This is a genomic window from Pseudomonas sp. MIL9 (assembly GCF_016887925.1).
In the GTDB taxonomy this organism is placed as follows: Bacteria; Pseudomonadota; Gammaproteobacteria; order Pseudomonadales; family Pseudomonadaceae; genus Aquipseudomonas; species Aquipseudomonas mohnii.
This window is the reverse complement of record NZ_JAFEHE010000011.1, coordinates 173,015-228,647: the sequence shown is the minus strand read 5'-3', so window position 1 is coordinate 228,647 and position 55,633 is coordinate 173,015. Positions and strand designations below refer to the sequence as shown.

58 protein-coding genes and 2 pseudogenes (2 of these 60 cut by a window edge) are annotated in these 55,633 nt (G+C 60.2%); 35 read left to right on the top strand and 25 right to left on the bottom strand.

The features are described 5' to 3' along the window. Positions 1-300: the 3' end of a magnesium and cobalt transport protein CorA gene (locus tag JQF37_RS14615; RefSeq protein WP_130203659.1), read on the top strand. Its footprint begins 672 nt before the window's first position; the window shows 300 of its 972 coding nt (coding positions 673-972); the start codon falls outside the window, past its left edge; the stop codon is at positions 298-300. A 54-nt stretch (positions 301-354) separates the two neighbouring features. On the opposite strand, the gene JQF37_RS14610 is transcribed toward JQF37_RS14615, so the two are convergent. The 3 genes from JQF37_RS14610 to JQF37_RS14600 all read right to left on the bottom strand — a co-directional run bounded on the left by JQF37_RS14610 (position 355) and on the right by JQF37_RS14600 (position 4,554). Continuing rightward, positions 355-1,083 (bottom strand): amidotransferase, encoded by a 729-nt coding sequence (locus JQF37_RS14610; protein WP_090463923.1) that lies wholly within the window; start codon positions 1,081-1,083, stop codon positions 355-357. Between the two features lie 96 nt (positions 1,084-1,179). Then, positions 1,180-3,324 (bottom strand): 3-hydroxyacyl-CoA dehydrogenase NAD-binding domain-containing protein, encoded by a 2,145-nt coding sequence (locus JQF37_RS14605; protein ID WP_130203660.1) that lies wholly within the window; start codon positions 3,322-3,324, stop codon positions 1,180-1,182. Between the two features lie 24 nt (positions 3,325-3,348). Beyond that, positions 3,349-4,554, bottom strand: a complete 1,206-nt coding sequence (locus JQF37_RS14600) for an acetyl-CoA C-acetyltransferase (RefSeq protein ID WP_130203661.1) — start codon at positions 4,552-4,554, stop codon at positions 3,349-3,351. A 595-nt stretch (positions 4,555-5,149) separates the two neighbouring features. On the opposite strand from JQF37_RS14600, the gene JQF37_RS14595 reads away from it, so the two are divergent. Further along, positions 5,150-5,971, top strand: coding sequence for a cytochrome c (locus JQF37_RS14595; RefSeq protein ID WP_130203662.1), 822 nt, complete (start codon positions 5,150-5,152; stop codon positions 5,969-5,971). Between the two features lie 58 nt (positions 5,972-6,029). Here the strand turns inward: JQF37_RS14595 and JQF37_RS14590 are convergent, their stop codons facing one another. From JQF37_RS14590 to JQF37_RS14545, 10 genes are all read right to left on the bottom strand, one after another. Continuing rightward, positions 6,030-6,839, bottom strand: a complete 810-nt coding sequence (locus tag JQF37_RS14590; RefSeq protein ID WP_103402595.1) for a transglutaminase family protein — start codon at positions 6,837-6,839, stop codon at positions 6,030-6,032. Then, a complete protein-coding gene (locus JQF37_RS14585) occupies positions 6,836-7,786 on the bottom strand; it encodes an alpha-E domain-containing protein (protein WP_047531601.1) in 951 nt (316 codons plus the stop codon). The genes JQF37_RS14590 and JQF37_RS14585 overlap by 4 nt, the downstream gene beginning before the upstream one ends. 12 nt (positions 7,787-7,798) lie before the next feature. Continuing rightward, positions 7,799-9,208: a circularly permuted type 2 ATP-grasp protein gene (locus JQF37_RS14580; protein ID WP_103402594.1), complete on the bottom strand. Its 1,410-nt coding sequence runs from the start codon at positions 9,206-9,208 to the stop codon at positions 7,799-7,801. A 327-nt stretch (positions 9,209-9,535) separates the two neighbouring features. After that, positions 9,536-9,877 carry a ribonuclease E inhibitor RraB gene (locus tag JQF37_RS14575; protein WP_060541568.1) on the bottom strand — a complete coding sequence of 114 codons (342 nt, stop codon included), beginning with the start codon at positions 9,875-9,877 and terminating at the stop codon, positions 9,536-9,538. Between the two features lie 211 nt (positions 9,878-10,088). Further along, positions 10,089-10,322, bottom strand: coding sequence for a hypothetical protein (locus JQF37_RS14570; protein ID WP_103402739.1), 234 nt, complete (start codon positions 10,320-10,322; stop codon positions 10,089-10,091). A gap of 162 nt (positions 10,323-10,484) precedes the next feature. Next, positions 10,485-11,360: a polyamine aminopropyltransferase gene (speE, locus tag JQF37_RS14565; RefSeq protein ID WP_130203663.1), complete on the bottom strand. Its 876-nt coding sequence runs from the start codon at positions 11,358-11,360 to the stop codon at positions 10,485-10,487. A gap of 264 nt (positions 11,361-11,624) precedes the next feature. After that, on the bottom strand, positions 11,625-11,816 hold the full coding sequence (locus JQF37_RS14560) for a PLDc N-terminal domain-containing protein (RefSeq protein ID WP_047531608.1): 192 nt from the start codon (positions 11,814-11,816) through the stop codon (positions 11,625-11,627). Positions 11,817-11,898: 82 nt separating this feature from the next. Continuing rightward, the gene (locus JQF37_RS14555; protein WP_130203664.1) at positions 11,899-12,429 is read right to left on the bottom strand and encodes a hypothetical protein; all 531 of its coding nucleotides are present in this window, start codon (positions 12,427-12,429) and stop codon (positions 11,899-11,901) included. Positions 12,430-12,525: 96 nt separating this feature from the next. Then, positions 12,526-13,044 carry an ankyrin repeat domain-containing protein gene (locus JQF37_RS14550; RefSeq protein WP_130203665.1) on the bottom strand — a complete coding sequence of 173 codons (519 nt, stop codon included), beginning with the start codon at positions 13,042-13,044 and terminating at the stop codon, positions 12,526-12,528. Between the two features lie 96 nt (positions 13,045-13,140). Then, a complete protein-coding gene (locus JQF37_RS14545) occupies positions 13,141-14,979 on the bottom strand; it encodes a long-chain-acyl-CoA synthetase (protein WP_130203666.1) in 1,839 nt (612 codons plus the stop codon). 344 nt (positions 14,980-15,323) lie between these two features. Between JQF37_RS14545 and JQF37_RS14540 the strand changes: the two genes are divergently transcribed. After that, positions 15,324-15,602, top strand: a complete 279-nt coding sequence (locus JQF37_RS14540; protein ID WP_103402591.1) for a DUF3509 domain-containing protein — start codon at positions 15,324-15,326, stop codon at positions 15,600-15,602. Positions 15,603-15,728: 126 nt separating this feature from the next. Here the strand turns inward: JQF37_RS14540 and mtnC are convergent, their stop codons facing one another. From mtnC to aroC, 5 genes are read right to left on the bottom strand one after another with little or no spacing between them, the layout of a single operon-like run. Continuing rightward, positions 15,729-16,412, bottom strand: coding sequence for an acireductone synthase (gene mtnC, locus JQF37_RS14535; RefSeq protein ID WP_103402590.1), 684 nt, complete (start codon positions 16,410-16,412; stop codon positions 15,729-15,731). 4 nt (positions 16,413-16,416) lie between these two features. Next, a complete protein-coding gene (locus JQF37_RS14530; RefSeq protein WP_130203667.1) occupies positions 16,417-16,962 on the bottom strand; it encodes an acireductone dioxygenase in 546 nt (181 codons plus the stop codon). Positions 16,963-16,981: 19 nt separating this feature from the next. Further along, the gene (locus JQF37_RS14525; RefSeq protein ID WP_130203668.1) at positions 16,982-17,608 is read right to left on the bottom strand and encodes a methylthioribulose 1-phosphate dehydratase; all 627 of its coding nucleotides are present in this window, start codon (positions 17,606-17,608) and stop codon (positions 16,982-16,984) included. Next, on the bottom strand, positions 17,605-18,756 hold the full coding sequence (locus tag JQF37_RS14520; protein WP_161793938.1) for an MFS transporter: 1,152 nt from the start codon (positions 18,754-18,756) through the stop codon (positions 17,605-17,607). Before JQF37_RS14520 ends, JQF37_RS14525 begins: the two co-directional genes overlap by 4 nt. A gap of 28 nt (positions 18,757-18,784) precedes the next feature. Continuing rightward, the gene (gene aroC, locus JQF37_RS14515; RefSeq protein ID WP_130203669.1) at positions 18,785-19,876 is read right to left on the bottom strand and encodes a chorismate synthase; all 1,092 of its coding nucleotides are present in this window, start codon (positions 19,874-19,876) and stop codon (positions 18,785-18,787) included. Between the two features lie 83 nt (positions 19,877-19,959). On the opposite strand from aroC, the pseudogene JQF37_RS14510 reads away from it, so the two are divergent. Continuing rightward, a pseudogene (locus JQF37_RS14510) lies at positions 19,960-20,959 on the top strand (alpha/beta fold hydrolase). Positions 20,960-21,097: 138 nt separating this feature from the next. Further along, positions 21,098-21,889, top strand: coding sequence for a hypothetical protein (locus tag JQF37_RS14505; protein ID WP_130203671.1), 792 nt, complete (start codon positions 21,098-21,100; stop codon positions 21,887-21,889). 71 nt (positions 21,890-21,960) lie between these two features. Here JQF37_RS14505 and prmB read toward each other — a convergent pair whose 3' ends face one another. Next, positions 21,961-22,869 carry a 50S ribosomal protein L3 N(5)-glutamine methyltransferase gene (gene prmB, locus JQF37_RS14500; RefSeq protein WP_130203672.1) on the bottom strand — a complete coding sequence of 303 codons (909 nt, stop codon included), beginning with the start codon at positions 22,867-22,869 and terminating at the stop codon, positions 21,961-21,963. 239 nt (positions 22,870-23,108) lie between these two features. Between prmB and JQF37_RS14495 the strand changes: the two genes are divergently transcribed. The 5 genes from JQF37_RS14495 (at position 23,109) to JQF37_RS14475 (ending at position 25,894) form a co-directional block, all read left to right on the top strand. Then, positions 23,109-23,699 carry a cysteine hydrolase family protein gene (locus tag JQF37_RS14495; protein ID WP_130203673.1) on the top strand — a complete coding sequence of 197 codons (591 nt, stop codon included), beginning with the start codon at positions 23,109-23,111 and terminating at the stop codon, positions 23,697-23,699. Positions 23,700-23,830: 131 nt separating this feature from the next. Further along, complete coding sequence (locus tag JQF37_RS14490; protein WP_130203674.1) at positions 23,831-24,151, top strand: hypothetical protein; 321 nt, start codon at positions 23,831-23,833, stop codon at positions 24,149-24,151. Between the two features lie 87 nt (positions 24,152-24,238). Next, a complete protein-coding gene (locus JQF37_RS14485; RefSeq protein WP_047531639.1) occupies positions 24,239-24,796 on the top strand; it encodes a Smr/MutS family protein in 558 nt (185 codons plus the stop codon). Between the two features lie 77 nt (positions 24,797-24,873). Next, entirely contained in the window at positions 24,874-25,419 is a 546-nt protein-coding gene (folE, locus tag JQF37_RS14480; RefSeq protein WP_024076633.1) for a GTP cyclohydrolase I FolE, read from the top strand. A gap of 103 nt (positions 25,420-25,522) precedes the next feature. Continuing rightward, the gene (locus JQF37_RS14475) at positions 25,523-25,894 is read left to right on the top strand and encodes a glutathione S-transferase N-terminal domain-containing protein (RefSeq protein ID WP_047531644.1); all 372 of its coding nucleotides are present in this window, start codon (positions 25,523-25,525) and stop codon (positions 25,892-25,894) included. Between the two features lie 132 nt (positions 25,895-26,026). Here JQF37_RS14475 and JQF37_RS14470 read toward each other — a convergent pair whose 3' ends face one another. Further along, positions 26,027-27,193 carry a PLP-dependent aminotransferase family protein gene (locus tag JQF37_RS14470; protein ID WP_130203675.1) on the bottom strand — a complete coding sequence of 389 codons (1,167 nt, stop codon included), beginning with the start codon at positions 27,191-27,193 and terminating at the stop codon, positions 26,027-26,029. Between the two features lie 82 nt (positions 27,194-27,275). On the opposite strand from JQF37_RS14470, the gene JQF37_RS14465 reads away from it, so the two are divergent. The 3 genes from JQF37_RS14465 (at position 27,276) to JQF37_RS14455 (ending at position 30,060) form a co-directional block, all read left to right on the top strand. Then, positions 27,276-27,722 carry a MarR family transcriptional regulator gene (locus tag JQF37_RS14465; RefSeq protein ID WP_130203676.1) on the top strand — a complete coding sequence of 149 codons (447 nt, stop codon included), beginning with the start codon at positions 27,276-27,278 and terminating at the stop codon, positions 27,720-27,722. Between the two features lie 289 nt (positions 27,723-28,011). Beyond that, positions 28,012-29,361 (top strand): NCS2 family permease, encoded by a 1,350-nt coding sequence (locus tag JQF37_RS14460; protein ID WP_130203677.1) that lies wholly within the window; start codon positions 28,012-28,014, stop codon positions 29,359-29,361. 72 nt (positions 29,362-29,433) lie between these two features. After that, positions 29,434-30,060, top strand: a complete 627-nt coding sequence (locus JQF37_RS14455; protein ID WP_130203678.1) for a LysE family translocator — start codon at positions 29,434-29,436, stop codon at positions 30,058-30,060. Positions 30,061-30,246: 186 nt separating this feature from the next. Here the strand turns inward: JQF37_RS14455 and uraH are convergent, their stop codons facing one another. Continuing rightward, entirely contained in the window at positions 30,247-30,600 is a 354-nt protein-coding gene (uraH, locus tag JQF37_RS14450) for a hydroxyisourate hydrolase (protein WP_047531657.1), read from the bottom strand. Between the two features lie 434 nt (positions 30,601-31,034). On the opposite strand from uraH, the gene puuE reads away from it, so the two are divergent. The 8 genes from puuE (at position 31,035) to JQF37_RS14410 (ending at position 39,171) form a co-directional block, all read left to right on the top strand. Then, on the top strand, positions 31,035-31,961 hold the full coding sequence (gene puuE, locus JQF37_RS14445) for an allantoinase PuuE (protein ID WP_130203679.1): 927 nt from the start codon (positions 31,035-31,037) through the stop codon (positions 31,959-31,961). Further along, on the top strand, positions 31,958-32,473 hold the full coding sequence (gene uraD, locus JQF37_RS14440; RefSeq protein ID WP_130203680.1) for a 2-oxo-4-hydroxy-4-carboxy-5-ureidoimidazoline decarboxylase: 516 nt from the start codon (positions 31,958-31,960) through the stop codon (positions 32,471-32,473). The genes puuE and uraD overlap by 4 nt, the downstream gene beginning before the upstream one ends. Before the next feature lie 90 nt (positions 32,474-32,563). Then, complete coding sequence (alc, locus tag JQF37_RS14435) at positions 32,564-33,559, top strand: allantoicase (RefSeq protein WP_020800421.1); 996 nt, start codon at positions 32,564-32,566, stop codon at positions 33,557-33,559. A 120-nt stretch (positions 33,560-33,679) separates the two neighbouring features. Further along, entirely contained in the window at positions 33,680-34,183 is a 504-nt protein-coding gene (locus JQF37_RS14430; protein ID WP_189340170.1) for an ureidoglycolate lyase, read from the top strand. 50 nt (positions 34,184-34,233) lie between these two features. After that, complete coding sequence (locus JQF37_RS14425; protein WP_130203682.1) at positions 34,234-35,535, top strand: urate hydroxylase PuuD; 1,302 nt, start codon at positions 34,234-34,236, stop codon at positions 35,533-35,535. A 169-nt stretch (positions 35,536-35,704) separates the two neighbouring features. Continuing rightward, positions 35,705-37,057 carry a nucleobase:cation symporter-2 family protein gene (locus JQF37_RS14420; RefSeq protein WP_130203683.1) on the top strand — a complete coding sequence of 451 codons (1,353 nt, stop codon included), beginning with the start codon at positions 35,705-35,707 and terminating at the stop codon, positions 37,055-37,057. A gap of 166 nt (positions 37,058-37,223) precedes the next feature. Continuing rightward, positions 37,224-38,009 carry an outer membrane protein OmpK gene (locus JQF37_RS14415; RefSeq protein WP_103402573.1) on the top strand — a complete coding sequence of 262 codons (786 nt, stop codon included), beginning with the start codon at positions 37,224-37,226 and terminating at the stop codon, positions 38,007-38,009. A gap of 376 nt (positions 38,010-38,385) precedes the next feature. Further along, entirely contained in the window at positions 38,386-39,171 is a 786-nt protein-coding gene (locus JQF37_RS14410; protein ID WP_130203684.1) for an outer membrane protein OmpK, read from the top strand. A 98-nt stretch (positions 39,172-39,269) separates the two neighbouring features. Here the strand turns inward: JQF37_RS14410 and JQF37_RS14405 are convergent, their stop codons facing one another. Beyond that, positions 39,270-40,421, bottom strand: coding sequence for a patatin-like phospholipase family protein (locus JQF37_RS14405; RefSeq protein WP_130203685.1), 1,152 nt, complete (start codon positions 40,419-40,421; stop codon positions 39,270-39,272). 47 nt (positions 40,422-40,468) lie between these two features. Between JQF37_RS14405 and JQF37_RS31390 the strand changes: the two are divergent. Next, positions 40,469-40,552 (top strand): annotated as a pseudogene (locus JQF37_RS31390) (outer membrane lipoprotein carrier protein LolA); the annotation flags it as partial. Between the two features lie 15 nt (positions 40,553-40,567). On the opposite strand, the gene JQF37_RS14400 reads toward JQF37_RS31390, so the two are convergent. Further along, positions 40,568-41,500, bottom strand: coding sequence for a lipid A biosynthesis lauroyl acyltransferase (locus JQF37_RS14400; protein ID WP_130203686.1), 933 nt, complete (start codon positions 41,498-41,500; stop codon positions 40,568-40,570). Between the two features lie 118 nt (positions 41,501-41,618). On the opposite strand from JQF37_RS14400, the gene minC reads away from it, so the two are divergent. From minC to JQF37_RS14365, 7 genes are all read left to right on the top strand, one after another. After that, entirely contained in the window at positions 41,619-42,356 is a 738-nt protein-coding gene (minC, locus tag JQF37_RS14395; RefSeq protein WP_130203687.1) for a septum site-determining protein MinC, read from the top strand. Positions 42,357-42,556: 200 nt separating this feature from the next. After that, on the top strand, positions 42,557-43,369 hold the full coding sequence (gene minD, locus JQF37_RS14390; RefSeq protein ID WP_130203688.1) for a septum site-determining protein MinD: 813 nt from the start codon (positions 42,557-42,559) through the stop codon (positions 43,367-43,369). 3 nt (positions 43,370-43,372) lie between these two features. Further along, on the top strand, positions 43,373-43,627 hold the full coding sequence (minE, locus tag JQF37_RS14385) for a cell division topological specificity factor MinE (protein ID WP_007974947.1): 255 nt from the start codon (positions 43,373-43,375) through the stop codon (positions 43,625-43,627). Positions 43,628-43,819: 192 nt separating this feature from the next. Continuing rightward, on the top strand, positions 43,820-44,455 hold the full coding sequence (locus JQF37_RS14380; RefSeq protein WP_047531695.1) for an RluA family pseudouridine synthase: 636 nt from the start codon (positions 43,820-43,822) through the stop codon (positions 44,453-44,455). A gap of 151 nt (positions 44,456-44,606) precedes the next feature. Further along, positions 44,607-45,896: a M18 family aminopeptidase gene (locus JQF37_RS14375; protein ID WP_047531698.1), complete on the top strand. Its 1,290-nt coding sequence runs from the start codon at positions 44,607-44,609 to the stop codon at positions 45,894-45,896. 194 nt (positions 45,897-46,090) lie between these two features. Continuing rightward, a complete protein-coding gene (locus JQF37_RS14370) occupies positions 46,091-46,267 on the top strand; it encodes a hypothetical protein (protein WP_189340160.1) in 177 nt (58 codons plus the stop codon). Positions 46,268-46,344: 77 nt separating this feature from the next. Continuing rightward, complete coding sequence (locus JQF37_RS14365) at positions 46,345-48,501, top strand: mechanosensitive ion channel domain-containing protein (RefSeq protein WP_130203689.1); 2,157 nt, start codon at positions 46,345-46,347, stop codon at positions 48,499-48,501. Positions 48,502-48,568: 67 nt separating this feature from the next. On the opposite strand, the gene JQF37_RS14360 is transcribed toward JQF37_RS14365, so the two are convergent. Beyond that, on the bottom strand, positions 48,569-49,282 hold the full coding sequence (locus JQF37_RS14360) for a UTRA domain-containing protein (RefSeq protein WP_047531705.1): 714 nt from the start codon (positions 49,280-49,282) through the stop codon (positions 48,569-48,571). 372 nt (positions 49,283-49,654) lie between these two features. Here JQF37_RS14360 and JQF37_RS14355 point away from each other — a divergent pair, with 372 nt between their 5' ends. The 6 genes from JQF37_RS14355 (at position 49,655) to JQF37_RS14330 (ending at position 54,939) form a co-directional block, all read left to right on the top strand. Continuing rightward, positions 49,655-50,719: an ABC transporter substrate-binding protein gene (locus tag JQF37_RS14355; RefSeq protein ID WP_130203690.1), complete on the top strand. Its 1,065-nt coding sequence runs from the start codon at positions 49,655-49,657 to the stop codon at positions 50,717-50,719. Positions 50,720-50,829: 110 nt separating this feature from the next. Further along, positions 50,830-51,636: an alkaline phosphatase family protein gene (locus tag JQF37_RS14350; RefSeq protein WP_130203691.1), complete on the top strand. Its 807-nt coding sequence runs from the start codon at positions 50,830-50,832 to the stop codon at positions 51,634-51,636. 5 nt (positions 51,637-51,641) lie between these two features. After that, positions 51,642-52,478, top strand: a complete 837-nt coding sequence (locus JQF37_RS14345) for an ABC transporter permease subunit (protein WP_189340171.1) — start codon at positions 51,642-51,644, stop codon at positions 52,476-52,478. Beyond that, a complete protein-coding gene (locus JQF37_RS14340; protein ID WP_130203693.1) occupies positions 52,465-53,265 on the top strand; it encodes an ABC transporter permease in 801 nt (266 codons plus the stop codon). The genes JQF37_RS14345 and JQF37_RS14340 overlap by 14 nt, the downstream gene beginning before the upstream one ends. Then, positions 53,262-54,251, top strand: coding sequence for an ABC transporter ATP-binding protein (locus tag JQF37_RS14335; protein WP_047531715.1), 990 nt, complete (start codon positions 53,262-53,264; stop codon positions 54,249-54,251). The genes JQF37_RS14340 and JQF37_RS14335 overlap by 4 nt, the downstream gene beginning before the upstream one ends. Positions 54,252-54,285: 34 nt before the next feature. After that, positions 54,286-54,939 carry an HAD family hydrolase gene (locus tag JQF37_RS14330; protein ID WP_130203694.1) on the top strand — a complete coding sequence of 218 codons (654 nt, stop codon included), beginning with the start codon at positions 54,286-54,288 and terminating at the stop codon, positions 54,937-54,939. 105 nt (positions 54,940-55,044) lie between these two features. On the opposite strand, the gene JQF37_RS14325 is transcribed toward JQF37_RS14330, so the two are convergent. Continuing rightward, positions 55,045-55,633, bottom strand: partial view of a zinc-binding dehydrogenase gene (locus tag JQF37_RS14325; protein WP_130203695.1) — the 3' portion only. It continues 374 nt past the right edge of the window; the window shows 589 of its 963 coding nt (coding positions 375-963); its start codon lies beyond the right edge, outside the window; its stop codon occupies positions 55,045-55,047.

Here is a 55,633-nt window from a genome sequence, read left to right as displayed (position 1 = left end):
GATGTGCAGATTCATGTCACCCGACAGATGGAGGACCTGACGACCCTGGCCGATATTGCCAGCCAGACCATTGAGGTCGGGGTGCTGCTGGAGGCATCGCGCCAGAGTGTGGTGCAGCGCAAGTTCGCTGCATGGGCGGCGATTCTGGCGTTTCCAACGGCGGTGGCGGGGATTTACGGGATGAACTTCCAGAACATGCCGGAGTTGAGCTGGCACTACGGGTATTTCGCGGTGCTGGGGTTTATTTCGGTGGGGTGCGTGGGTTTGTGGGCGAGTTTCAAGAGGTCGGGCTGGCTCTGACAAACAGGGTGGCAAGGGAGCTTGCTCCCTTGCCACAGGTGTGATGCCGCCGTCTTACACAGCCTGGTTTTCTGGCTTGTGCGCCACAAATCGCATCATCCACTCGGCCACCGTGGTGCCATGGTGTTCATGCTCCAGGCTCTGGATCCCTTTCGAGAAAATCTCTTCGCCCAGCGCTTGCTGACGAATTTCCAGCAGCGCCCGCGAATAGTCGTGGATGAACTCAGGGTGGCCCTGGAAGCACAGCACTTGATCGTTGATGTGGTACGCGGCAAACGGGCAGAAATCGCTGGAGGCGATCACCGTGGCGTTTTCCGGCAATGCCGTGACCTGATCCTGGTGACTGATCAACAACGTCAGCTCTTCTTTGAGCGGACTCATCCACGGCGCCTTGGCCGCGAGCTTGTATTGATGGGTGCCGACGCCCCAGCCCTGGGTTGCGCGCTCGCTCTTGCCGCCCAGCAACAGGGCCAGCAACTGATGACCGAAGCACACGCCCAGCAGCTTGTCGCCACGTTCGTAGCGGGTCAGCAGGTAAGTCTTGAGGGTCTGGATCCACGGATCGGTGCCGAAGGAATCGGCCTTGCTGCCCGTCACCAGATAGGCGTCGAACGTCAGGTCATCACTGGGGTACTCGCCCTGCATCACGTTATAAACGGTGAACTCGGCGGCGATGGGTTGCTGCGAAAACAGGTGCTTGAACATCTGCCCGTAGCCCTGATATTGGTCAACCAATTCCGGACGCAGGATGTCGGTTTCCAGAATGCAGATGCGTAACGACATAAAAAATACCTTACACGTGATGGGAATAATGCACACCCCCAGAGCCTGCCTTGAAACACAGTGGCAAGGCAAGCCCCGGAACGCGTCAATCCCCCCTTAAAATGCCTCCCCCTTGGCGGCTTTCTCCAGCAGCAGTGCCGGTGGAGCGAAGCGCTCGCCATATTGTCCGGCCAGGTACTGGGCACGGGCGACGAAGTCCTTGACTCCGTACTGGTTGATGAACTGCAGCGCACCGCCGGTCCATGCCGCGAAGCCAATGCCGAAGATCGAGCCGACGTTGGCATCCGCCGTCGACGTCAGCACCCCCTCCTCCATGCAGCGCACGGTTTCGATGGCCTGCACGAACAGCAGCCGATCGCGCACATCCTTCGGTGAAATCTGCCCGTCGGCCTTTTCAAAACGGGTTTTCAGCTCTGGCCACAGGTACTTCTGGCCACCGACGGGATACTCGTAGAAGCCACCCCCGGCCGCCTTGCCCGGGCGCTTGTACTCGTTGAGCAGCAGGTCAATCACGGCGAAGGCCGGGTGCTCGACCAGCGGTTTTCCTTCGGCTTGCAAGTCTTTGGCGGTTTGCTGGCGGATATGGCTCATCAGGCTGAGGGAAACCTCGTCAGAAATTGCCAGAGGTCCGATGGGCATACCGGCCTTGCGCGCTTCGGTCTCGATCTGCGGCGCGCTGACCCCTTCACCGAGCATGGCAATGCCTTCACTGGTGAACGTGCCGAACACCCGCGACGTGAAGAAGCCACGACTGTCGTTGACCACAATCGGGGTTTTCTTGATTTGCAGGACGAAATCAAACCCGCGAGCCAGGGTTTCATCGCTGGTGTTGGCCCCCTTGATGATTTCCACCAGCGCCATTTTGTCCACGGGACTGAAGAAATGCAGGCCGATGAACTTGCTCTGGTCCGGCACCGCCGTGGCCAGGCCGCTGATCGGCAGGGTCGACGTGTTGGAAGCGATCACCGCGTCCGGGCCAACGACCTTTTGCGCAGCCAGGGAGACTTTGGCCTTCAGTTCGCGGTCTTCGAACACCGCTTCAATGATCAGGTCGCAACCGGCCAGATCGGCATCGTCTTCAGTGGTCTGAATGCGCGCCAGAATGCTTTCGCGCTGCTCGGCGCTCATTTGCCCGCGTGCGACTTTCTTGTCCAGCAGCGCCGCCGAATGCGCCTTGCCCTTCTCTGCTGCCGCGAGGCTGATGTCCTTGAGCACCACGTTGATGCCCGCAGAGGCGCTGACATAGGCAATGCCCGCGCCCATCATCCCGGCACCGAGCACACCGACTTTTTGCGTGACGTATGGGGCGAAGCCCTGGGGCCGCGAGCCACCGGCGTTGATTTCATTGAGCTGGAACCAGAAAGTGCCGATCAGGTTCTTTGAGACCTGGCCGGTGGTCAGCTCGGTGAAGTAACGGGTTTCGATCAGGTGCGCAGTATCGAAATCCACTTGGGCGCCTTCCACTGCGGCACAGAGAATTTTCTCCGGCGCCGGCAGGCAGCCCTGGGTTTTACTGCGCAGGATCGACGGCGCGATGGCCAGCATCTGCGCGACTTTCGGATTCGACGGCGTGCCACCGGGAATCTGATAACCCTTCACATCCCAGCGTTGTACCGCCGTCGGGTTGGCGACAATCCAGGCCCGCGCCTTGGCCATCATCTCTTCGTGATCGGTTGCCAATTCGTCGATCAGACCGACCTGCAATGCCTGCTGCGGCCGTATTTTCTTGCCTTCGAGCAGATACGGCAGGGCTTTTTCCAGGCCAAGCATGCGCACCATGCGCACCACCCCGCCGCCGCCCGGCAGCAAGCCGAGCGTCACTTCCGGCAGGCCGAGTTGTACCGACGGATGATCGAGCGCCACGCGATGATGGCAGGCCAGGCAGATTTCCCAGCCGCCGCCCAAGGCAGCGCCGTTGATCGCGGCCACCACCGGTTTGCCGAAGGTTTCCAGGGTGCGCAGTTGGCCCTTGAGGGTCAGCACCCTGTCGTAAAAGGCCTTGGCCTCAGGCTTGCCGACCTTGATCAGTTCATTGAGATCGCCGCCGGCAAAGAAGGTTTTCTTGGCCGAGGTAATGATCACTCCGGCGATGGCGTCCTTGTCGGCCACCAGGCGGGCGACGCAGTCAGCCATGGCTTCACGGTACACCGCGTTCATGGTGTTGGCGCTCTGGCCCGGCATGTCGATGGTCAGGACGACGATCTGGTCCTGGCCTTTTTCGTAACGTATGGCTTGGGTCATGTCACTTGTCCTTGAATTCGGGGCTCAGAGGCGTTCGATGATGGTGGCGATGCCCATGCCGCCGCCGACACACAGGGTTGCGAGGCCATAGCGCAGGCGCCGGTTTTCCAGCTCATCGAGCAAGGTGCCGAGAATCGCGCAACCGGTGGCGCCCAACGGATGGCCCATGGCGATGGAACCGCCGTTGACGTTGACTTTGTCCGGGTCGACGGCCATGTCCTTGATGAACTTCAACACCACTGAGGCAAACGCTTCGTTGACCTCGAACAGATCGATGTCCTCCACCCGCAGCCCCGCCTTGGCCAGTGCCTTGCGGGTGGCAGGCGCCGGGCCGGTGAGCATGATGGTCGGGTCGGTGCTGGTGACCGCCGTGGCGACGATTCGCGCCCGTGGCTGCAAGCCCAGCGCCCGGCCCTTGGCCTCCGAGCCGATCAGCATCAACGCCGCGCCATCGACGATCCCGGAACTGTTGCCGGGGGTGTGCACGTGATTGATCCGCTCCACATGGCTGTAGACCCGCAGCGCGGTGGCGTCGAAACCCATCTGCCCCATTATCTCGAAACTTGGCTTGAGCTTGCCCAGGCCTTCCAGGGTCGAGTCGGCGCGAATGAACTCATCGTGATCGAGCAGGATGATGCCGTTCTGGTCCTGCACCGGCACCAGCGATTTGTTGAACGAACCATCGGCCCGCGCCCGTGCGGCTTTTTGCTGGGAATGCAGTGCATAGGCATCGACGTCCTGACGGCTGAAGCCTTCCAGTGTCGCGATCAGATCAGCGCCCACGCCTTGCGGGGTGAAGTGGCTGTGCAGATTGGTCTGCGGGTCCAGCGCCCACGCTCCACCGTCGCTGCCCATGGGCACGCGTGACATGGACTCGACGCCACCGACCACCACCAGGTCTTCGAAACCGGAATGTATTTTCATGGCCCCGAGGTTCACCGCCTCCAGCCCGGATGCACAGAAACGGTTGATCTGCACCCCGGCCACGCTGACGTCCCAATCAGCCACCTGAGCGGCGGTCTTGGCGATATCGGCGCCTTGATCGCCGACGGGTGTCACGCAGCCCAGTACCACGTCATCGACCTGACTGGTATCGAGGGCGGTCCGCTGTTGCAGCGCCGTGAACAACCCGGCCACCAGGTTCACCGGTTTGACACTGTGCAAGGCGCCATCGGCCTTGCCTTTGCCACGGGGCGTGCGTATCGCGTCGAAAATCAATGCTTGGGTCATGACGTCCTCGAACCGGGTGGTGATCTTTGAAGAGGCTTCCACCTTATTCCGAGCCACCGGGGATTCAATGACCGCAGCGCTCACCGGCGTTGACGGACGCGCTCAGACGGACGGTAGTCCGCTACAGAATCCGCGGCGTGCGGACACGCAGGTGTCTAGCAAAAGGCCGCCCAAGAAGCTGGCAATAGGCCTCATGCTTTTTTAATCGTTTTTAGTGAGATCTCCATACGAAATGGATCTAAGTCAAGCGTGACGCGGGCTCTAAGGTGAGGTTATACGAAGTTGTCGTCGGGTTTTGCCGAGGCGCTCGTACTACAGGAAGTGAATTGCTCTGCCGTCATGGAGATATGCAGGCAGGCATCAGGAAATAACAAAAAAGGCGGTCAAGCCATGTTCAAACAATCGAAAGTTCGTCAAGCCGGGCTCATTCTCTTCGCGACCACACTTTTGTTGATTTTGCCGAACCTGACCAAGGTGATCGGCTAGTCGTTCATAAAAATACGGTACCCGTGTTTTAGATCGCCACATTAAAAATGTGACTGGCTCGCTACCCGGGCCAGCGTGGCTGTGCCAACCTTTGCAGCACTTCCACGACATGGATGGCGATCCTTTGAAAGCGCTCACTTTATTCGGAGCCTTGCTGCTCAGCACGCCTCTGTATGCCGCACAGCTGAACCTGCAGCTGGGCGCGAACAACCGCACCTGGCAGACCGAGGAGTTGCTCAATCATCCTCAGGCCCAGACCATCACCGTTACCAATGACGTTTCCTACAAGCGTGATATGAGCTATCGCGCCGTGCCTCTGTCAGTGCTGTTGACCGGTATTAAACCGGACGACCACCTGCAAGCCGTGGCACTGGACGGTTTTGCCGCCGAGATGGCCGCTGCGCCGCTGCTCAATACCCAAGGCGCGCGTGCCTGGCTGGCGATCGAGGATCCGGCCAGACCCTGGCCGCCACTGTCCGAAGGCAAGCCCGGCGCCGGGCCGTTCTATCTGGTCTGGACCAACCCGCAGGCAGGCAATATCAGCCCGGAGCAATGGCCATTCGAGGTTGCCAGCATCAAGCGCATGGCACCGGTGGCCGAACGCTTCCCTGCCCTGCTGCCCGATCCTGCGTTAAAGGCGGACGATCCGGTCAACAAGGGCTTTGCGCTGTTTCAGAAAAACTGCCTGGCCTGTCACCGCCTCAATGGTGCCGGGGATGCGCAATTCGGGCCGGATCTGAATATTCCCTACAACCCGACCGAGTACTTCGGCACGGACTTCCTCAAGCGCTATATCCGTGATCCGCAGAGTTTGCGGCAGTGGCCGCAGGCAAAGATGCCCGGATTTACGACCGAGGTGTTGCCGGATGAGGATCTGGGAATGCTGGTGGGGTATTTGAAGCATATGGCGGGGCGCAAGGTGAAGCCCTGACATGAACATTCCTGTGGGAGCGAGCTTGCTCGCTCCCACAGGGGTCTGGCTGCCCCGATTACTGCTGCTGGACGGAGATCACCGGTGCCGGCGTCGGTGAAACAAGCACCTTGGCATGCATCTGTTCACACCCGCCGCCGCGACGCATCCCGCGCACCGGGCATGCATCCAGGTAATCCAGGCCCACCGCCAGTTTCAAGTGGCGCTCAGGCCGCGCCAGTTCATTGGTCACGTCGAAACTGTACCAGGCGTCATCCAGCCAGGCTTCGGCCCATGCATGGCTGGCCAAGTGTTCGCTGTTTTCGCTGTACAGATAGCCCGAGACATACCGCGCCGGAATCCCCAGGCTGCGGGCGCAGGCGAGAAACGCGTGGGTGTGGTCCTGGCACACGCCCGAACGACCGGCGAAGGCCTGGGCCGCGCTGGTGTCCACTTCGGTGGCGCCCGGCGTGTAGGTCATGTGCTGGTTCAGGCCGTGCATCAAGTCGATCAGCGCCGTGCGATCCCGGCGTTGCTTACATTCCTTTTCGGCAAACGCGCGCAGGGCTGCGTCGGCTTCGGTCAGGCGGGTGAAGCGCAGGAACGGCAGCGCCGACTGGCTCTCGTGCTCGGCTTCGCGCAATTCGTCGATGTCGACCTGTCCACGGGCGCCGATGATGATCGCTTCGTGCGGTTCGTCCATGGTCAGCACGTGCAGGATGTTGCCGAACGGATCGAGTTGTGCGCGCACCGGCCGCGGCAGGTCGAGCTGCCAACTGAGCACGTGCTGGCGCTCGCTGTCATGGGGGGTCAGTCGCAGGTACTGGATGCTCGCCCGCACCTGATCTTCGTAGTGATAGGTGGTCTCGTGGCTAATCGAAAGTCTCATGCAGCCTCCAGATAAGAACTGTGAATCGCGTTACCCAACTGGCGCACCAGCGGGATGAACTCGGTGAGCCAGGCGTGCAGGCCTTCGTCGAGGATTTCGTTGATGCCGGTGTAGCGCAGTCGCGCGTCCATTTCCGCCGCCAGGCGTTGGGCGGGACGGCCGTTGGCTCCCGGCAACTGGGCAAGGATCTGGTCGATTTCTTCGGTGCACGCCCGCAGGGAGCGCGGCACATCCGCCCGCAGCAACAGCAACTCGGCCACATGCCGGGCGCCCGGTGCGTCGCGATAAATTTCGGTGTAGGCCTCGAAGGACGACAAGGCCCGCAGCAAGGCACTCCACTGGTAGTACGCGTGGGCCGTGCCATCGCTGACCGCTTCAGCCTGATCACCGGCCATTTCGTAGCGGGCATCGAGCAGGCGCAACGTGTTGTCGGCGCGCTCGATGAAGGTCCCCAGGCGAATGAAGCGGAACGCATCGTTACGCATGATGGTGCCGTAGGACGCGCCCCGGAACAGGTGGGAACGTTCCTTGATCCACTCGCAGAAACGGCTCATGCCGTAGCGACTGAGGCCCTGCTCTGCAATGCCGCGAATTTCCAGCCAGGTCGCGTTGATGTTCTCCCACATGTCAGCGGTGATTCGGCCACGCACCGCGTGGGCACTGGCCCGCGCGGCACCGAGACAGCTGTAGATGCTGGCCGGATTGGCCGCATCCAGGGCGAAAAAATGCAGCAAGCGTTCGGCATGCAACTCGCCGTGGCGTTCGAGGTAATCGTCCAGGGTGCCGGTGATCAGCAGCGGCATGGCCAGTTCGTGCAGGCCGTCACCGCGTCCATCCTGTGGCATCAGCGACAGCGAATAACTGATGTCGAGCATCCGTGCGAGATTTTCCGCCCGCTCCAGGTAACGCGACATCCAATACAGATCCGAGGCAGTTCTACTTAACATGACAGGCTTCCTTCAATCCTCGACCACCCAGGTGTCCTTGGTTCCGCCGCCCTGGGAGGAGTTCACCACCAGGGAGCCTTCGCGCAGGGCGACACGGGTCAAACCACCGGGCACGACCCGGGTTTCGCGACCAGACAATACAAACGGACGCAGGTCGATGTGGCGTGGCGCGATGCCGCTTTCGACAAAGGTCGGGCAGGTCGACAACGACAGCGTCGGTTGCGCGATGTAGGCATGGGGCTTGGCAATGATCCGTGCACGGAAGGCTTCGATTTCCGCCGCCGTCGCCGCCGGCCCCACCAGCATTCCGTAACCGCCGGAGCCCTGGGTTTCCTTGACCACCAGTTCCGGCAGATGGGCCAGGACGTGGGAAAGTTCCGAGGGATTACGACACTGCCACGTCGGTACGTTCTTCAGGATCGGCTCTTCATCCAGGTAGAAACGGATCATGTCGGTCACGAACGGGTACACCGACTTGTCGTCCGCCACCCCGGTGCCGATGGCATTGGCCAGCACGACATTGCCGGATCGGTAAGACGACAGCAGCCCTGGCACGCCGAGCATCGAGTCCGGGTTGAACGCCAGCGGGTCGAGGAAGGCGTCGTCGAGGCGGCGGTAGATCACATCGACGGCTTTTGGCCCGTCGGTGGTGCGCATGAACACCTTGTCGTCACGCACGAACAGGTCCGCGCCTTCCACCAGCTCCACACCCATTTCCCGCGCCAGGAACGCATGCTCGAAAAATGCACTGTTGAAACGCCCCGGCGTCAACACCACCACGCTCGGGTTGTCGATCGGGCTGGAGCTTTTCAGGGTATCGAGCAACAGGTTCGGGTAGTGGTCGATGGGGGCGATGCGTTGCGCCGCGAACAATTCGGGGAACAGTCGCATCATCATCTTGCGGTCTTCGAGCATGTAGCTGACACCGCTCGGCGTACGCAGGTTGTCTTCGAGCACGTAGTACGTGCCGTCGCCGTCGCGCACCAGATCGACACCGGAGATGTGCGAATAGATATCGCGGTGCAGATCCAGCCCCTGCATTGCCAACTGGTATTGCTCGTTGGCCAGCACCTGCTCGGCCGGAATGATGCCGGCCTTGATGATGCGTTGCTCGTGATAGAGGTCGGCGAGGAACATGTTCAACGCCTTGACCCGCTGGATGCAGCCGCGCTCGACAATGCGCCATTCACTGGCGGGAATGCTGCGCGGAATGGTGTCGAAGGGAATCAGGCGCTCTGTCCCCTGCTCATCACCGTAGAGCGTGAAAGTAATCCCGGCGCGATGAAACAACAGATCGGCCTCGCGTCGCCGTTGTGCCAAAAGCTCGTCAGGCGTTTCGGACAGCCAACGGGCAAACTCCCGATAATGCGGGCGGACCTGGCCGCCGGCATCGTACATCTCATCAAAATAGGTGCGGATCATGCCGTACTCCTTGTCACCCGGACATACAGACCTTCGCAAGGCCCGTGCCATCGGCAGAAACGCTTTAATATCAATCGGTTGGATAATCGATACGCAGACACCGCACCAATCCTGTGCGGTAAATGCCCCAACCTGATCGCCCCCGCTTCATTGCAAGGCGTTATGGTCGCCTGTCACCAGCATAGTCTGTGGGAGGCGGCTTGCCGGCGAAGGGGGTCATTCAGTCATGGAGGGCTCTTCGAGGTCGTGTTCGGTTTGCCGGCGACAAAAACGAAAACGGCCAACCCAAAGGTCAGCCGTTACTGATGCTTGCTACTGTTCATAAGTTTATGCGAGTCGCCCTCGTACCTCCTGTTTGACACCCCAGCCTTCAATGATGCCGCCCAATGGCTCGACCACGGCTTCGAAACCCTGTTCGAAGTCGCCGATGTCATCGTAAGTGGCGTACATGACTTTGCTCAGTTCAAGGGCCCATGCGCCGTCATCGCGCACACTGATTTGCGCATTCAGGGATTCACCACGGTAATGACCTGCCGCCCTGCGTGCCCGCTCCTCGTCCGGGAAAATGGCGTAGAACTCGATGGGATGGAACCGTGAAAAGTCGAAACCGCCCTCTTTCATGCGGCGCAGAACGCTGCTGCTGATATCTTCTTGATAGGCTGTGCTCATGAAACGTCCTCCTCAAACTGATGGATAGACTTTCCGTACTCCCAGCGCCCGCCACCGAACGGTGCGAACGACGGCATCCGATGTGCCGACGGGAAACAAGCATGTAGCTGACAAGACCAGACCTTAGCGATCCATTCGCTGATCTCGCCTGCAGATTAGCCCCAAGATAGAGCTGCTGCCAAGGCCTGGTTGAGAATGTGACAGGAGATGTTCAGATTGGCGTGATGCCGAGGATTTGAATGCTGTTCTGGGCCTTGAGACTTTTGACAGTCGCATCGGCGGTTCGCCCTTCCAGATCGTTCAGATCCAGTTCGGCGGCGACGGGAAGCAACCGGGCCTTGATGAGTTTGGCGGCGTGTTCGTTATCCGGGCACTCGTCGCACTCAAAGACTTCGTCGACAGTTTCACCGTGATCATCCACGAAAGTGATTTTCCACTTTTGCATCAGTGCCTCCTCGATAAAACCCATTGATGGGCTTACTTCTATCTCGACCTGATTAGCTGGCTAATCGTTCCGCTGATTTTCCTCTGGCACCTCATGAAAAAAGGGCCGTCAGCGGCGTGGTAGAACACCACCGCGGACAGCCCTTTTTTGATTGACGCGCTATCAGTCGTTGCTTGGCTTGTTCACAGCCTGCAAAACGTACTGCGGCAAGGCAAAGGCACCGATGTGGATCTCCGGATTGTAGTAGCGGGTGATGATGCCGCTGCCGGCGAACCGTTGTTGCAGGGTTTCGCGGGACAATTTGCGATAAGCGGTATTGGTCGCGCCCCAGGCGAAGGTCATCGCGCCGCCGATATAAGTCGGCACGGCGGCCTGATAGAAGTGCCAGTCAGGGAACAGGCTGCGCAGACGACCGGCGGTGGTTTTGACTTCTTCGATCTGCATGAACGGCGTGCCGTTCTGCGTGACCAGGATGCCGCCTTCGTTCAGGCAGCGGTGGCAGGCCTGATAGAAGTTCTCCGAGAACAGCACTTCGCCTGGCCCGATCGGGTCAGTGGAGTCGGAAATGATCACGTCGAACTTTTCAGTGGTGGTGGCGACGAAGCGCATGCCGTCGTCGATCACCAGGTTCAGGCGTGGATCGTCGAACGCGCCCTTGGAGTGATTCGGCAAAAATTCCTTGCACATGTCGACCACGGTACCGTCGATCTCGACCATGGTGATGTGCTCGACGCTGCGGTGCTTGGCCACCTCACGCAACATGCCGCCGTCGCCGCCACCGATGATCAACACGCGCTTGGCGGTGCCATGGGCGAGGATCGGCACGTGGGTCAGCATTTCGTGGTAGATGAATTCGTCGGCTTCGGTGGTCTGGATCACGCCGTCCAGCGCCATGACCCGGCCCATGCGCGGGTTTTCGAAAATCACCAGGTGCTGGTGTTCGGTGCGCACTTCGTGCAGCAGTTTTTCCATGCGAAAACGCTGGCCATAGCCTTCGTAGAGGGTTTCCAGGTAGTCGTTGGTCGGGGTGATGCTCATGGGAAGTGCTCCGATGAATGCGGGTGGCAACGGACGGTTACCCGCCCATGATGGCCAATCGATCGGTTCGATTGACCGGGAAAGGCGCGCATTCTACGTCGAGGAAGATGACAGGTCGAACCTCACTTGATGACTCGCCACAATGCCCTGTGGGAGCGAGCCTGCTCGTGATAGCGATTTGTCCGCCACATCAATTCCGAATGTGCCGCCGTCATCGCGAGCAGGCTCGCTCCCACAGATTTTATGTCGCTTGGGAGAATGACTTCAGATTCTGACGTTACCCCGTGGCCCCGCGATCGCCCAGATGATCAGGCCCAAAACCGGCAGCAACAGGATCAACAGCACCCAGAGGACTTTCATCCCGGTTTCGGCGCCACTTTTGAGTACGTTGATGATTGCCCAGATGTCCAGGGCAAGGATGATCAGGCCTACCAGGCTGTTGAACGTGGAACCCATGGTGACGCTCCTGAAGAGTGATTGGCCCTCTTAGGATAGCTGCCCAAGGCCAGGGTTCCGTTTTTATTGACAGCTTGCGGTTTTAAACGTGAACGGCCACTTTCAAGGCTTCCAGGGACGGCGCAGCGGCAATGCCGACTTCGGCGCACAGCTCCAGCACCCGCGGCACGTCGTTGCCGTAGACCAGAACGACTTGCAGTTCGTCGTCGAGCAACTGGCTGAAGTTCATCAGCACATAGCCACCGTTTTCCTTGTTCAGGCTGCTCATTTGCACCTGAATGCGATTGAGCGCGGTCAGGGCTTCGGTCTTGGCCAGTTGCTTGGGCTTGATATTGAATTCGACGCCCGGCCCGAACGAAGCAACGATCTGCGCGAACAGATCCATGTAGGTGTCGGCCTGGAACAGCACGGTCTCCGGCAGACTGCCGACGACCACCCACTCGCCCAGCGGGATCGGGAAGGTGTCGTCGTAGTTGATGTCCGGATTGGCCGCCAGGAAACCCTCGGGGTCCGAGTAAGCCTGGGCCGCCTCGTCAGCGACCTTGAGGATTTCGTCATCGCCCATGCACCCGGAGCTGATTTTGCTGATGAGTTCGACGAGCGCGGCTTTCATGGGGCGGATCCTGTAGCGAGGGAATTTTGAGGGCGCGAAGGATAACGCATTCAGTGAGTGCTGCGCAGGTTGCTCCCTCGCCACAGAAGTACAGCGTCAGCCCGGCAGTTTTTCCAACTGCGCAACGGTGTCCACAGCCCCCATGGTCCTGGCGGCTTCCAGCGCGGTGATGCCATTGGCGTCCCTGGCTTTCGGATCGGCACCTTTGCTGATCAGGTAGTCGACAATGGCGACGCGGTTGAACATCGCCGCCATCATCAGCGCCGTACGGCCATCGAACGACGAACCTTCGACTTGCGCCCCGCCTTCAACCAGCGCCGAGACCACCGCCAGGTCGCCCTTGAAGGCGGCACCGGCAATCGGGCTCTGGCCGTTGTCGTTGCGGATTTCCGGATCGGCCTTGTGTTCGAGCAAGACTTTTACCGTGTCCACATGACCATGGTAAGCGGCCAGCATCAACAAGGTGTCGCCCTTGTGATTGCGCAGGTTCGGCGGCAAGCCCTTGGTCAGCAGCGCAGCCATCATGGCCGCATCGCCCTCCCGCGCCTTGTTGAATACCTGTTCGGCAAATTCGGCAGCTTCTTCGGGGGTCATCTGGCGGCTTTTGTCTGACATTGAACGCTCCACTTTCAGTTATTCGCAAAGCCGACAGTTTCCCGAGCAGCCCCGGCACTGTCACTTCTTTTTTCTGAAGCGGGGCCATAGGCACATTCAATATCGATATCGACCGCCGTGGATATCCTTCAGCATTTGCTCCGTCACCTGCACGTACGTTTCGGTTCCCGGCAGCCAGGCGTAGATCGGGTCAGCGCCGGTCCGGGCCGGGTCGAACGCTTCATCCTTGAGCCGGGTTTTCTGATACTTGAAGGTCCCGGTGGTCTCCATTTTCACTTTCACCCGCAGGAACAATGGCACGGCGTAGGCCGGCATCTGTTGCCGGGCGAAGGCCAGCAGCTCGCTGAAATCCAGGGTCGCCAGGGATTCGGCCGGCGTGATGGCGGCCATCCCGGCGCGGCCGTTGGTGTTGCGGACTTCCACACCATAGGCCACGGCTTCGGAAATATGCGGGTGTCGCAGGAGGATGTTCTCGACCTCGGTGGTCGAAACGTTTTCGCCCTTCCAGCGATAGGTGTCACCCAGCCGATCAACGAACTGCGCATGGCCAAAACCAATGTTGCGCAACAGATCGCCGGTGTTGAAGTAGCGGTCGCCCTTGACGAACACGTCGTGGAGCACGACTTTTTCGGTCTTTTGCGGATCGGTGTAACCGTCCAGCGGCGCCTTGTCGTCGATTTTCGCCAGCAACAACCCCTGCTCGCCCTTGCCGACCTTGCGCATGAAGCCGTTGGCTTCGCGAATCGGCGCGCCGCTGTCGTGGTCGTAAACCGCCAACTCCCAGGACATCAGGGAAAAACCGACAGTGTTGTCGAAATTCAGAATGTTGGTGAAACCGATATTGCCGTCACTGGCGGCGTACAGCTCGCAGATGTGGCACACGCCGAAACGTGTCTTGAATTCACCCCATGCGCCGGGGCGCAGACCGTTGCCGATCATTTTGGTGACGCCGTGCTGGCGGTCGTCGGCAGTGGGCGGTTGATCGACCAGATAACGGCACAATTCGCCGACGTAACCGAGGGTGGTCGCGCGGTATTTGCGCACATCGTTCCAGAACTGGCTGGCGCTGAACTTGCGCCGGATGGCAAATCCCGAGGCACCGCTGATGGCCGAACCCCAGCACACGCAAAGTCCGGTGGCGTGATAGAGCGGCAAGGTGCAATAGACGACATCGTCCGGGCGCATATCCAGCGCGATCATGCCGAAGCTCGCCGAGCTGCGCATCCAGCGCCCGTGCTTGAACACCCCGGCCTTGGGCAACCCGGTGGTGCCCGAGGTGTAGATATAGAAACAGGGGTCGTCGAAAAACACCTGCTGGCTGCTGACGGGGTTGTCGCAGGCGTTGTCGAGGCTGGCGGTCATCAGGTTGATGAAACCCTCGGGGGAAACGCCCGGATGGCTGTAGGTGTCCCGATCAGCGACAAACCAGGTGCGAGCCTGCGCCATCGATACCCGTTCGCGTACCGCCAGAAACGCCGCCACCAGCTCTTCGCCGACGACGATGGCCACCGGCGCCACCAGATTCAGGCTATGCACCAGGGTATCGCGGGTTTGTGAGGTATTGAGCAGGGCACTGATCGCACCGACCTTGGCCACCGCCAATATCGTCACCAGCAGCTCCGGACGATTTTCGATGAACACCGCCACCACATCGCCCTTGCCGATGCCTTGGGCAATCAAGTGATGGGCGATGCGATTGGCCCACTCGTTGACCTGTGCATAAGTCAGCGTGACCTCGCCGTACAGCAAGGCCGGCCCTTGGGGATTGCGCAAGGTCGCTTGTTCGAAACTCCAGCCCAGGCCACACGGTTGGGTCGGGTCCTTGACGTTAGCCACTTTCATTCCCTTCACCACCCGCGGAATGGCTTTGGCAATGGACGGCAGCTTGCGGAGCATCATGCTCCAGGTGATGGTGTCGCGTGGCGTACGGCTCATGGTTGCTCCCGTTCGATCTTTTTATTGTCGGGCGGCGTTGATTGAGCCCGAAAATACGTCAACGGTTCTTGAGCTGTACACGCGGTTTTTGAAATGTTTTGTATCCGCCACAGCGATGTTGGAAATCATGAGCATCTGCACGGGCAATGGTTCCATCGAATCGCCGACGACCACGCAAAATGCAGGATGCACGATGGCCATTCATGCAAATTGCACGGAAAAATAAATCAGCAAAAAACTTAAATAACTGATTTATATAGAATTTTTGTTAATGGACGTGCTGGCACAATCGCTGCAACTACCCCCTCATGCTTGCCATTCCAGCGCTAACGGAGCCGAAAGACATGAGCCTGATCCAAGAAAAATTTTCGTCCTTGTTCTCCAACTTCGAAGTCACCACCCAGCCACGACCTGACGGCGGGATTCTGCTGACCCTGCGCGGTGGCGAAGACAAAGTGTTCAAGCGCTCGATTTCCTACCAGCAATTGCACAACGGCGATCAACTGTCGTGGGTCATCAGCGCGATCCGTCGCGACCTCGCCGAACAAGCCAGCGAACTGCCACAAATCTCCATGCTCCAAAGCCAGCAGCGGTTTGCCCTGCCGACCTATCATTCGCTGTAAAGCCTGAAACAACTGTAGGAGCGAGCCTGCTCGCGATGGTCGTCAACGAAAACGCGTGTGGCCGGGTTAAACCCGGCGCACTCGGGTCCATCGCCAGCAGGCTGGCTCCTACAGGTTATGTGTGGCTTAGAACGTCGAGGGATCGATCCGCGCAAAACTGTCCACCGTGACATGCCCCGCCAATTCCCCGCCCTCACGGGCCAGCCCGCACGTGGCCATCCCTGCCCTGCGCGCCGCGTCCAGCTCTTCGACGATGTCCGACAGAAACAGAATCTGCGAGGCTTCCAGGCCAATGGCCTGTGTGATGTTGGTGTAGGACTGTGCTTCGCGCTTGGGTCCTGAGGTGGTGTCGAAATAGCCGCTGAACAGTGGCGTCAAATCCCCCGCTTCCGAGCAACCGAAAATCAGGCGCTGGGCCTGGATCGAGCCCGAGGAATAGACAAACAGTTGATACCCCTGCTGATGCCAGTGCTTCAGCGCTTCGACGGCGTCGGGGTAGACGTGGCCTTTGAGTTGCCCGGCCTGGTAGCCCTGCTCCCAGACCATCCCTTGCAACGCCTTGAGCGGCGTGGCCTTGCGGTCTTCGGCAATCCAGCCCAACAGAATCTCGATCACCCGCTCGACGTCGGCATCCGGCGCGTTGCTGTCGCGGCGCACGCTGGCCAGTTGTTCAGCGACGTCGTTGCGCCCGGCGTTCTGACGGACAAAGTCCGGCAGGTGTTTCGCGGCGTAGGGAAACAGCACGTCGAACACAAAACTCACCGCGCTGGTGGTGCCTTCGATGTCGGTGAGAATCGCTTTGATCGGCATCGTTTCAGTCCTCGAGACGCGGGAAGCGGCCAGCGATGTCTTCGCCGGTGAAATTGGCCACCCAGCCTTCCGGATTGTTGAACAGACGAATCGCGACGAAGTGCGGATGCTCCCCCATGTCGAACCAGTGCCTGGTACCGGCAGGCACCGAGATCAGGTCGTTTTTCTCGCAGAGCACGGCGTAGACGTAATCGTCGATGTGCAGGGTGAACAAGCCACGACCGGCGACGAAGAAACGCACTTCGTCTTCGCCATGCTGGTGCTCATCAAGGAACTTGGCGCGCAATTCGGCTTTTTGCGGGTGATCGCTGTTCAGGCTGATCACATCGACAGTGATGTAGCCGCGCTCGGTCATCAGCTTGTCGATCTGCTCTTGATAGGCGGCGATCACTTCTTCCTGACTGGCGCCCGGCTGGATTTTCGTCGCCGCTTGCCAGCGATCAAACCGTACGCCCTGCTCGGCCAGGGTCGAGGCGATGTCTTCGAAATGGGTCAGCACCTTGTTCGGAATGTCAGGGCTTGAGACGTGGTAGACGGACAGGCTGCTCATCGGGCAACTCCTTGGCGGTTCAGGCTTTACGGTGAGAGAGCGAGCGGGTTTTCAACTCGCACTCGAACAAGAATTCAAAGGCCTCGATCTGCCGCAGGGCGTCGCTCATGCGCGCGCCCCAGGTGTAGAGGCCATGACCGCGAATCAGGTAGCCAACGCAATCGGGATGGGCGTCGAGCCAAGGCTGTACCTTGGCGGCGAGGCGCACAATGTCCTGATCGTTGTCGAAAATAGGCACCCGCACCTGCGACTCGTGGGTCGACACGCCGGTGAAGGCTTTTTGCAGTTCGTAATCTTCGAAATCGATGAAGTCTTCAGACGTCAGGCGCGACAGCACCGTGGCGTTCACCGAGTGGGTGTGCAACACCGCGCCGATCTCCGGACGCCAGCTGTAGAGCTGAGTGTGCAGCAGGGTTTCGGCGGACGGTTTCTTGCCCGCCTCCAGGCTGTTGCCCGACAGATCCGTGGCCAGCACATCGTCCAGGCCCAATTGGCCCTTGTGCTTGCCCGACACCGTCAACAGCGCTTCGGTCGGCGACAGTCGGGTCGAATAATTGCTGCTGGTGGCTGGCGACCAGCCGCGGCCATACAGAAAACGCCCGGCGTCGATGATTTCCTGGGCGAGGTGTTCACGGGTAAGGCTCATGGCCTGTCCTCTTGCATACATGTGGCAATGATAACGGCAGCCGCGAGGGCTGCGAGGCTGGCAATACTAAAGGTCAATGCGGCGCCCAGGGCGTTCCAGCTGTAACCGGCGTACAACGCGCCCAGTGCGCCGCCGGTCCCGGCCAGTGCCGCGTACAACGCCTGGCCCTGGCCCTGCTGACGCGCGCCGAAGCTACGTTGCACGAATGAAATGGCAGCGGCATGAAAGCTGCCGAATGTCGCCGCGTGCAACACCTGGGCAAACAACAATACCCAGAGGAACTCAGCCAACGAACCCAGCAACAACCATCGCAACGCCGCCAGCAGAAAACTCGCCAGCAGCACCCGGCGCAATGAAAATCGCGCGAGGATTTTGCTCATGGCCATGAACATCAGCACCTCAGCCACCACGCCGACGGCCCAGAGCATGCCGATCACCCCGCGGCTGTAGCCCAATCGCTCAAGGTGCAAGGTCAGAAACGTGTAGTACGGGCCATGGCTCATCTGCATCAGCGCCACGCACGCGTAAAAAGCCAGCACGCCGGGGCTGCGCAGTTGCTTGAGAAATCCCTCCCCCGCCACCCGGTGGCCCGGCGCCGGTTGCGCGTTCGGCACCCAAAGGCTGCTGAGCACGATCCCGGCCATGATCAGCACCAGCGCCGCCGGGTAGATGTCGAGACTCAGCCATTCGAACAACCGGCCCAGCGCGACCACGGTGATGATGAAACCGATGGAGCCCCACAGGCGAATCTGACTGTAGCGCGAGGTCTGGCCCTGCAGGTGTGCGAGGGTGATGACTTCGAATTGCGGCAACACGGCGTGCCAGAAGAACGCATGCAAGGCCATGACCATCGCCAGCCAGGCGTAGGTCTTGCTGACGAAAATCAGTGAAAAGGTCAGCAGCGTGCAGACCGCGCCGAAACGCACGATGGCCAGCCGCCGGCCGGTGTAGTCACCCAGCCAGCCCCAGATGTTCGGCGCCACGCATCGCATCAACATCGGGATCGCCACCAGCTCACCGATGCGCGCGGCGGAAAATCCCAGGTGATCGAAGTACAGCGCCAGAAACGGCGCCGTCGAACCGAGCAAGGCGAAATAGAACAGATAGAAACTGGAAAGCCGCCAGTACGGCAGCGCCGCCACAGCCATCAGACTGCAGCGGCTATGAGGTCAGCCATTAAAGCTGACCCAGCACCGGGGTGCTCACGCGCACATCGGCGTTCTGCCCACGGTGGCGCAGCAGGTGGTCCATCAACACGATGGCCATCATCGCCTCGGCAATCGGCGTGGCGCGAATGCCGACGCACGGGTCGTGACGCCCTTTGGTGATGACGTCCACCGGGTTGCCATGAATGTCGATCGAACGGCCCGGCGTGGTGATGCTGGACGTTGGCTTCAGGGCCAGGTGCGCGACGATCGGCTGACCGGAAGAGATGCCACCGAGAATGCCGCCAGCGTTGTTGCTGAGGAAACCTTCCGGGGTCATTTCATCGCGATGCTCGGTACCACGCTGGGCGACGCTGGCGAAACCGGCGCCGATTTCCACGCCCTTGACCGCATTGATGCTCATCAGCGCATGGGCCAGTTCCGCGTCGAGGCGATCGAAAATCGGCTCGCCGAGGCCCGGCATCACGCCTTCGGCGACCACGGTGATCTTGGCGCCGACTGAATCCTGGTCGCGGCGCAACTGGTCCATATAGGCTTCCAGTTCCGGCACTTTGTCCGGGTCCGGGCTGAAGAAGGCGTTTTCTTCTACTGAGTCCCAGGTCTTGAACGGGATTTCGATCGGGCCGAGCTGGCTCATGTAGCCGCGAATGACGATGCCCTGGGTCGCCAGGTATTTTTTCGCAATCGCGCCAGCGGCAACGCGCATGGCGGTTTCACGGGCCGAGCTGCGGCCACCGCCGCGATAATCGCGCTCGCCGTACTTGTGGTGGTAGGTGTAGTCGGCGTGGGCCGGGCGGAACAGGTCCTTGATCGCCGAGTAGTCCTTGGATTTCTGGTCGGTATTGCGGATCAACAGGCCGATGGCGCACCCGGTGGTGCGACCTTCGAACACGCCGGAAAGGATTTCGACTTCGTCGGCTTCCTGGCGCTGGGTAGTGTGGCGGCTGGTGCCAGGCTTGCGCCGGTCGAGATCGCGCTGCAGATCTTCCAGGGAGATCTCCAGGCCCGGCGGGCAGCCATCGACAATGGCGACCAACGCCGGACCATGGCTTTCGCCAGCGGTGGTGACAGTGAACAGCTTGCCGTAGGTATTGCCGGACATGCAGGACGCTCCGTGAAATGAACCTGAATACGTAATGCGCGCCAGTATACGCAGGCTACCCAAGTAGTTCATCCTCGAACCTTATGGGTGTCGGCGAGTCCAACCGGCATCTTCGTTCATGATGGCGTGATGATGCTGCGAGTTCTAGCCTTGAGCCTTACCCTGTTTACCGGTTTCGTCCAGGCCACTGTCCTGCAACGGCCGATCACGTTGGATACCGGGAGCGGAGAGCTTTTCGGCTCGCTGCTGCTGCCAAAGTCCGACACGCCTGTACCGGTTGTCCTGATCATTTCCGGCTCCGGCCCAACCGATCGTGACGGCAACAACCCCGACGGCGGGCGCAATGACAGCCTGAAACGGCTGGCCTGGGTGCTGGCCAAACACAACATCGCCAGCGTGCGCTACGACAAACGCGGCGTTGCAGCGAGCCTGGCGGCGACCCCCGACGAGCGCAACCTGACGCTGGAGGCCTACGTTTCCGACGCCGAAGCCTGGGGGCGCAAGCTCAAGGCCGATCCGCGCTTCGGCAAGCTGATTTTGCTGGGGCACAGCGAAGGCGCCTTGATCGCCAGTCTCGCGGCGCCGAGTGTCGATGCGGCCGCGGTGATTTCCTTGTCCGGCAGCGCCCGGCCGATCGATCAAGTGGTGCGCCAACAACTGAGCAATCACCTGCCGCCGCCACTGATGCTGCGCAGTAACGAACTGCTCGACAGCCTCAAGGCCGGGAAAACCGACGATAACGTGCCACCGCCCTTGCAGGCGATATTCCGCCCGAGCGTTCAGCCGTACCTGATTTCGCTGTTCCGCCAGGACCCTGCGGCGGCGTTCGCGAAGTTGAAAATGCCGGCGTTGATCATCCAGGGCAGCAACGATATTCAGGTCGGCGTCAATGACGCCAAAATGCTCAAGGCTGCCAAACCGGACGCCGAACTGGCACTGATAGAAGGCATGAACCACGTCATGCGCATCGTGCCCAACGACGTAAAACGGCAATTGGCCTCCTATAGAGATCCGCAATTGCCCCTGGCGGCCGAACTGGGCACTCGAATCCTCGGGTTTATTGACGGAATTCGTGCCAGTTGAGCGCTTTAAGCGACATCGCGAGGTGAAAACCGCTCGAGAACGCTTCGTCGCCCTCCAGTCTTGAAAAAAACGGCCGATAAGCCTTTGTCGCCAGCGCACTGGCTGGCGGCAAGCAAGCTTGGACAGGATCTCGCCGTTATGACCGATACCCAGACTTCACCCGACACCACCGCTGAAAAAGACGCACCGCCAGCGGTCGAGCTGCCTTGGGCGGACGTACAGGTCGAGCACCACAAGATGCTCCGTCTGGCGCCGCTGCAGACCGACCGCAACACCGGCGGGCGCCCCCTGCGCTTTGTCGAGTTCGGTTATGCCGAGCGCAACGACAAGCAGCGCAGCCTGATGCGCATGAGCATCACCCTGCCCGGCCAACGCGTGCGCAAGGAACAGAATCATCTGGACGTGTGGGTCGACCACAGCGAAAAGCGCGTGCATTTCGGGCCGGACAGCGGCCTGCAAATCGAACCGATGAACCGCGGTATCGGTCGCTTCCTGGCGGCCCAGGGCATTACCTGGGCGAAGAAGCGATGGCCCGGCTACACCGTCGACGGCACCGACCTGAACAACAAGGATGCGCTGAACGAAGACACCCGCCTGCGTCGCGACCACTTTTTGCGGGTGCACGGTTTCGATGTGGTTTACGCCGACGCCCAGCATTTGAAGGGCAGCGTCAAGGCAGTCCAGGTCGGCGACCTGTCGGGTGACTGGAACACGGAAAAACTGCAGATCGTGGAAATTCTCGAGGCGGCGCAGATGCTGCAGCAAGCCGAGCAGAACCTGGCCGAGCAGGAAGTCAAACTCAAGAAACACGAAGAAAAGGTCAACAAGTACAAGCGTGAAGACGCCGGCTTGCGGTTCACCATCACCTGCCTGGTGGCATTTGCGGTGTTTCAGGCGGGGTTGTTGATCTGGATTGCGACGCACCGGTAACCGCCGAAATCGGTCCGCGGTGAGACGCTTTTGTGGCGAGGGAGCTTGCTCCCTCGCCACAAAGATTGCGGTCAGACGCGGGACGCGAACAATGCCTGATGATCCCGGCACTGTTCAGCCGACAGCATGAACACGCCATGCCCGCCGCGCTCGAACTCCAGCCAGGCGAAATCGACTTCGGGGTACAACGCCTCGACGTGTACTTGGCTGTTGCCCACCTCGACAATCAACAACCCCTTCTCGGTCAGGTGATCGGCCGCTTCGGCGAGCATGCGCCGTACCAGGTTCAAACCATCCTCACCGCAGGCCAGGCCCAGCTCCGGTTCGTGCTGGTATTCGTCCGGCATGTCGGCGAAATCCTCGGCATCGACGTAAGGCGGGTTTGACACGATCAGGTCGAAACGCTGCCCCGGCAAACCATCGAAACCATCGCCTTGCACGGTGTAGACCCGCTCATCGACGCCGTGACGCTCGATATTCTGGTTGGCCACTTCCAGCGCTTCGAACGACAGATCGGCCAGCACCACTTCGGCGTTCTGGAACTCGTAGGCGCAGGCGATGCCGATGCAGCCGGAGCCGGTGCACAGGTCGAGAATTCGCGCAGGTTCGTTGGCCAGCCATGGCGTAAAGCGATTTTCGATCAACTCGCCGATCGGCGAACGCGGGATCAGCACGCGCTCATCGACGATGAACGACAGGCCGCAGAACCAGGCTTCGCCCAGCAGGTACGCGGTCGGGACGCGCTTTTCGATACGACGCTTGAGCAAGTGCTGCAGGTGAACGAGTTCGTCTTCTTCCAGATTGCAATCGAGATAGCTGTCGGCGATTTCCCACGGCAAGTGCAGTGCACCCAACACCAGTTGACGGGCTTCGTCCCAGGCGTTGTCGGTGCCATGGCCGAAAAACAGATCCTCCCCATGGAAGCGACTGACGGCCCAACGGATATGGTCACGCAGGGTACGAAGGCGGGAAGTGATCACGACGGCAAACTCCAGAAAAATCGACGGGCGATTCTATCAGTCAAACGCTGCCGCGACGACGCAGGAAAAACACTGGCGCTGTTGTAGGACTAATCTCTTTTTTACGCTCGGTCTTGAACAAAACGGACCACTTGACAACGCTGCACGCCAGTAACGACGGCGCTTGTAATGGTAGCCATTCACAGAAGCGCTCAGCCAGAGGACAATGTCGCAAAAGCCCCACTCCAAGGAGCCCCAGAATGTCTGTTCCAAAAACGATGTTTCAACTCAGCGGCCGCGGTTATGCAGCAGCCAATCTGAGCCATGCGACGCTTGTGATCATCGATGCCCAGAAAGAATACCTCAACGGTCCATTGGCCCTGAGTGGCATGGACGCTGCCGTCGCGAACATCAAGCAATTGTTGGGCGCTGCCCGCGCCGCCGGCCGCCCGATCGTGCATGTGCGCCACCTCGGCACCGTGGGTGGCCTGTTCGACCCGCAAGGCGAACGCGGCGAGTTCATCCCGGGGCTGGAGCCACTGGCCGACGAAACCATCATCGGCAAATTGCTGCCCAGTGCGTTCCACGGCACGCCACTTGAAAAACGCCTGCAGGATCTGGGCGCCCTCGACCTGATTGTCTGCGGTTTCATGAGCCACTCCAGCGTCAGCACCACCGTCCGCGCCGCGAAGAACCTGGGCTTCCGTTGCACCCTGGTGGAAGACGCCTGCGCCACCCGCGACTTGCCCTACAAGGGCGGCGTCCTGACCGCCGAGCACGTCCAGCAGACCGAAATGGCGATCATGGCAGACAACTTCGCCACCCTCGCCCTGACCCGCGAACTGATCTGATCGGCGCTCAATGAGCGGTCTCTACCGCCGCTCATCCGCAAAAGCCTCTCGTTAGCCGTAATTGTCTTAGCCTCAGGAACAACCCGGTCAACTCCCGGTCGAAGGGCCGATACCCATTGAGGAAGGTCGGAATGAAGTTATCCGATGGTTTTGACGCTCGCCGCTTGCGGCCCAAAGGCCAAAGCAACTGGCGTTTTCGAATCGGCGCGGCATTTGCCGCGCTGCTGGCAATGTCCGGTGTGTTACTCGCCATGGCCGGTATCGCCAGCCTGCTCGGCCATGCGCCCGCCCTGGGCGAGATGAACACCAACCGCGCCGGTGCGGCGGTGATTCTGGTGATTGGCCTGGTCGTGCTGTACCTCGGTGTGTGGCTCTGGCGTCGTAGCCGTCGTCGCTCGCGCCAGTCGCGAGAGCTGGCCATGTCCCCGCATTTGATGAAAAAACACGACTGAACCCGCGCTCACACCGAATGCGCGTGTTTTGTCGCGCGCCCATTCGCCTGGAGTTGGGTAAACTGGCCGCCCTTCGCGGAGGCTGACATGCAAGACGACGATTTTTCCCTGTTCAAAAGTGCGATCCAAGGCGTCAAGCCGATCAAGCACGATCGCGCCGAAACCGGCAAACCCAAGGCTGACCGCGCGCAGATCGCCAAGCTGCGTCAGGCCGCTACCGTGCGCACCGACGCCACCACCGTCGACGGACTCTCCGATCAGTTCGTCATCGATGTCGGCCCGGAAGACGAGTTGATGTGGGCGCGCGACGGTGTGCAGGAAAGCCAGATGCGCAAGCTCAAGATCGGCCAGATTCCGTTCGAAGGCAGCCTCGACCTGCACGGCATGAGCGTGGAAAAGGCCCGGGAAACCCTCTGGGCCTTTCTGGCCGAAGCTACCAAATTCGAAATCCGCTGCGTGCGCGTCACCCACGGCAAGGCCGTGCGCCTGGACGGCAAGCGGCCGATGATCAAAAGCCACGTCAATACGTGGTTGCGCCAGCATACGCAGGTACTTGGCTTCACCTCGTGCCAGCCCAGACATGGCGGCGCCGGTGCCGTATATGTGATGCTCAAACGAACCATGATGGAAGGTCGGGACGAGTAAAGCTGATGCGTCATGCTTGCAGCGTCGTGTCCGCCACCGTACCCTTGCCCTTTGCGTAAAATCCCACAGGTAGTTTCATGTCCCTGGAACAGAATTACACCGAGATCCTTGGCCAACTGGGCGAGGACGTCTCCCGCGAAGGCCTGCTCGACACGCCGAAACGTGCCGCCAAAGCCATGCAGTACCTTTGCCGCGGTTATGAACAGACGCTCGAAGAAGTCACCAACGGTGCCTTGTTCAGCTCCGACAACAGCGAAATGGTGCTGGTCAAGGACATCGAGCTGTACTCGTTGTGCGAGCACCACCTGCTGCCGTTCATCGGCAAGGCCCATGTCGCCTACATCCCGAGCGGCAAGGTCCTGGGGTTGTCGAAAGTCGCGCGGATCGTCGATATGTACGCCCGCCGCCTGCAGATCCAGGAAAACCTCAGCCGCCAGATCGCCGACGCGGTCCAGCAAGTCACCGGCGCCCTGGGCGTTGCGGTGGTGATCGAGGCCAAGCACATGTGCATGATGATGCGCGGCGTGGAAAAGCAGAATTCGTCGATGATCACCTCGGTGATGCTCGGTGAGTTCCGCGAGAACGCTGCGACTCGCAGCGAATTCCTCAGCCTCATCAAGTAATTCGCAGCACGAAAGAAACCGGCATTCATCGCCGGTTTTTTTTCGTCCGCGAAAATCAGGTAAGCTGCGCGCCCTTCATTTTTCGCTCCGTGAGGCTTTCAACGTGTTCGTAAAAGCGCTTCGTGTCGGCCTTGGCCAACTGATCATCTTCATCGACTTTCTCACTCGCCCCGGCAAGAAGCAGCGCCCGGCCGAGGCTCAGGCCCAGGTCAACAGCGCCGCCAAGGACCTGACCCTGTATCAATTCCACGCCTGCCCGTTCTGCGTGAAAACCCGCCGCACCCTGCGCCGCCTGAATGTGCCGGTGGCGTTGCGCGATGCGAAGAACAACGAACAGGATCGCCAGACCCTGCTTGAGCAAGGCGGCAAGATCAAAGTGCCGTGCCTGCGCATCGAAGAGAATGGCCAGACCACCTGGATGTATGAGTCCAAGGTGATCATTGACTATCTGGACAAGCGCTTTGCTGCGGCCTGATGGTTTGGCGGTGTACACAAGTTTCATGATCACCTCCTCCCTGTGGGAGCTGGCTTGCCAGCGATGAGGCCAGCCCAGACGACGCCCATCCCGAACAATAATAAACCGGCCCAATGGCCGGTTTATTTGTTTTCAGGCGGCTTGCGCCGCCTGCGCCTGACGCACCACCGCCGCCAACCGCTTGAGTCCTTCATCCAGCCGCACCGGGTCGATGTGGCTGAAGTTCAACCGCAGATGCCCGGGGTTGTTGTCAGGATCCGGGAAGAACGGCTCGCCCGGCATGAACGCCACATCATTGGCCAGCGCCGTATGGAGCAAGGTTCGGGTATCCAATGGCTGCTTGAGAGTGAGCCAGAAAAACAACCCGCCCTGGGGCACATTCCAGTCCGCCAGATCGGCAAAATGGGTTTCCAGGGCCGCCTGAAACGCGTCACGACGCTCCCGGTAGAAATCGCGCAACTCACTCAGGTGCCGCTGGAATTTTTCGCTACCTATCCACTGCTGGGCTTGCCACTGGCCGACGCGGTTGGTGTGCAGATCCGCCGATTGCTTGAGTTTCAACAAATGCGGAAACAGATCCGCACTGGCGATCAGATAACCGACGCGCAGCCCCGGCAGCAGGGTTTTCGACACGGTGCCGGTGTAGATCCAGCTGGCTTTTTTCAGGCGACTGACAATCGGCGTCGCACTGCCACCGTCGAAGGTCAGTTCGCGGTAAGGCTCGTCTTCGATCAGGGTCACGCCGAACTCGTCAAGCAACGCCGCCACGGCATCGCGCTTGGCTTCGCTATAGCGCACAGCCGATGGATTCTGGAACGTCGGGATCAGGTAGATGAACGCCGGACGGTGTTTTTCCAGACGAGTGCGCAATTGCGCCAGGTCCGGGCCATCGGCTTGCAGCGGCACGGTCAGGCACTCGGCGCCGAACAGCTGGAAGATTTGCAGCGCTGCCAGATAAGTCGGCGCTTCGAGCAGGATCTCGGTGCCCTTGTCGATGTAGAGCTTGGCCGCCAGGTCGAGGGTCTGCTGCGAGCCACTGACCACCAACACCTGGCTCGCCTCGCAGGGCACGCCCAGCGCCCGGGCCTCGGCGGCCAACATCTCGCGCAGCGCCGGTTCGCCTTCGCTCATGCCGTATTGGCCAATGGTCAGCGGCATCTCATCCCATTCGACCTTTGGCAACATGGCTTCGGCCGGTAACCCGCCGGCGAACGACATCACTTGCGGGCGCTGGGCGGCAGCGAGGATTTCACGGATCAGAGAACTTTTAAGGCGCGAGACACGTTCGGAAAAAGCCATGGGGATCACCGGTAGCGAGGCCAGAGGGAAATGAGTCAAACTTGTTGACCAAAATTACGTCAGCCCGAGCGGATACGTCAATATGCTTGACCTTAAAAACCCGATATCCCAGCAACAAGCCATGGAAGCGTTTTTCTTCGGTTATCAGGCCTTCACCGCCAAGGCCGACGAAATGCTTGCGCGTCGAGGCTTGAGCCGTGTGCACCAACGCATCGTTTTTTTCATCGCCCGTTACCCGAACTTGAGTGTGACGCAGTTGCTGGCCTTGCTGGGCGTGAGCAAGCAGGCGCTGAACATGCCGCTGCGCCAATTGCTGGAAATGCATCTGGTGAACAGCGTCGCGTCCGAGACCGACAAGCGTAAACGCCTGCTGGAATTGACCGACGATGGGGCGCGTTTCGAACAATCACTGCGCCGCGAGCAGGTGAAATTGCTGGAACGGGTGTTTGCCGAGGCCGGGGAGACGGCGGTGAATGGGTGGTTGGCGGTGAATCTGGCGCTGGGCAACAGTCAGGCAGTTATTGATTGACGATTCCGCCCCTTTCGCGAGCAGGCTCGCTCCCACAGGGAAACTCGGTCGAATGTGGGAGCGAGCCTGCTCGCGAAGGCGTCTTGACTGGCGATATATCACTATCGCCTGAATTTTAGTAAACAAAACAAAAAACAATATTTGCTTTATTTGTACACAAAAGCATAATCCACCTCGTGCGAGTTCCTGACCAAGAGGTCAACAAATTCGCAAGTGCCTCAAAGGGCCGCTGCCACCCTCTCGGGTCCGGCCCTGGAAATAACAATAAAACTCTTGAGGAGTACTCGCTGTGGAAAGCCGCAAATCCGAAGCATCGACGCTGGATCTCTCGCCGCCTTTACGCACTGGCTGGCTGGAGCGCATCTTTAAACTCAGCTTGCATGGCACCACGGTGAAGACCGAGTTGATTGCCGGTCTGACTACCTTCATCACGATGGCCTACATCATCTTCGTCAACCCCAACATCATGGCGGACGCCGGGATCGATCACGGCGCGGCGTTCGTCGCCACCTGCATCGCCGCCGCACTGGGTTGCCTGCTGATGGGCCTGTACGCCAACTGGCCCGTCGGCCTGGCGCCGGGCATGGGCCTGAACGCCTTCTTCACCTACACCGTGGTCGGCACCATGGGCTACAACTGGGAAACCGCCCTCGGTGCGGTGTTCGTGTCCGGTGTGCTGTTCATGATCCTGACCTTCTCGCGCGTGCGCGAATGGCTGCTCAACAGCATTCCGGTGAGCCTGCGCTTCGCCATGGGTGCGGGTGTGGGCCTGTTCCTGGGGCTGATCGGCTTGAAAACCGCCGGCATCATCGTCGACAGCCCCGCCACCCTGATCAAACTGGGTTCCCTGCGCGAGCCCGGCCCGCTGCTGGCCGCCATCTGCTTCCTGATGATCGCCGTGCTCAGCTACCACAAAGTGTTCGGCGCGATCCTCATCAGCATCATCACCGTGACCCTGGCCGGTTGGGGCCTGGGCCTGGTGCATTACGAAGGGATCATGTCGGCACCGCCGAGCCTGGCCCCGACCTGGATGGCGATGAACCTCGCCGGCGTGTTCAACGTCAGCATGATCAGCGTGGTGCTGGCCTTCCTCTTCGTGCACATGTTCGACACCGCCGGCACCTTGATGGGCGTGGCGCAGCGCGCCAACCTGGTCAACGCCGATGGCCGCATCGAAAACCTCTCCCGCGCCATGAAAGCCGACAGCGCCTCCAGCGTATTCGGTGCGATCGTTGGTGTTCCCCCTGTCACCAGCTACGTGGAAAGTGCTGCAGGTGTCGCGGCAGGTGGTCGGACTGGTCTTACCGCAGTGACCGTAGGTGTGCTATTTATTGCAGCCATGTTCTTCGCCCCGCTGGCCGGCATGATTCCCGCCTACGCCACCGCAGGCGCACTGATTTACGTCGCCATGCTGATGATGGGTGGCATGAAGCACATCGAGTGGGACGAAGCGACCGACAGCATTCCGGCGATCGTCACCGCCATCATGATGCCCCTGACCTTTTCGGTCGCCGACGGTATCGCGCTGGGCTTCATCACCTACGTGGTCCTGAAGGCAGGCACTGGCAAGTACAAGGAAATTTCCGCGAGTCTGTGGGTGCTCTGCGCGATCTTCATCGCCAAGTTCATCTTCTTGTAAACCTTACGCGGTACGCGCTTCAAACCAGCCTCACCCCGTCGGGTGAGGCTTTTGTGCAAAGGGAGGAAAGTGATGAGTCTGGAAACCTGGCTGCTGTTCAGCGGCGCTGCGCTGGTGGTGATCCTGATCCCGGGGCCACTGTCGTTGCTGATGATCAGCAACAGTTTGAATTACGGTCTGGGGCGTTCCTACCCAGCCTTTCTCGGTGGCGTGATGGCCTCGATTGGCCTGCTGAGCGCTTCGGCGCTGGGCCTGGGCGCGCTGCTGCTGGCGTCGGAGCAATTGTTCAGCGCGCTGAAGATCGTTGGTGCCCTGTATCTGTTCTACCTCGCCTGGCAGAGCTGGCAGCAATCGCGTCAACCGTCCCATGGTGCCGAAGTGCCCCAGGCGGCACCGGTGCCACGCTTTCGTGCCCTGTTCGGGCGCGCATTCATGCTGGGTGCGAGCAACCCGAAAGACATTCTGTTCTTCGCCGCGTTCCTGCCACAGTTCTTGAGCGCCGAACAGCCGTTCCTCCCGCAGTTGCTGGTGATGATTGCCACCTGGACCGTGCTGGACCTGCTGTGCAAGTTGGCTTACGGGCTGGGTGCCCATGGTGCGGCGCGGTATCTGCGCAGTGGCAAGGGACAGAGCTGGTTTAACCGGATCAGTGCCGGGTTGTTCAGTGGCGCGGGGGCAGCGTCTCTGCTCAGCCGTTAAGAGCGTCGCTGGCAAGCCAGCTCCCACAGGTCGTGCGAATTCCTTGTAGGAGCTGGCTTGCCGGCGAAAGCGCCAGCACAGGCACCACTTTTCTCCAGGCGAAAAAAAGCCCGCAGTGTGAGCGGGCGAAAGACCAAAGAAGCTATATGCGCAGTCGCTTCCAGGTTGAGGCAGCTGCTTGGGGGATCAGCTGCCGCGATACGTGGAATAGCTGTACGGCGAAATCAGCAAGGGCACGTGATAGTGGTCCTGCTCCGCAGAAATGCCAAAACGCAGCACTACCACATCCAGGAACGCCGGTTCCGGCAGTTGAACGCCACGGGCGCGGTAGTAATCGCCTGCATGGAACTGAATCTGATAGACCCCGGTGCGGTAGTCATCACCTTGCAACAACGGTGCATCGACACGGCCATCGCTGTTGGTTATCGCGCTGGCGACCCATTCCAGCTGCGAACCTTCAACACGGTACAACTCGACCTTGATCGAGCTGCCCGGGCAGCCATGTGCAGCGTCCAAAACATGTGTAGTCAAACGTCCCATTGATTCTGCGCGCCTGGCTGCGTGGAGCAGTCAGACCTCGCGCCTCCCGAAGTCAGTTGAAAAGGAGACCGCACCGTTTCGGAGCACGAAAAGCTGCGGCGAGCGATTGATTAAGACACTTTTCAAAAAAATTGTACACAATAAAAACGACATTTTTACGGCGAACAGCGTCCTCCATGGATTTCCTGGCGATTAACTGGCGAACCGCAGGCTGGTTGACCTCTCCAGCCATTAGCTGACCAATCAGGCAGGTTTCTTGCAGGATCGGATCAAGCGAACTCAAAGATGACCGTTAACGAAAAATGCAAAAAATCAGGCTTACAAAGTGAATATAAAGTTGTATACAATCAGCCCATCGCTGTGACGCCAGCCTGTCTTTCCACTTCAGGCACGCCACACCACCCTGACAGCCACGAATAAGAAGGAAGACTGCAGTGAGCGCTGACTACCCACGCGACCTGATCGGTTACGGCAGTAACCCTCCTCATCCACACTGGCCGGGCAATGCCCGCATCGCCTTGTCCTTCGTGCTCAATTACGAAGAAGGCGGCGAGCGCAACATCCTGCACGGCGACAAAGAATCCGAAGCCTTCCTGTCCGAAATGGTCTCGGCGCAGCCACTGCAAGGCGCGCGCAACATGAGCATGGAATCGCTGTACGAGTATGGCAGCCGTGCCGGTGTCTGGCGGGTTCTGAAACTGTTCAAGGAATTCGACATTCCGCTGACCATCTTCGCCGTGGCCATGGCCGCCCAGCGCCACCCGGACGTGATCCGCGCCATGGTCGAAGCCGGCCACGAGATCTGCAGCCACGGCTACCGCTGGATTGACTACCAGTACATGGATGAAACCCAGGAACGCGAGCACATGCTCGAAGCGATCCGCATCCTCACTGAAATCACCGGTGAACGTCCGCTGGGCTGGTACACCGGCCGTACCGGTCCGAACACCCGTCGCCTGGTGATGGAAGAAGGCGGTTTCCTCTACGACAGCGACACCTACGACGACGACCTGCCCTACTGGGAACCGAACAACCCGACCGGCAAGCCGCACCTGGTGATCCCGTACACCCTGGACACCAACGACATGCGCTTCACCCAGGTCCAGGGTTTCAACAAGGGCGACGATTTCTTCGAATACCTCAAAGACGCGTTCGACGTGCTGTACGCCGAAGGCGCCGATGCACCGAAAATGCTCTCGATCGGCCTGCACTGCCGCTTGATTGGCCGTCCGGCGCGCCTGGCCTCGCTCAAGCGCTTTATCGAATACGCTAAAAGTCATGAACAGGTGTGGTTCAGCCGTCGCGTCGACATCGCACGCCACTGGCAAGCAACCCATCCGTACCAAGGGGCTGCCAAATGAGCACCTTTCAATCCATCAAGCCATCGACCCTGAGCCGCGACGCTTTCGTCAGCGTGTTCGCCGATATCTACGAACATTCGCCATGGGTGGCCGAAAAGGCCTTCGAGCTGGGCCAGGACGCTTCGATCGACGAGATCGAAACCCTGCACCAGCGCATGAGCGACATCCTGTTGAGTGCCGATCAGCAAAGCCAGCTGGCCCTGATCAACGCTCACCCGGACCTGGCCGGCAAAGCCGCCGTCCAGGGCCAGTTGACCGAAGCCAGCACCCATGAACAGGCTGGCGCCGGTATTCACCAATGCACGGCCGAAGAGTTCCAGCGCTTCACCGAGCTGAACGACGCCTACAAAGCCAAGTTCAAGTTTCCCTTCATCATGGCGGTAAAAGGCAGCAACCGGCATCAGATCCTCGCGGCGTTCGAAACGCGCATTCACAACCCGGTCGACACCGAATTCAAGTGCGCGCTGGCGCAGATCAACAAGATCGCCCTGTTCCGATTACTGACCCTATAGCGATCCTGGCCCGAGAAACCTCATGAACGCTTGCGTTTCCCAGGGCCCCGAGAGCATCCCAAGCCAACTTATTAAAGGCAGACAAGAAGAATGAAAGCTTACGCCGTACCTTTCGAGAAGTTCGTCAACCTGGCCGACGCCCGCCTGGGCACCAAAATCATCTCGGTCACCGATGACTGGTTCGCAGACGCCAATCGTCTGTTCCAACCGACTCCGGCCGTCTGGAAGGAGGGCGTGTTCGATGACAACGGCAAGTGGATGGACGGCTGGGAATCGCGCCGCAAGCGCTTCGAGGGCTACGACAGCGCAGTGATCCGCCTGGGCGTGCCGGGCTCGATCAAAGGCGTCGACATCGACACTTCATTCTTCACCGGCAACTTCCCGCCGTCGGCCTCCCTGGAAGCCTGCTTCCTGGCCGAAGGCGAGCCAGACGAAAACACCCAGTGGACTGAAGTGCTGTCCGCCGTCGAGCTGCAAGGCAACAGCCACCACTACCACGAAATCAGCAACGACCAGGCCTTCAGCCACCTGCGCTTCAACATCTACCCGGACGGCGGTGTTGCCCGTCTGCGCGTGTACGGCATTCCATTCCGTGACTGGTCCGCTGTAGGCGACAACGAGCAGGTCGACCTGGCGGCAGCCCTCAACGGTGGCCGCGCCCTCGCCTGCTCCGACGAACACTTCGGCCGCATGAGCAACATCCTCAACCCGGGCCGTGGCATCAACATGGGCGACGGCTGGGAAACCGCGCGCCGCCGTACACCGGGCAATGACTGGGTGATCGTCGCACTGGGCCACCCGGGCGAAATCGAGAAAATCATCGTCGATACCCTGCACTTCAAGGGCAACTACCCGGACAGCTGCTCGATCCAGGGCGCCTTCGTCAAGGGCGGTACCGACAGCCAGATCGAAACCCAATCGCTGTTCTGGCGCGAACTGCTGCCAAGCCAGAAGCTGGAAATGCACGCCGAGCACACCTTCGCCGAGCAGATCAAGGCACTGGGCCCGATCACCCACATCCGCCTGAACGTGTTCCCGGACGGCGGTGTGAGCCGCCTGCGTGTACTGGGCAAGGTCGCGAAATAAGGTTGAACCCATTCGCGAGCAGGCTCGCTCCCACATTTGAAATGCATTCCCCCTGTGGGAGCGAGCCTGCTCGCGAAAGCGTCAGAACCAACAACACAGAATTCGGATAAGAAGAACAGCATGCGCACACTACAGATTGAACCGCTGACCAAAGAAGCCTTCGCCCCTTTCGGTGACGTGATCGAAACCGACGGCAGCGATCACTTCATGATCAACAACGGTTCGACCATGCGCTTCCACAAACTGGCGACGGTGGAAACCGCCACGCCAGAGGACAAGGCGATCATCAGCATCTTCCGCGCCGACGCGCAGGACATGCCGCTGACCGTCAGCATGCTGGAGCGTCATCCGCTGGGCAGCCAGGCGTTCATTCCGCTGCTCGGCAACCCCTTTCTGATCGTGGTCGCGCCACTTGGCGATGTACCTGTATCAGGCTTGGTCCGCGCCTTCGTCACCAACGGCAGGCAGGGCATTAATTACCATCGCGGCGTCTGGCACCACCCGGTGCTGACGATCGAAAAGCGGGATGACTTCCTGGTGGTTGATCGCAGTGGCACAGGCAATAACTGCGATGAGCATTTTTTCAAAGAGGATGAGCGTTTGATCCTCGCCCCCCACCAATAAGAGAAGGTCTGATCACTCGACAACAGAGTGACAGGCGAGAGGTAAAGACTGTGGAAGCACATCTGTTGGAATGGCTGAACCTGAGCGTGCGCTGGGTTCATATGATTACTGGTGTGGCCTGGATCGGCGCATCGTTCTACTTCGTCTGGCTGGAAAACAACCTCAATCGGGTCAACCCGAAAAGTGGCCTGGCCGGTGATTTGTGGGCGATCCACGGCGGCGGTATCTACCACCTGGAAAAATACAAACTGGCCCCACCGACCATGCCGGACAACCTGCACTGGTTCAAATGGGAAGCCTACTTCACCTGGATGTCGGGGATCGCGCTGCTGTGCGTGGTGTTCTACTCCAACCCGACGCTCTACCTGCTGGCCCCCGGCAGCACCCTGAGCGGCCCTGAAGGCGTGGCCATCGGCATCGGCTCGCTGTTCATCGGCTGGTTCGTCTACTCCTTCCTGTGCGACTCGGCCCTGGGCAAACGCCCTGCCCTGCTCGGCTTCATCCTGTTCGTGCTGATCATTGGCGCCGCTTACGGCTTCAGCAAGGTGTTCAGCGGTCGTGGTGCGTACCTGCACGTCGGCGCGATCATCGGCACCATCATGGTCGGTAACGTGTTCCGCATCATCATGCCGGCGCAGCGGGCACTGGTGGCGGCGATTGCCGAGAACCGCACGCCTGATCCGGCGCTGCCAGCCAAAGGCTTGCTGCGTTCGCGTCACAACAACTACTTCACCTTGCCGGTGCTGTTCATCATGATCAGCAACCACTTCCCGAGCACCTACGGCAGCCAATACAACTGGCTGATCCTGGCCGGGATCGCGGTGCTGGCGGTGTTGGTGCGTCATTACTTCAACACCCGTCACGACAGCCACAAGTTTGCCTGGACCTTGCCTGTGGCAGCGGTCGGCATGATCAGCCTGGCCTACGTCACCGGCCCTGCGCCGATGACCAGCCCGGACGTGGCCAAGGCGCCTGCGAAGATCGAATACCAGCCGCTGCCGGAAACAGCATTGGGTGGTGGTTTGAAACCCGCTGAAGCCAAACCTGCCGAAACGCCTGCTGCCGCACCGGCGCAAGCGTCGAATGCGGGTCCTGGCTTCAACAAGGTGCACAGCGTGATTCAGGAACGTTGCGCGGTTTGCCACTCGGCCAAACCGACCAGCCCGCTGTTCAGCGCGGCCCCGGCCGGTGTGATGTTCGACACCCCCGAGCAGATCCGCCAGAACGCTGCGCGTATCCAGGCTCAAGCCGTCGCCAGCCAGATCATGCCCCTGGGCAACATCACCAAGATGACCCAGCAGGAACGTGACCTGATCGGCGCCTGGATCGTTCAGGGCGCCCAGACCAACTAATCGTTAAAAGCATCGCTGGCAAGCCAGCTCCCACAGGGTTTTGCACTGCCTGTGTGGGAGCTGGCTTGCCAGCGATTGGCCGCAACGCGGTTTACCTGATGCAAAGAAACAGCTGTGAGCAACCCGGCAGCTGTTCAATCACAAGAATAAAAAAGATCCGAGGTGTTGCATGTCCGAGCTCTCCAAAGCGCGCATCCCCGACGCACCCGCCATTCAGCGTTTGCCCCTTTTGCAACTGATCCTGGTCGGTCTGCAACATGTTCTGCTGATGTACGGTGGCGCCATCGCGGTGCCGCTGATCATCGGACAGGCCGCTGGCCTGAGTCGTGAAGAAATCGCCTTTCTGATTAACGCCGACCTGCTGGTGGCCGGCATTGCCACCATCGTTCAGTCGCTCGGCATCGGTCCCGTGGGCATTCGCATGCCCGTGATGATGGGCGCCAGTTTTGCCGCCGTCGGCAGCATGGTCGCCATGGCCGGCATGCCCGGTATCGGCCTGCAAGGGATCTTCGGCGCGACCATCGCCGCCGGGTTCTTCGGCATGATCATCGCCCCGTTCATGTCCAAGGTCGTACGCTTCTTTCCGCCGCTGGTGACCGGTACGGTCATCACCTCGATCGGTTTGTCGCTGTTCCCCGTGGCCGTGAACTGGGCCGGAGGCGGTGCTGCGGCCAGCCAGTTCGGCTCGCCGATTTACATGACCATCGCCGCGCTGGTGCTGGGCACCATTTTGCTGGTGCATCGCTTCATGCGCGGTTTCTGGGTCAACATTTCCGTGCTGATCGGCATGTGCCTGGGCTATGTGCTCTGCGGCCTGCTCGGCATGGTCGACCTCAGTGGCATGGCCCAGGCCCCGTGGCTGCAATTCGTCACCCCGCTGCATTTCGGCATGCCGAAATTCGAACTCGCGCCGATCCTGTCGATGTGCCTGGTGGTGGTGATCATCTTCGTCGAGTCCACCGGGATGTTCCTGGCCCTGGGCAAGATCACCGGCCAGGAAGTCTGCCCGCGCATGCTGCGTCGCGGCTTGTTGTGCGATGCCGGCGCTTCGTTTTTCGCCGGTTTCTTCAACACCTTCACCCATTCCTCCTTCGCCCAGAACATCGGCCTGGTGCAGATGACCGGCGTGCGTTGCCGCTCGGTGACCATCGTGGCCGGCGGCCTGCTGATCGTCCTCAGCCTGTTGCCCAAAGCCGCGTTCCTGGTGGCGTCGATTCCGCCAGCGGTGCTCGGCGGTGCCGCCATTGCGATGTTCGGCATGGTTGCCGCGACCGGGATCAAGATTCTCCAGGAAGCCGATATCGCTGACCGTCGCAACCAACTGCTGGTAGCGGTCAGCATCGGCATGGGCCTGATCCCGGTGGTGCGTCCGGAGTTTTTTGCCCACCTGCCGGTGTGGATGAGCCCGATCACCCACAGCGGTATCGCCATGGCCACGCTCAGCGCGCTGACCTTGAACCTGCTGTTCAACATCCTCGGCGGCGCCGAACGCGCAGCCATCAACGACTGCCACGCCCACTGACAGGTAACCATCCCCCCCTGTAGGAGCGAGCCCGCTCGCGATGGTCGTCAACGATAACGCGTGCATCCTGGATGAACGCGGTGTCCTTGAGGTTTTCGCGAGCAGGCTCGCTCCTACAGGGCGGGGTTGCCTGCGCCTGAAAAATAAAAACAAGAAGGAGCAACAGATGATTCGTACCCAGAAAACCATGATGTTGGGCGGCGGCCTTCTGGCCGCCAGCCAGGCCATGGCCGGCGATTTACTGCTGTGGCAAACCAACAGCCTGAGCTATCTGTACGGCAAGGATTTCGCGGTCAACCCGCCGATTCAGCAGACGGTGACCTTCGAGCACGCTGATCGCTGGAAGTACGGCGACAATTTCCTGTTCATCGACAGCACCTACTACAACGGCGAAAAAGACCGAAACAAAGGCGTTCACGCCTACTACGGCGAGTTCAGCCCGCGCCTCTCGTTCGGCAAAATCCTCGACCGCCGCTTCGAACTCGGCCCGATCAAGGACGTATTGCTCGCCATGACCTACGAGAATGGCGAAGACGACACCGAAGCGTATTTGATCGGCCCCGGTTTCGATCTCAAGGTGCCCGGCTTCAACTATGTGACCCTGAACTTCTACCGCCGCCACACCGAAGGTTCACGGCCCGGCGATGGGGTCTGGCAAATCACACCAGGCTGGTCCTATACCCTTCCACTGGGCAATTCGAGCCTGTTGATCGACGGCTACATCGACTGGGTCGTGGACAACGACCAGAACTCACACGGCACCTACCACGCCAACCTGCACTTCAATCCGCAGATCAAGTACGACCTGGGCAAAGCCCTGGGTTGGCGCGAAAAACAGGTGTATGTCGGCGCCGAGTACAGTTATTGGAAAGACAAATACGGCATCGAGAACAGCTCCAGACTCGACACCCATGAAAACACCACCAGCCTGCTGGTGAAGGTGCATTTCTAAGATGGCCCGCAATCGTGCCCCAGACCTGCCGTCGGTGCGCTGTTGCGGGGCACTTGAGACCTGGCCGAGGAGTCAGTATTCTCCGCGGCCGCCTGAATCCGCTTTAAAAAAAAGCCCGGATTTAATTCCTGACCAGAAAGCCAACTTATCCCGGCTCTGGACGGTACCAAGGCATCCCCGCCCCCCTCTCAATCGACTGTTCCTGAGCAGCCGAGCGGGAGTTTTTTTGCTTTTCGAATGCCTTGGCGCAGCTTTTGCTAACAGCACTAAAGCTGACCGATTGGATGATTTTTATCGCTACAGAAAAAGGCGCCACACCAGAGCGCCGACCTTAAAAAAATAACGTGGAACCACTGACATTTTTGGGAGCAACCGAATGAAACGTACGTGCACTAGCCTGATGCTGGCCGGATCGATGGTGGCGGGGGGCCAGGCCATGGCCGGCGACTTGCTGCAATGGCAGAACAACAGCCTGACCTATCTGTATGGCAAGGACTTCCAGGTCAACCCGCGCATTCAGCAGACGGTGACCTTCGAACACGCCGATGGCTGGAAATACGGCGACAACTTCATATTCGTCGACAAGATTTTCTACAACGGCAAGGACGACAGCAACGCCGGCTCGAACACCTACTACGGTGAAATCAGCCCACGGCTGTCGTTCGGCAAAATCTTCGATCAGAAACTCGAGTTGGGTCCGGTCAAGGACGTGTTGCTCGCCATGACTTACGAGTTCGGTGAAAACGATACCGAGTCCTACCTGATCGGTCCCGGTTTCGACCTGGCCATCCCCGGTTTCGACTACTTCCAGTTGAACTTCTACAACCGCCACACCGAAGGCAGCCGTGCGGGCGACAACGTCTGGCAGATCACGCCAGTCTGGTCCTACACCATTGCGGTGGGCGACTCGGACGTACTGATCGACGGCTACATGGACTGGGTGGTCGATAACGACAAGAACGCCAAAGGCACCTACCACGCCAACCTGCACTTCAATCCGCAGATCAAATACGACCTGGGCAAGGCACTGAATTTCGGCGCGAAGCAGTTGTATGTGGGTGTCGAGTACGATTATTGGAAAGACAAGTACGGCATTGAAGACAGCCAGTACTTCAAGACTGACCAGAGCGTGACCAGCTTCCTGGTGAAGTTCCACTTCTGATCTTGTAGGAGCGAGCCTGCTCGCGATGGATCAGAGAGCGCCACGGGGTGTCAGGCTCCCAGCGTCATCGTTAACGTCCGTCGCGAGCAGGCTCGCTCCTACAACCCGAGAAACCGGCGCAGCTCTTCCTTCTTGGCCAACGCGTCCCGCCGCCCCAAATCAATCAGCTCGCTGCAATACCCCGCCTCGAACAGCAGATAACTCAGCACCCCCGCCCCACTGGTCTTTGTCGCACCCGGCCCGCGCAGGAACAGGCGCAACGCCGCAGGCAATTCCTGGCGATGGCGCGCGGCAATCTCGTCGATGGGCTGGCTCGGAGAAATCACCAGCACCTCCACCGGCGCCACGCCCAGCGCCCGGGTTGGCGTACCGTCGGGCAACAAATGACTGAACTGATTCAATCGCTGCAGCAGCTCGATGTCACCTTCGAGACTATCAATGAACGTACTGTTGAGCAGGTGCCCGCCGATCTGCGCCAGGGTTGGCTGTTGACCGGTATAGGCGCGTTGCAGTGGCTGCTCGGGGTCGACCCCGCGCGGGTTGCCACTGACCCCCACCACCAGCACTCGACTGGCCCCCAGGTGCAGCGCCGGACTGATGGGGGCCGATTGGCGCACCGCACCATCGCCGAAATACTCCTCGCCGATTTTCACCGGGGCGAACAGAAGAGGAATGGCCGAGCTGGCCAGCAAATGATCAACGGACAACTGGGTGGGAATGCCGATCCGCCGATGGCGCAGCCAGGAGTCGATGGTGCCGCCCCCTTGATAGAAGGTCACAGCCTGACCCGACTCATATCCGAAGGCGGTGACGGCCACCGCATGCAACTGCTTTTGCGCGATGGCTTCGGCAATGCCGTCCATCTGTAATCTGTCGTGGAGCAGCCTGCGCAACGGCGAGCTATTGACCAGGGCCACCGGGACCCGGGCGCCAAGCCCCAGCAAGCTGTGACTGACGAAGCGGCTGGCCTGGTGGATCACCCCCGGCCAGTCACTGCGCAGCACCAGGTGGCTGCGAAAGCCTTGCCAGAACGCTGTCAGGCGTTCGATGGCCGCGCGAAAATCCGTCGCGCCACTGGCCAGGCTGACCGCGTTGATCGCCCCGGCGGAAGTGCCGACGATCACCGGAAACGGATTGTCCGCGCCCAGCGGCAGCAACTCGGCAATCGCCGCCAGGACGCCGACCTGATAGGCCGCCCGCGCCCCGCCGCCGGAAAGAATCAACCCTGTAACCGGTTCCCTTGGACTCATGCACAACACTCCATGGTGCTTGATGGGATGTCACTGCAGGAGCGGGCCTGCTCGCCGAGGTCGTCAACGATAACGCCGAGAGCCTGACACCCCACGGCGCTCTCAGGTTTTTCGCGAGCAGGCTCGCTCCTACAGGGGATCGTGGTTCAACCGCGTTTGGCGTACAGCTTGGGCTCGCCGGGTGGACGGCTCTTGAAGCGGCGATGGGCCCAGAGGTATTGCTCCGGGCATTCGCGCAAGACGCCTTCGATCCACTGGTTGATCCGCAGGCAGTCGGCCTCTTCGGTTTCGCCGGGGAAGCCTTCGAGCGGTGCATGAATCACCAGGCGATAACCGCTGCCGTCCGCCAGCCGTTCCTGGGTGAACGGCACGACCAAGGCCTTGCCCAGCCGCGCAAACTTGCTGGTGGCGGTGACAGTCGCCGCCTGAATCCCGAACAACGGCACAAAAATACTCTGCTTGGCGCCGTAATCCTGGTCGGGCGCGTACCAGATCGCCCGGCCCGCCCGAAGCAGTTTGAGCATGCCGCGCACGTCCTCACGCTCCACTGCCAGCGAATCGAGGTTGTGCCGCTCGCGGCCACGGCGCTGGACGTAGTCGAACAACGGGTTTTTGTGTTCGCGGTACATGCCGTCGATGGTGTGCTGCTGGCCCAGCAATGCCGCGCCTATTTCCAGCGTGGTGAAATGCAGCGCCATCAGGATCACGCCCTTGCCGTCGCGCTGGGCCTGTTTCAAATGCTCCAGCCCTTCGACATGGGCCAGCTTCGCCAGACGCTTGCGTGACCACCACCAGCTCATGGCCATTTCGAAAAAGGCGATGCCGGTGGAGGCGAAGTTTTCCTTGAGCAGGCGCTTGCGCTCGGCAGCGGTCTTTTCAGGGAAACACAGCTCCAGATTGCGCTTGGCGATGCGCCGTCGGTCGCCGGCCACCCGATACATGAACGCGCCCAGCATGCGACCGATCCACAGCAATACCGGATACGGCAACTGCACAATCAGCCACAACAGCCCCAGGCCGCACCACAGCGGCCAGAAGCGCGGAGAAAGAAAGGTTGTTCGAAAACGCGGGCGATCCATTAAAGGTTCCGAAAAGACGATGGCCGCGCATTCTACATCGTTCGACCCGGCTTGCGGCCTGCGGGCGTTCTCGTTATAAGTCTCGGCACTTTTAGTGACAAGTCGTTGTATGCCGACCATGAGCCAAACCGAACCGCTAGACCAAGATCCCGTGTTCCAGCTGAAGGGCAGCATGCTCGCCATTACGGTGCTGGAACTGGCCCGTAACGACCTCGAAAGCCTTGACCGGCAACTGGCCGCCAAGGTCGCCCAGGCGCCGAACTTCTTCAGCAACGCGCCGCTGGTACTGGCGCTGGACAAACTGCCGGCCAACGAAGGCTCCGTCGATTTGCCGGGGCTGATGCGCGTCTGCCGCCAGCATGGTCTGCGCACCCTGGCGATCCGCGCCAGCCGCATCGAAGACATCGCGGCCGCCATCGCCGTCGATCTGCCAGTGTTGCCGCCCTCCGGCGCCCGTGAACGACCGCTGGACCTGAACGAAGGCGTGGTGGTGAAAAAACCGGAAAAACCACCGGAGCCGACCATCAAGCCGACGAAAATCATCACCTCGCCGGTGCGCGGTGGTCAGCAGATCTATGCCCAGGGCAGTGACCTGGTGGTGATCTCGTCGGTCAGCCCGGGGGCGGAACTTCTGGCCGATGGCAACATCCATGTATACGGCCCCATGCGTGGCCGCGTGTTGGCCGGGGTCAAAGGCGACACGAAAGCCAGGATTTTCTGTCAGCAAATGAGCGCTGAACTGGTCTCCATCGCCGGTCATTACAAGGTTTCCGAGGACTTGCGTCGCGACCCTCTATGGGGTTCGGGCGTACAGGTCAGCCTGTCGGGCGACGTGTTGAACATCATTCGGCTTTAACGGATACTGCCGCATTTTCCAAGCATCTCTAAAACGTAGCGAAAACGGCTCAAACGAAGTAGGAAAAAGGTCGAAAGCAGTGTTTACCGGGGGTAAACGCCGCCAGGGACCGGGTTCCAGCCAAGGCTGTCCGACTGCAGTAGTTTTCAAGAGATGTTTTTCAGGGGCTAAAAGTCCTTTTTCCTTAGGGGTGAAACACCTTGGCCAAGATTCTCGTGGTTACATCCGGCAAGGGTGGTGTGGGTAAGACCACCACCAGCGCCGCTATCGGTACAGGCCTCGCTTTGCGCGGTCACAAAACAGTTATCGTCGACTTCGACGTCGGCCTGCGTAACCTCGACTTGATCATGGGTTGCGAGCGCCGCGTGGTGTATGACTTCGTCAACGTCGTCAACGGCGAAGCCAACCTGCAACAGGCCCTGATCAAAGACAAGCGCCTGGAAAACCTCTACGTCCTGGCCGCCAGCCAGACCCGCGACAAAGACGCGCTGACCGTTGAAGGCGTGGAAAAAGTCCTGATGGAGCTCAAGGAACAATTTGAGTTCGTCGTCTGCGACTCCCCGGCCGGCATCGAAAAAGGCGCCCACCTGGCCATGTACTTCGCTGACGAAGCGATTGTCGTGACCAACCCGGAAGTGTCCTCGGTTCGTGACTCCGACCGCATGCTCGGCCTGCTGGCCAGCAAGTCCCGTCGTGCCGAACAGGGTCAGGATCCGATCAAGGAACACCTGCTGATTACCCGCTACAACCCGGAGCGTGTGAGCAAAGGCGAAATGCTCGGCGTGGAAGACGTCAAGGAAATCCTCTCGGTGACCCTGCTCGGCGTGATCCCGGAATCCCAGGCGGTGCTCAAGGCATCCAACCAGGGCGTGCCGGTGATTCTCGACGACCAGAGCGATGCCGGCCAGGCCTACAGCGATACCGTTGATCGCCTGCTGGGCAAGTCCGTGGATCATCGATTCCTCGATGTACAGAAGAAGGGATTCTTCGAGCGCCTGTTTGGAGGCAACTAAGCAATGAACCTTTTTGACTTCTTTCGTGCCAACAAAAAGCAAAGCACCGCGTCGGTAGCGAAAGAGCGTCTACAGATCATCGTGGCGCACGAACGCGGCCAACGCAGCACCCCGGACTACCTGCCAGCCTTGCAGAAGGAACTGGTCGAGGTGATCCGCAAGTACGTCAATATCGGGTCCGATGACGTGCACGTCGCACTGGAAAGCCAGGGCAGCTGCTCGATTCTGGAACTCAACATCACCCTGCCAGATCGCTGAGTCGATCCGGCAGGAGCCACGGCGGCTCGATCATTCGAAACGCCTTCCCTGTGGGAGCTGGCTTGCCAGCGATAGCATCAACGCGTTGTGACAGTCAGACCGCGTTGCCTGCATCGCCAGCAAGCCGGCTCCTACAGAGAGGGGCGTATGAATGATCGAGCCGCCGTTGGCGTTTGTAACGAGGCTGTTTTAATGCCGTTGTCCAATATCCACATCCTTCACCAGGACGCCGCCGTGCTGGTGGTGAACAAGCCGACCCTGTTGCTTTCCGTCCCCGGCCGGGCCGACGACAACAAGGACTGTCTGATCACCCGCCTGCAAGAAAATGGCTACCCGGAAGCGCGAATCGTCCACCGACTGGATTGGGAAACGTCCGGCATCATTCTGCTGGCCCGCGACCCGGACACGCATCGCGAACTGTCCCGACAGTTTCACGACCGCGAAACCGAAAAAGCCTACACCGCACTGTGCTGGGGTCAGCCGGAACTGGACAGCGGCAGCATCGATTTGCCGCTGCGCTACGACCCACCGACCAAGCCACGCCATGTGGTCGACCATGAATTCGGCAAACATGCCCTGACGTTCTGGCGCGTGCTGGAACGTTGCGGCGACTGGTGTCGCGTCGAGCTGACGCCGATCACCGGTCGGTCTCACCAACTGCGCGTGCACATGCTGTCCATCGGCCATCCGCTGCTGGGCGACGGGCTCTACGCCCACGAACAGGCGCTGGCCGCCTGGCCGCGACTGTGCCTGCATGCGAGCATGCTCAGCTTCACCCATCCCCAGACCGGTGAACGCCTGCGCTTCGAGTGCCCGGCACCGTTCTAAACCACGGGCGCAAAACCTGTGGGAGCGGGCTTGCTCGCTCCCACAGGGTTCTCGTCCAGATTCAATATCTGAGCCCGCCTCAACCATCAGCGCGACGCCATTTACCAGGCCAATACGTTAAACTGGCGCCATTGCTGTCTGGAGTTAGCACATGCGCGAAGAGTTGAACCAAGGCCTGATCGACTTCCTCAAGGCCTCCCCCACCCCGTTCCATGCCACCGCCAGCCTTGTTCAGCGTCTGGAAGCGGCCGGCTATCAGCGCCTCGACGAGCGCGAGCCATGGAATACCGAGACCAACGGCCGCTACTACGTCACCCGTAACGACTCTTCGATCGTCGCGATCAAGATGGGCCGCCACTCGCCACTGCACGGCGGTATTCGCCTGGTGGGCGCCCACACGGACAGCCCGTGCCTGCGGGTCAAGCCGCAGCCGGAACTGCAGCGCCAGGGCTTCTGGCAGCTGGGTGTCGAAGTCTATGGCGGCGCACTGCTGGCCCCGTGGTTCGACCGCGACCTGTCCCTGGCTGGCCGCGTGACCTTCCGTCGCGACGGCAAGGTCGAGAGCCAGTTGATCGACTTCAAGGCACCGATTGCGATCATCCCGAACCTGGCCATTCACCTCAATCGCGAAGCCAACATGGGCTGGGCGATCAACGCCCAGACCGAGCTGCCGCCTGTGCTTGCGCAATTTGCCGGCGACGAACGCGTGGATTTCCGCGCCGTGCTCACTGACCAACTCGCCCGCGAACACGGGCTGAACGCCGACGTCGTGCTCGATTACGAGTTGAGTTTCTACGACACCCAAAGCGCCGCCGTCATCGGCCTGCATGGCGACTTCATCGCCGGTGCGCGCCTGGACAACCTGCTGTCGTGCTACGCCGGCCTGCAAGCGCTGCTCAACGCCGACACTGAAGAAACCTGCGTACTGGTCTGCAACGACCACGAAGAAGTGGGTTCCTGCTCGGCGTGCGGCGCCGATGGCCCGATGCTGGAGCAGACGCTGCGCCGCCTGCTGCCCGAGGGTGACGAGTTCGTACGGACCATTCAGAAATCCCTGCTGGTCTCGGCTGACAACGCTCACGGCGTGCACCCGAACTACGCCGACAAGCATGACGCCAACCACGGCCCAAAACTCAACGCCGGCCCGGTGATCAAGGTCAACAGCAACCAGCGCTACGCCACCAACAGCGAAACCGCCGGGTTCTTCCGCCACTTGTGCATGGCCGAAGAAGTGCCGGTGCAAAGCTTCGTGGTGCGCAGCGACATGGGCTGCGGCTCGACCATCGGCCCGATCACCGCCAGCCACCTGGGGGTACGCACCGTGGACATCGGCCTGCCAACCTTCGCCATGCACTCGATTCGCGAACTGTGCGGCAGCCATGACCTGGCACACCTGGTCAAAGTGTTGAGCGCGTTCTATGCCAGCCGCGAGCTGCCGTAACCCCTGAAAAACATCGCGGGCAAGCCCGCTCCCTTAGGTTAATGAGAAACCCTGTGGGAGCGGGCTTGCCCGCGATGACATCAGCCAATTCAATGCAAAGTTCATGATTGCAGTGATTCACTTTTGACACACATCACTGCGCCCCACCAAAAGCCGCCTAGACTTTAACCATCCCTTTCGACAAGGCAGTCGCCATGATCTCACTCTCTTCGTTCCACGCCATGCTGATCCCGATTCTGACCGGGATGATTCTGCTGGCCATCGGTTTCAATTTTCGCGACAAGAATCTCGGCGTGTTCGCCATGTGGATCGGTATGCTCACCATCCTCGCCACCGTGGTGTTCAAGATCCTCGCCAAACTCAACGAATAAATCCTGCCCCCGGCTCGCATTGGTTTTCGCGGGCTCGTACACTCGATCGACCCGCTCACCCCGAGGTTGACCGCCCAGTGTCCGCTCGCCTGCTCGCCCTACCGTCCCTGTTCCTGCTCTGCCTTATGACGCTGCTGCCGATGGCGCCTGCCCAGGCGGTCGGTCTGCCAAGCCTGCTCAGCCCGGCGAAAACCCAGCCCGAGGCACAGGAACCCTTGGGGCAATCCCTGGACGAAGTGATCAAGTCACTGGAGAACGATCGGCAGCGAGCTCAGCTACTGGCGGATTTGAAGAAGCTGCGCGACGCCACGAAAAAGGCCCAACCCATCACCGAAGAGGGCGTGCTGGGCCTGATTGGCGGGACCCTGGCCAGTCTCGGAAAACAGTTTTCCGAAGCCGACAGCCCGATCACCCGTTGGTCCAACGAGTTCGACCTGGCCACGAACGAACTGATGGCACTGGCGCTGCCGGCCAGTGAATGGCTACCCATCGCCTTCGCCTTCGCCATGATCCTGATGGTCTGGAGCCTGCTGGCGGCAGCGCTGATCTGGATCAGCCATCGCGTGCGCATGCGCTTCGGCCTCACCGAAGAACTGCCGCAACACCCCAAGGCCCTGGACATGCTGCGTTTCGCATTGCGTAAACTCGGCCCCTGGCTGATTGCCTTGGTCATCACGGTGTACATGAGCTACGCGCTACCCTCGTCGCTGGGCAAAAGCCTGGCTATGGTGCTGGCCTATGCGCTGGTGGTCGGCACCTGTTTTTCCGCGATCTGCGTGATCGCCTTTTCCTTGCTCGAAGGTCCGCACCGCCACCGCGCCTTGTACATCCTTCGGCATCAGGCATTCCGGCCGTTGTGGCTGATCGGCAGCTTCGCCGCGTTCGGTGAAGCGCTGAACGACCCACGCCTGATCGACAGCCTTGGCAGACATTTGGCGCACACCGCCGCGACGGCGGCCAATGTGTTGGCTGCGCTGTCCACCGGCTTGTTCATCTTGCGATTCCGTCGGCCGATTGCCCACTTGATCCGCAATCAGCCGCTGTCCCGGCGCCTGACCCGCCGCGCCCTTAGCGATACCATCGAAATTCTTGGCACCTTCTGGTACGTACCGGCACTGGTGCTGGTAGGGATTTCCCTGTTCGCCACCTTTGTCTCGGCCGGCGATACCAGCACCGCATTGCGTCAGTCGCTGATCTGCACCGTGCTGCTGGTGCTGTGCATGGTGATCAACGGTCTGGTGCGCCGCCATGCCCTCAAGCCGCAACGCGGCGTGAAGCGCCACGCACTGTACTCGGAACGCCTGAACAGCTTTTTCTATACCCTCGCCCACCTGCTGGTGTGGCTGGCGTTCATCGAACTCGGCCTGCGGGTCTGGGGCATGTCGCTGATCCGCTTCACTGAAGGCGAAGGCCATGAGGTCAGCGTCAAACTGTTCAGCCTCGGTGGCACGCTGATCTTTGCCTGGCTGATCTGGATTCTCAGCGATACCGCCGTGCATCACGCCCTCACCCGCTCGCGCAAAGGCCTGGCCAATGCCCGTGCGCAGACGATGATGCCGCTGATCCGCAACGTGCTGTTCGTGGCGATTTTCATCATCGCGCTGATCGTCGCCCTGGCGAACATGGGCATGAATGTCACGCCGCTGCTGGCCGGTGCCGGCGTGATCGGCCTGGCGATCGGTTTCGGTGCCCAGTCGCTGGTGGCCGACCTGATCACCGGGCTGTTCATCATCATTGAAGACTCCCTGGCCATCGATGACTACGTCGACGTCGGCGGCCACATGGGGACCGTCGAAGGCCTGACCATTCGTACCGTGCGCCTGCGGGATATCGACGGCATCGTCCACACCATTCCGTTCAGCGAAATCAAAAGCATCAAAAACTATTCCCGGGAGTTCGGCTACGCGATCTTCCGGGTCGCGGTGCCTGCGAGCATGGATATCGACAACGCGATCAAGCTGATGCGCGAGGTCGGCCAGAAAATGCGCACCGATCCACTGCAACGGCACGACATCTGGTCGCCGCTGGAGATTCAGGGCGTGGAAAGCTTCGAGTCCGGCAACGCGATTCTGCGCGCCCGGTTCAAGACCGCGCCGATCAAGCAGTGGGAAGTGTCCCGGGCGTTCAACCTGTTGCTGAAACGGCATCTGGATGAAGCCGGGATGGATCTGGCCACCCCGCGGATGAGCGTGCAAGTCATCACTGCTGGCGGCGGGCAGGAAAAACAGGAGTGACTGCAAGGCCGTCTTCGCGAGCAGGCTCGCGAAGGGGTCGCCAAGGTCGCGCAGATAAACAGTCTTGTCAGACAACATCGACGCCGACATGAATCGCATCATGTCGCCAGAACTCCAGATCGCAGTCGATCAAGCGTTCATGCTGATCGTAATTGACCCGGGCGATGCGCAAGCCCGGGCTGCCCACCGAAACGCGCAACGCCGCCGCCGCATCGGCCGACAACGCGGTCGGCACAATCTCGAAGCGCACCCGGCCATAGTGCAAATCGTAGTGTCGCGCGTACAGCTCGGTGATCGACTGATTCAGATCGAACGCCAGAATCCCCGGAAAATACTGCGGATTGAGGTAGTGCTCCACGTACAACACCAGCCGCCCATCGATACGCCGCGAGCGACAAATCTGAATCACGCTCGACAATGCCGGCAGCTGCAACCAGGCGCAGACCGCCGCTGATGCCGGCTGCAATCGTGCCGAAATCACCTCGGTAGACGGCACCCGCCCCTGGGCGCTGACCATCGCGTGAAAGTGGCTGCGCTGCATCAGGTTGTAGGCCAGGCGCGGCGGCGAGACGAACCAGCCCCGTCGCTCTTCGCGGTAGATCTGCCCCTGGGCTTCCAGTTGCAACAAGGCCTCACGCACGGTGATCCGCGTGGTGCCGAACAACTCACTGAGTTTTCGCTCGGCCGGCAATTTGCTGCCGGGAGCCAACAGTCCATGGTCGAGCTGCTCCTGAAGCACCTGGCCAATGGCTGTCACCGCTTTTGTTGCCTCATCGCGCATCAATGTTACCTATCTGGACTAGACCAGCACTGTTTCGGGGCGGAACCGCACGACAAATCGGCTCGATCAACGTCCTGCAAGCGTAGGCAGTGCAGATGACTGAGAGATGACAACCTACCGAACGGTCATCCCAAACGCTATTCAACTATCGATTGAAAACCTGCAATTCACCGGCCAAGTCCCCTGTGTAGCGGGCCTTTGCCCATGGTCTACGCTTACCGGGCACCCTCCAATACCGTGCGAATAAAAGTCTTGCAGGGCGACGAACGACATCAAAGTGTCATCGAGCCCGCTTAAATTGGCTCAGGTATTGCTGACCTAGACCAAAACAATCGCAATCGCAGCGTTGAAAACGCCCATAGGAGCTTCGGAATGAAACAGCTTTTCCTGGCATCACTGTTAGGCTCGACCATTGCCATGTGCACCGCCGCCATGGCGGCTGATGATTTGAAAACCCTTGAAGCCGCTGCGAAAGCGGAAGGCGCAGTGAATAGCGTCGGCATGCCCGATGACTGGGCCAACTGGAAAGGCACCTGGGACGACCTGGCCAAGACTTATGGCCTCAAACACATCGACACCGACATGAGCTCGGCACAGGAAATCGCCAAGTTCGCCGCTGAAAAAGACAACGCCAGCGCCGACATCGGCGACGTCGGTGCTGCCTTCGGCCCGATCGCGGTCAAGCAAGGCGTCGTCCAGCCTTACAAACCGACGACCTGGGACCAGGTTCCGGCCTGGGCCAAGGACAAGGACGGCAACTGGGCACTGGCCTACACCGGCACCATCGCCTTTATCGTCAACAAGAAGCTGCTGCACGGTTCCGATGTACCGACCAAGTGGTCCGACCTCAAGTCCGGCAAATACAAGGTTTCCATCGGTGACGTGAGCACCGCCGCCCAGGCCGCCAACGGCGTTCTGGCCGCCGCACTGGCCAATGGTGGTGACGAGAAAAACCTGCAACCTGCCCTGCTGATGTTTGCCGATATTGCCAAACAGGGTCGCCTGTCGATGGCTAACCCGACCATCGCGACCATGGAAAAAGGCGAAATCGAAGTCGGCGTGGTCTGGGACTTCAACGGCCTGAGCTACAAAGCGAAGATGGCCAATCCGGATGACTACGTGGTGCTGATCCCGTCCGATGGCTCGGTGATTTCCGGCTACACCACCATCATCAACAAATACGCCAAGAACCCGAACGCCGCCAAGCTGACCCGCGAATACATCTTCAGCGATGCCGGCCAAACCAACCTGGCGCGCGGCAACGCCCGTCCGATCCGTGCCGAACACGTGAAACTGCCGGAAGACGTGAAGGCCAAGCTGCTGCCTAACGAGCAGTACAAAAACGTCACGCCGATCAAGGACGCGGATGCGTGGGAGAAGACTTCCAAGGCACTGCCGCAGAAGTGGAACGAAGAAGTCATTGTCGAAATGAAGTGATGCTGTAGCCCGCCAACTGACGGGCCAATGGAAATCCCTGTGGGAGCGAGCCCGCTCCCACAGTGGACCGAGTGAGTTCCGATATCCCGTTTCACGGAGTCATCGCCCCTATGAAGCACAACGTCATCCTTGTCGTGCTCGACGGCCTGAGCTACGAGGTTGCCCGGCATGCCATGGGGCACCTGCAGGCCTATGTCGGCGCAGGACGCGCAGCGCTCTACAAGCTGGAGTGCGAGCTGCCGGCGCTGTCCCGTCCGCTTTACGAATGCATCCTGACCGGCGTCACGCCGATCGACAGCGGCATCGTTCACAACAACGTCTCGCGCCTGTCCAACCAGCGCAGCATCTACCACTACGCCAGAGAGGCCGGCCTGAAAACCGCTGCGGCGGCCTATCACTGGGTCAGCGAACTGTATAACCGTTCACCGTTCGTACCTGCCCGCGATCGGCATACCGACGATCCGGACCTGCCGATCCAGCACGGCCACTTCTACTGGAACGATCACTACCCCGACTCGCACCTGTTCGCCGACGCGGAAAACCTGCGCCTGCGCCACGCACCGGATTTTCTGTTGATCCACCCCATGAACATCGACGATGCCGGGCACAAGCACGGTCTCGACACCCCGCAATACCGCAATAGCGCCCGTTCGGCCGACATCATCCTCGCCGACTACCTGCAAGGCTGGCTCGACGCCGGATATCAGGTGCTGGTGACGGCGGACCACGGCATGAACAACGACCGTTCCCATAACGGCCTGTTGCCAGAAGAACGCGAAGTGCCGCTGTTCGTGCTTGGCGATGCCTTCAGCTTCAATGCCGACGCGGCGCCGAAACAGACGGACATTTGCGGCACGGTCTGCGAGCTGCTGGGCGTGCCCCATGACAAACCTGTGTGCCGGGAGTTGCTCAAGTGAACGCCATGACTCGCGGCAAATGGCTGGCAGCCTTGTGCCTGGTGCCCTTCGCACTGTTCTTTATCGTGTTCGAAATCGCCCCGCTGGCCTGGGTGATGATCAACAGCCTGGAATCGGAAGAGTTCGGCTGGGGCCTGGCCAACTTCACCAAAATCTTCAGCTCGAAGTTTTACCTGCAGGCGATCCAGTACAGCCTCGAGATCAGTTTCTGGTCCAGCGTATTCGGCATCATCATCGCCGTGCTCGGCGCTTATTCGCTGCGCAGGGTCGATTCGAAACTGCGCAACTTCGTCAACGCCTTCGCCAACATGACCAGCAACTTCGCCGGCGTGCCATTGGCCTTCGCGTTCATCATCCTGCTGGGCTTCAACGGCAGCTTCACCATCATGCTCAAGCAGGCGGGGATCATTCAGGATTTCAACCTGTATTCGAAAACCGGGCTGATCATCCTCTACACCTACTTCCAGATTCCCCTTGGCGTGCTGCTGCTCTACCCCGCCTTCGATGCCCTGCGCGAAGACTGGCGTGAGTCCGCAGAGCTGCTCGGGGCGAACGGCTGGCAGTTCTGGCGCCACATCGGCTTGCCAGTGCTGACCCCGGCACTGCTCGGCACCTTCGTCATCCTGCTGGCCAACGCCCTCGGCGCCTATGCCACGGTGTACGCCCTGACCACCGGCAACTTCAACGTGCTGCCGATCCGTATCGCGGCGATGGTCTCGGGGGACATTTCCCTCGATCCAAACCTGGCCAGTGCCCTGGCCGTGGTGCTGGTGGCCTTGATGACCCTGGTGACCATCGTGCATCAGCTGCTGTTGAAGAGGAGCTACCATGTCTCGCGCTGAATTGGGGCCCGTTGGCATTTACCATCGGGTGGTGGTTTACCTGCTGTTTGCCATCCTGCTGCTGCCGCTGCTCGGCACGCTGGTCTATTCGATAGCCAGCAGTTGGTCGGCCACCATCTTGCCCAGCGGTTTCACCCTTAAATGGTATGTGCAGTTGTGGAGCGATCCGCGTTTCCTGCATGCCTTCGGTCAGTCGCTGCTGGTCTGCATCGGCGCACTGATCCTGTCGGTGGTGCTGATTCTGCCGCTGCTGTTCGTGGTGCATTACCACTTCCCGAAGCTCGACGCGCTGATGAACATCCTGATCCTGCTGCCCTTCGCGGTGCCGCCGGTGGTGTCATCGGTCGGACTGCTGCAGCTCTATGGGTCCGGGCCGTTTGCGATGGTCGGCACGCCCTGGATTCTGATCGGTTGCTACTTCACCGTGGCGTTGCCGTTCATGTACCGGGCGATTACCAACAACCTGCAAGCGATCAACCTGCGCGACCTAATGGACGCCGCCCAACTGCTCGGCGCCAGCACCTTTCAAGCAGCGTTCCTGGTGGTGCTGCCGAACCTGCGCAAGGGCTTGATGGTGGCGTTGCTGCTGTCGTTCTCGTTCCTGTTCGGTGAGTTCGTGTTCGCCAACATCCTCGTCGGTACCCGCTACGAAACCCTGCAGGTGTACCTCAACAACATGCGTAACAGCAGCGGCCACTTCACCAGTGCGCTGGTGATCTCCTACTTCTTCTTCGTACTGGTTCTGACCTGGGTGGCCAATATCTTGAACAAGGACAAAAGCGAATGAGCTATGTCAGCGTCCAACACCTTCAGAAAAACTACGCGGGCACCACGGTGTTCAGCGACATCAACTGCGAAATCCAGAAGGGCGAGTTCGTCACCCTGCTCGGCCCCTCCGGTTGCGGCAAGTCGACGCTGTTGCGCTGCATCGCCGGCCTGACGTCGGTAGATGGTGGCAAGATCCTGCTCGATGGTGTCGATATCGTGCCATTGAGCCCGCAAAAGCGTGGAATCGGCATGGTGTTCCAAAGCTACGCCCTGTTCCCCAACATGACCGTCGAGCAGAACGTTGCCTTCGGTTTGCGCATGCAAAAGGTCAATGCCGACGACAGCCAGAAACGCGTCGCCGAAGTGCTGAAACTGGTCGAGCTGAACGACTTTGCCTCGCGCTATCCGCATCAACTGTCGGGTGGCCAATGCCAGCGCGTGGCCCTCGCCCGCTCGCTGGTCACGCGACCACGCCTGTTGCTGCTGGATGAACCGCTGTCGGCCCTCGATGCGCGAATTCGCAAGCACTTGCGCGAACAGATCCGTCAGATCCAGCGTGAATTGGGCCTGACCACAATCTTCGTCACACACGATCAGGAAGAAGCCCTGACCATGTCCGACCGGATTTTCCTGATGAATCAGGGAAAAATCGTACAGAGTGGCGACGCCGAAACCCTGTACACCGCACCGGTGGATGTATTCGCGGCCGGGTTCATCGGCAACTACAACCTGCTGGACGCCGATGCGGCCTCGAAGCTGCTGCAGCGGCCAATCAGCCATCGCATCGCCATTCGCCCGGAGGCCATCGAGCTGAGCCTCAATGGCGAGCTCGACGCACAGGTACGCAGCCATAGCCTGCTGGGCAACGTGATCCGCTACAGGATCGAAGCCCGGGGTGTGGAGTTGGTGGTGGATGTGCTCAACCGGTCGGCGTCCGATTTGCATCCCGATGGTCAGCGCCTGGCGCTTTCCATCGATCCGACGGCGCTGTGTGAGGTAGCCTGATGCCCTTGTTGACGTTGAAGAGAGAACTGCACTGATGGCCCTGGCAATTTTTGATCTGGACGAAACCCTGATCCACGGCGACTGCGCCTCGCTGTGGAGTGAACAAATGGTCCGCCTCGGCTGGGTCGACGGTGAATCCTTCCTGCGTCGAGACAAGGAATTGATGGACGCCTACGGCCGCGGCCACCTGGCGATGGAAGACTACATGGCCTTCAGCCTGGAGCCGTTGATCGGCCGCACGCCGGAGGAGATCAAGCACCTGGTCGGTCCATGGGTCGAAGACGTCATCGAACCGATCATCTTCAGCGGCGCCACCCGGGCCATCGCCGAGCACCGCAAGCTCGGCGATCGCATTCTGGTGATTTCCGCCTCGGGCACCCACCTGGTGCGACCGATCGCCGAACGCCTGGGCATCGACGAAATACTCGGCATCGAACTGGATGTGGCGCACGGGGTTTACTCCGGCAAAACCGTGGGCACCCTGACCTACCGCGAAGGCAAGATCACCCGACTGCTGGAATGGCTGGATGCTGAAGAGGAAAACCTCGAAGGCGCGAGTTTCTATTCCGACTCACGCAACGATTTGCCGTTGCTGTTGAAGGTGGATTTCCCGCATGCGGTCAATCCGGATCCGGTGCTCCTCGAGCACGCAAAGAAAGTGGGCTGGCCGATCCATCTCTGGAAATGACAACGACTCCCCTATGGGAGCGTGGCTTGCCCGGGACTCAGGCGACGCGGTGTATCGGTCAAACCGCGTCATCGTTCATCGCGGGCAAGCCACGCCCCACAGGAATCAGCTCAAGCTTTCGTCAATCACCAACACCACCTTCCCTTCCACCTTGTTGCTCGCCAGTTCCGCGAACGCCGCTTCAGCGTCCTTGATCGCAAAAGTCCTGGCCAACTGCGGACTTAAGCGTCCTTCAGCAAACAGCGGCCACACATGCTGGCTCAGGTCGCTGAACAGATCGGCCTTGAACTGATCGTCGCGACTGCGCAGGGTCGATCCCAGCAACTGCACGCGCTTGGACAGTACCTGAGCCAGATCCAGTTTCGCCTCGCGACCGCCCATCAGGCCAATCAGCACCCAGCGCCCATCCTGCGCCAACAGTTTGAGGTTCAACGCAGAATAGTTGCCGCCCACCGGGTCGAGGATGACATCGAACGGCCCCAGGTCGCGCAAGCTCTCCAGGTCGGTGTTGCGCACCACGCCACCCTGGGCACCGAGCGCTTCGCAATAGGCCAGGCGCTCGGCGGAGCCCACGCTGACCCAGCACGGGTTACCAAAGGCTTTGCACAGCTGAATGGCAGCTGAACCAATTCCACTTGCTCCGGCGTGCAGCAGCACTTTTTCACCCGGCTTGAGCCCGGCGAGTTGAAACAGG

What these genes read in the sequence shown, in the direction of transcription:
- JQF37_RS14550 (WP_130203665.1), bottom strand. Translation starts at nt 13,044, where the DNA reads ATGTCAGACAAAAGCCGCCAGATGACCCCCGAAGAAGCTGCCGAATTT.
- JQF37_RS14610 (WP_090463923.1), bottom strand. Translation starts at nt 1,083, where the DNA reads ATGTCGTTACGCATCTGCATTCTGGAAACCGACATCCTGCGTCCGGAA.
- JQF37_RS14380 (WP_047531695.1), top strand. Translation starts at nt 43,820, where the DNA reads ATGCCGTTGTCCAATATCCACATCCTTCACCAGGACGCCGCCGTGCTG.
- JQF37_RS14590 (WP_103402595.1), bottom strand. Translation starts at nt 6,839, where the DNA reads ATGAGACTTTCGATTAGCCACGAGACCACCTATCACTACGAAGATCAG.
- JQF37_RS14555 (WP_130203664.1), bottom strand. Translation starts at nt 12,429, where the DNA reads ATGAAAGCCGCGCTCGTCGAACTCATCAGCAAAATCAGCTCCGGGTGC.
- JQF37_RS14415 (WP_103402573.1), top strand. Translation starts at nt 37,224, where the DNA reads ATGATTCGTACCCAGAAAACCATGATGTTGGGCGGCGGCCTTCTGGCC.
- JQF37_RS14350 (WP_130203691.1), top strand. Translation starts at nt 50,830, where the DNA reads ATGAAGCACAACGTCATCCTTGTCGTGCTCGACGGCCTGAGCTACGAG.
- aroC (WP_130203669.1), bottom strand. Translation starts at nt 19,876, where the DNA reads ATGTCCGGCAATACCTACGGCAAGCTGTTCACTGTCACCACCGCTGGC.
- JQF37_RS14345 (WP_189340171.1), top strand. Translation starts at nt 51,642, where the DNA reads ATGACTCGCGGCAAATGGCTGGCAGCCTTGTGCCTGGTGCCCTTCGCA.
- JQF37_RS14410 (WP_130203684.1), top strand. Translation starts at nt 38,386, where the DNA reads ATGAAACGTACGTGCACTAGCCTGATGCTGGCCGGATCGATGGTGGCG.
- JQF37_RS14405 (WP_130203685.1), bottom strand. Translation starts at nt 40,421, where the DNA reads ATGAGTCCAAGGGAACCGGTTACAGGGTTGATTCTTTCCGGCGGCGGG.
- JQF37_RS14490 (WP_130203674.1), top strand. Translation starts at nt 23,831, where the DNA reads ATGAAGTTATCCGATGGTTTTGACGCTCGCCGCTTGCGGCCCAAAGGC.
- uraD (WP_130203680.1), top strand. Translation starts at nt 31,958, where the DNA reads ATGAGCACCTTTCAATCCATCAAGCCATCGACCCTGAGCCGCGACGCT.
- JQF37_RS14330 (WP_130203694.1), top strand. Translation starts at nt 54,286, where the DNA reads ATGGCCCTGGCAATTTTTGATCTGGACGAAACCCTGATCCACGGCGAC.
- JQF37_RS14400 (WP_130203686.1), bottom strand. Translation starts at nt 41,500, where the DNA reads ATGGATCGCCCGCGTTTTCGAACAACCTTTCTTTCTCCGCGCTTCTGG.
- JQF37_RS14470 (WP_130203675.1), bottom strand. Translation starts at nt 27,193, where the DNA reads ATGGCTTTTTCCGAACGTGTCTCGCGCCTTAAAAGTTCTCTGATCCGT.
- JQF37_RS14455 (WP_130203678.1), top strand. Translation starts at nt 29,434, where the DNA reads ATGAGTCTGGAAACCTGGCTGCTGTTCAGCGGCGCTGCGCTGGTGGTG.
- JQF37_RS14560 (WP_047531608.1), bottom strand. Translation starts at nt 11,816, where the DNA reads ATGGGTTCCACGTTCAACAGCCTGGTAGGCCTGATCATCCTTGCCCTG.
- JQF37_RS14430 (WP_189340170.1), top strand. Translation starts at nt 33,680, where the DNA reads ATGCGCACACTACAGATTGAACCGCTGACCAAAGAAGCCTTCGCCCCT.
- JQF37_RS14520 (WP_161793938.1), bottom strand. Translation starts at nt 18,756, where the DNA reads ATGGCTGTGGCGGCGCTGCCGTACTGGCGGCTTTCCAGTTTCTATCTG.
- JQF37_RS14570 (WP_103402739.1), bottom strand. Translation starts at nt 10,322, where the DNA reads ATGCAAAAGTGGAAAATCACTTTCGTGGATGATCACGGTGAAACTGTC.
- JQF37_RS14540 (WP_103402591.1), top strand. Translation starts at nt 15,324, where the DNA reads ATGAGCCTGATCCAAGAAAAATTTTCGTCCTTGTTCTCCAACTTCGAA.
- JQF37_RS14605 (WP_130203660.1), bottom strand. Translation starts at nt 3,324, where the DNA reads ATGACCCAAGCCATACGTTACGAAAAAGGCCAGGACCAGATCGTCGTC.
- JQF37_RS14580 (WP_103402594.1), bottom strand. Translation starts at nt 9,208, where the DNA reads ATGATCCGCACCTATTTTGATGAGATGTACGATGCCGGCGGCCAGGTC.
- JQF37_RS14505 (WP_130203671.1), top strand. Translation starts at nt 21,098, where the DNA reads ATGACCGATACCCAGACTTCACCCGACACCACCGCTGAAAAAGACGCA.
- JQF37_RS14485 (WP_047531639.1), top strand. Translation starts at nt 24,239, where the DNA reads ATGCAAGACGACGATTTTTCCCTGTTCAAAAGTGCGATCCAAGGCGTC.
- JQF37_RS14530 (WP_130203667.1), bottom strand. Translation starts at nt 16,962, where the DNA reads ATGAGCAGCCTGTCCGTCTACCACGTCTCAAGCCCTGACATTCCGAAC.
- JQF37_RS14370 (WP_189340160.1), top strand. Translation starts at nt 46,091, where the DNA reads ATGATCTCACTCTCTTCGTTCCACGCCATGCTGATCCCGATTCTGACC.
- alc (WP_020800421.1), top strand. Translation starts at nt 32,564, where the DNA reads ATGAAAGCTTACGCCGTACCTTTCGAGAAGTTCGTCAACCTGGCCGAC.
- JQF37_RS14525 (WP_130203668.1), bottom strand. Translation starts at nt 17,608, where the DNA reads ATGAGCCTTACCCGTGAACACCTCGCCCAGGAAATCATCGACGCCGGG.
- JQF37_RS14355 (WP_130203690.1), top strand. Translation starts at nt 49,655, where the DNA reads ATGAAACAGCTTTTCCTGGCATCACTGTTAGGCTCGACCATTGCCATG.
- JQF37_RS14375 (WP_047531698.1), top strand. Translation starts at nt 44,607, where the DNA reads ATGCGCGAAGAGTTGAACCAAGGCCTGATCGACTTCCTCAAGGCCTCC.
- speE (WP_130203663.1), bottom strand. Translation starts at nt 11,360, where the DNA reads ATGAGCATCACCCCGACCAACGACTACCTGGAAACCCTCTACGAAGGC.
- mtnC (WP_103402590.1), bottom strand. Translation starts at nt 16,412, where the DNA reads ATGCCGATCAAAGCGATTCTCACCGACATCGAAGGCACCACCAGCGCG.
- JQF37_RS14545 (WP_130203666.1), bottom strand. Translation starts at nt 14,979, where the DNA reads ATGAGCCGTACGCCACGCGACACCATCACCTGGAGCATGATGCTCCGC.
- JQF37_RS14585 (WP_047531601.1), bottom strand. Translation starts at nt 7,786, where the DNA reads ATGTTAAGTAGAACTGCCTCGGATCTGTATTGGATGTCGCGTTACCTG.
- folE (WP_024076633.1), top strand. Translation starts at nt 24,874, where the DNA reads ATGTCCCTGGAACAGAATTACACCGAGATCCTTGGCCAACTGGGCGAG.
- JQF37_RS14600 (WP_130203661.1), bottom strand. Translation starts at nt 4,554, where the DNA reads ATGACCCAAGCATTGATTTTCGACGCGATACGCACGCCCCGTGGCAAA.
- JQF37_RS14335 (WP_047531715.1), top strand. Translation starts at nt 53,262, where the DNA reads ATGAGCTATGTCAGCGTCCAACACCTTCAGAAAAACTACGCGGGCACC.
- JQF37_RS14465 (WP_130203676.1), top strand. Translation starts at nt 27,276, where the DNA reads ATGCTTGACCTTAAAAACCCGATATCCCAGCAACAAGCCATGGAAGCG.
- JQF37_RS14495 (WP_130203673.1), top strand. Translation starts at nt 23,109, where the DNA reads ATGTCTGTTCCAAAAACGATGTTTCAACTCAGCGGCCGCGGTTATGCA.
- uraH (WP_047531657.1), bottom strand. Translation starts at nt 30,600, where the DNA reads ATGGGACGTTTGACTACACATGTTTTGGACGCTGCACATGGCTGCCCG.
- JQF37_RS14360 (WP_047531705.1), bottom strand. Translation starts at nt 49,282, where the DNA reads ATGCGCGATGAGGCAACAAAAGCGGTGACAGCCATTGGCCAGGTGCTT.
- minC (WP_130203687.1), top strand. Translation starts at nt 41,619, where the DNA reads ATGAGCCAAACCGAACCGCTAGACCAAGATCCCGTGTTCCAGCTGAAG.
- JQF37_RS14340 (WP_130203693.1), top strand. Translation starts at nt 52,465, where the DNA reads ATGTCTCGCGCTGAATTGGGGCCCGTTGGCATTTACCATCGGGTGGTG.
- minE (WP_007974947.1), top strand. Translation starts at nt 43,373, where the DNA reads ATGAACCTTTTTGACTTCTTTCGTGCCAACAAAAAGCAAAGCACCGCG.
- JQF37_RS14575 (WP_060541568.1), bottom strand. Translation starts at nt 9,877, where the DNA reads ATGAGCACAGCCTATCAAGAAGATATCAGCAGCAGCGTTCTGCGCCGC.
- JQF37_RS14595 (WP_130203662.1), top strand. Translation starts at nt 5,150, where the DNA reads ATGGATGGCGATCCTTTGAAAGCGCTCACTTTATTCGGAGCCTTGCTG.
- JQF37_RS14420 (WP_130203683.1), top strand. Translation starts at nt 35,705, where the DNA reads ATGTCCGAGCTCTCCAAAGCGCGCATCCCCGACGCACCCGCCATTCAG.